Annotated in this window: 68 protein-coding genes (2 of these 68 only partly in view); 20 read left to right on the top strand and 48 right to left on the bottom strand. The window is 36.1% G+C overall.

All coding sequences use genetic code 11. The features are described from left to right. The 5 genes from secDF to gyrB all read right to left on the bottom strand — a co-directional run. A protein-coding gene (secDF, locus tag FT993_RS00685; RefSeq protein ID WP_147860615.1) for a protein translocase subunit SecDF crosses the window boundary here: on the bottom strand, positions 1–903 show its 5' end (the start). 2,106 nt of this gene lie to the left of the window's left edge; only the first 903 of its 3,009 coding nucleotides appear in the window; it begins with the start codon at positions 901–903; its stop codon lies off the left edge, out of view. Positions 904–1,086: 183 nt separating this feature from the next. Beyond that, entirely contained in the window at positions 1,087–2,013 is a 927-nt protein-coding gene (mdh, locus tag FT993_RS00690) for a malate dehydrogenase (protein WP_147860616.1), read from the bottom strand. An 81-nt stretch (positions 2,014–2,094) separates the two neighbouring features. Next, positions 2,095–3,117 carry a DUF6588 family protein gene (locus FT993_RS00695; RefSeq protein WP_147860617.1) on the bottom strand — a complete coding sequence of 341 codons (1,023 nt, stop codon included), beginning with the start codon at positions 3,115–3,117 and terminating at the stop codon, positions 2,095–2,097. Continuing rightward, a complete protein-coding gene (locus tag FT993_RS00700) occupies positions 3,114–4,127 on the bottom strand; it encodes a DUF6588 family protein (protein ID WP_370450877.1) in 1,014 nt (337 codons plus the stop codon). The genes FT993_RS00695 and FT993_RS00700 overlap by 4 nt, the downstream gene beginning before the upstream one ends. An 86-nt stretch (positions 4,128–4,213) precedes the next feature. Further along, positions 4,214–6,151: a DNA topoisomerase (ATP-hydrolyzing) subunit B gene (gene gyrB / locus FT993_RS00705; protein ID WP_147860619.1), complete on the bottom strand. Its 1,938-nt coding sequence runs from the start codon at positions 6,149–6,151 to the stop codon at positions 4,214–4,216. 138 nt (positions 6,152–6,289) lie between these two features. Here gyrB and FT993_RS00710 point away from each other — a divergent pair, with 138 nt between their 5' ends. Next, the gene (locus FT993_RS00710) at positions 6,290–6,826 is read left to right on the top strand and encodes a DUF2911 domain-containing protein (protein WP_147860620.1); all 537 of its coding nucleotides are present in this window, start codon (positions 6,290–6,292) and stop codon (positions 6,824–6,826) included. Here FT993_RS00710 and FT993_RS00715 read toward each other — a convergent pair. Continuing rightward, complete coding sequence (locus FT993_RS00715; protein ID WP_147860621.1) at positions 6,823–7,455, bottom strand: 7-carboxy-7-deazaguanine synthase QueE; 633 nt, start codon at positions 7,453–7,455, stop codon at positions 6,823–6,825. The two genes, FT993_RS00710 and FT993_RS00715, sit on opposite strands and share 4 nt — an antisense overlap. A 115-nt stretch (positions 7,456–7,570) precedes the next feature. Here FT993_RS00715 and FT993_RS00720 point away from each other — a divergent pair, with 115 nt between their 5' ends. The 8 genes from FT993_RS00720 to FT993_RS00755 all read left to right on the top strand — a co-directional run bounded on the left by FT993_RS00720 (position 7,571) and on the right by FT993_RS00755 (position 12,571). After that, complete coding sequence (locus FT993_RS00720; protein WP_147860622.1) at positions 7,571–8,122, top strand: hypothetical protein; 552 nt, start codon at positions 7,571–7,573, stop codon at positions 8,120–8,122. A 44-nt stretch (positions 8,123–8,166) separates the two neighbouring features. Next, a complete protein-coding gene (locus tag FT993_RS00725) occupies positions 8,167–8,727 on the top strand; it encodes an inorganic diphosphatase (protein WP_187240725.1) in 561 nt (186 codons plus the stop codon). Positions 8,728–8,750: 23 nt separating this feature from the next. Further along, the gene (locus FT993_RS00730) at positions 8,751–9,590 is read left to right on the top strand and encodes an alpha/beta hydrolase (protein ID WP_147860624.1); all 840 of its coding nucleotides are present in this window, start codon (positions 8,751–8,753) and stop codon (positions 9,588–9,590) included. A 2-nt stretch (positions 9,591–9,592) separates the two neighbouring features. Continuing rightward, positions 9,593–10,333, top strand: coding sequence for a pseudouridine synthase (locus FT993_RS00735; protein ID WP_147860625.1), 741 nt, complete (start codon positions 9,593–9,595; stop codon positions 10,331–10,333). 80 nt (positions 10,334–10,413) lie between these two features. Next, positions 10,414–10,653 carry a Rho termination factor N-terminal domain-containing protein gene (locus FT993_RS00740; protein ID WP_147860626.1) on the top strand — a complete coding sequence of 80 codons (240 nt, stop codon included), beginning with the start codon at positions 10,414–10,416 and terminating at the stop codon, positions 10,651–10,653. A gap of 2 nt (positions 10,654–10,655) precedes the next feature. Continuing rightward, complete coding sequence (locus FT993_RS00745) at positions 10,656–11,081, top strand: VOC family protein (RefSeq protein WP_147860627.1); 426 nt, start codon at positions 10,656–10,658, stop codon at positions 11,079–11,081. Continuing rightward, complete coding sequence (locus tag FT993_RS00750) at positions 11,078–12,172, top strand: AI-2E family transporter (RefSeq protein WP_147860628.1); 1,095 nt, start codon at positions 11,078–11,080, stop codon at positions 12,170–12,172. The genes FT993_RS00745 and FT993_RS00750 overlap by 4 nt, the downstream gene beginning before the upstream one ends. Before the next feature lie 3 nt (positions 12,173–12,175). Next, complete coding sequence (locus tag FT993_RS00755) at positions 12,176–12,571, top strand: YkvA family protein (protein WP_147860629.1); 396 nt, start codon at positions 12,176–12,178, stop codon at positions 12,569–12,571. A gap of 33 nt (positions 12,572–12,604) precedes the next feature. Here FT993_RS00755 and FT993_RS00760 read toward each other — a convergent pair whose 3' ends face one another. Further along, positions 12,605–13,498: a bifunctional 5,10-methylenetetrahydrofolate dehydrogenase/5,10-methenyltetrahydrofolate cyclohydrolase gene (locus tag FT993_RS00760; RefSeq protein WP_147860630.1), complete on the bottom strand. Its 894-nt coding sequence runs from the start codon at positions 13,496–13,498 to the stop codon at positions 12,605–12,607. 57 nt (positions 13,499–13,555) lie between these two features. After that, the gene (gene ffh, locus FT993_RS00765) at positions 13,556–14,884 is read right to left on the bottom strand and encodes a signal recognition particle protein (RefSeq protein ID WP_147860631.1); all 1,329 of its coding nucleotides are present in this window, start codon (positions 14,882–14,884) and stop codon (positions 13,556–13,558) included. 192 nt (positions 14,885–15,076) lie between these two features. On the opposite strand from ffh, the gene FT993_RS00770 reads away from it, so the two are divergent. From FT993_RS00770 to FT993_RS00780, 3 genes are read left to right on the top strand one after another with little or no spacing between them, the layout of a single operon-like run. Further along, positions 15,077–15,592: an RNA polymerase sigma factor gene (locus tag FT993_RS00770; protein WP_147860632.1), complete on the top strand. Its 516-nt coding sequence runs from the start codon at positions 15,077–15,079 to the stop codon at positions 15,590–15,592. 47 nt (positions 15,593–15,639) lie between these two features. Further along, positions 15,640–16,542, top strand: coding sequence for a FecR family protein (locus FT993_RS00775; protein ID WP_147860633.1), 903 nt, complete (start codon positions 15,640–15,642; stop codon positions 16,540–16,542). Next, positions 16,526–18,823: a TonB-dependent siderophore receptor gene (locus FT993_RS00780; protein WP_147860634.1), complete on the top strand. Its 2,298-nt coding sequence runs from the start codon at positions 16,526–16,528 to the stop codon at positions 18,821–18,823. The genes FT993_RS00775 and FT993_RS00780 overlap by 17 nt, the downstream gene beginning before the upstream one ends. Before the next feature lie 11 nt (positions 18,824–18,834). Here the strand turns inward: FT993_RS00780 and argS are convergent, their stop codons facing one another. After that, positions 18,835–20,610, bottom strand: a complete 1,776-nt coding sequence (gene argS, locus FT993_RS00785) for an arginine--tRNA ligase (RefSeq protein WP_147860635.1) — start codon at positions 20,608–20,610, stop codon at positions 18,835–18,837. A gap of 62 nt (positions 20,611–20,672) precedes the next feature. On the opposite strand from argS, the gene FT993_RS00790 reads away from it, so the two are divergent. Then, a complete protein-coding gene (locus FT993_RS00790) occupies positions 20,673–21,080 on the top strand; it encodes a hypothetical protein (protein WP_147860636.1) in 408 nt (135 codons plus the stop codon). A gap of 2 nt (positions 21,081–21,082) precedes the next feature. Here the strand turns inward: FT993_RS00790 and FT993_RS00795 are convergent, their stop codons facing one another. Further along, positions 21,083–21,283: a hypothetical protein gene (locus tag FT993_RS00795; protein WP_147860637.1), complete on the bottom strand. Its 201-nt coding sequence runs from the start codon at positions 21,281–21,283 to the stop codon at positions 21,083–21,085. A 68-nt stretch (positions 21,284–21,351) separates the two neighbouring features. Here FT993_RS00795 and FT993_RS00800 point away from each other — a divergent pair, with 68 nt between their 5' ends. Then, complete coding sequence (locus FT993_RS00800; protein ID WP_147860638.1) at positions 21,352–22,779, top strand: SDR family oxidoreductase; 1,428 nt, start codon at positions 21,352–21,354, stop codon at positions 22,777–22,779. Here the strand turns inward: FT993_RS00800 and ctlX are convergent. From ctlX to rpsL, 37 genes are all read right to left on the bottom strand, one after another. Further along, a complete protein-coding gene (gene ctlX, locus FT993_RS00805) occupies positions 22,776–23,714 on the bottom strand; it encodes a citrulline utilization hydrolase CtlX (protein ID WP_147860639.1) in 939 nt (312 codons plus the stop codon). The two genes, FT993_RS00800 and ctlX, sit on opposite strands and share 4 nt — an antisense overlap. Before the next feature lie 33 nt (positions 23,715–23,747). Continuing rightward, positions 23,748–24,662 carry a dimethylarginine dimethylaminohydrolase family protein gene (locus FT993_RS00810; protein ID WP_147860640.1) on the bottom strand — a complete coding sequence of 305 codons (915 nt, stop codon included), beginning with the start codon at positions 24,660–24,662 and terminating at the stop codon, positions 23,748–23,750. 71 nt (positions 24,663–24,733) lie between these two features. After that, on the bottom strand, positions 24,734–26,020 hold the full coding sequence (locus FT993_RS00815) for a citrate synthase (protein ID WP_147860641.1): 1,287 nt from the start codon (positions 26,018–26,020) through the stop codon (positions 24,734–24,736). A 190-nt stretch (positions 26,021–26,210) separates the two neighbouring features. Further along, on the bottom strand, positions 26,211–27,503 hold the full coding sequence (eno, locus tag FT993_RS00820) for a phosphopyruvate hydratase (protein WP_147860642.1): 1,293 nt from the start codon (positions 27,501–27,503) through the stop codon (positions 26,211–26,213). 42 nt (positions 27,504–27,545) lie between these two features. Beyond that, positions 27,546–28,658, bottom strand: coding sequence for a glutamine-hydrolyzing carbamoyl-phosphate synthase small subunit (gene carA / locus FT993_RS00825; protein WP_147860643.1), 1,113 nt, complete (start codon positions 28,656–28,658; stop codon positions 27,546–27,548). 93 nt (positions 28,659–28,751) lie between these two features. Then, positions 28,752–29,237 carry a 50S ribosomal protein L17 gene (gene rplQ, locus FT993_RS00830; RefSeq protein WP_147860644.1) on the bottom strand — a complete coding sequence of 162 codons (486 nt, stop codon included), beginning with the start codon at positions 29,235–29,237 and terminating at the stop codon, positions 28,752–28,754. Between the two features lie 43 nt (positions 29,238–29,280). Beyond that, positions 29,281–30,273, bottom strand: coding sequence for a DNA-directed RNA polymerase subunit alpha (locus FT993_RS00835; protein WP_147860645.1), 993 nt, complete (start codon positions 30,271–30,273; stop codon positions 29,281–29,283). Positions 30,274–30,294: 21 nt separating this feature from the next. Then, complete coding sequence (gene rpsD, locus FT993_RS00840; RefSeq protein ID WP_147860646.1) at positions 30,295–30,900, bottom strand: 30S ribosomal protein S4; 606 nt, start codon at positions 30,898–30,900, stop codon at positions 30,295–30,297. A gap of 91 nt (positions 30,901–30,991) precedes the next feature. Next, positions 30,992–31,387 (bottom strand): 30S ribosomal protein S11, encoded by a 396-nt coding sequence (rpsK, locus tag FT993_RS00845; RefSeq protein ID WP_147860647.1) that lies wholly within the window; start codon positions 31,385–31,387, stop codon positions 30,992–30,994. 9 nt (positions 31,388–31,396) lie between these two features. Next, positions 31,397–31,771 carry a 30S ribosomal protein S13 gene (gene rpsM / locus FT993_RS00850; RefSeq protein ID WP_147860648.1) on the bottom strand — a complete coding sequence of 125 codons (375 nt, stop codon included), beginning with the start codon at positions 31,769–31,771 and terminating at the stop codon, positions 31,397–31,399. Positions 31,772–31,773: 2 nt separating this feature from the next. Further along, entirely contained in the window at positions 31,774–31,890 is a 117-nt protein-coding gene (gene ykgO / locus FT993_RS00855; RefSeq protein ID WP_013305171.1) for a type B 50S ribosomal protein L36, read from the bottom strand. An 89-nt stretch (positions 31,891–31,979) separates the two neighbouring features. Beyond that, positions 31,980–32,195: a translation initiation factor IF-1 gene (gene infA, locus FT993_RS00860; protein WP_034259287.1), complete on the bottom strand. Its 216-nt coding sequence runs from the start codon at positions 32,193–32,195 to the stop codon at positions 31,980–31,982. A 2-nt stretch (positions 32,196–32,197) separates the two neighbouring features. Next, complete coding sequence (secY, locus tag FT993_RS00865; protein ID WP_147860649.1) at positions 32,198–33,535, bottom strand: preprotein translocase subunit SecY; 1,338 nt, start codon at positions 33,533–33,535, stop codon at positions 32,198–32,200. A gap of 10 nt (positions 33,536–33,545) precedes the next feature. Continuing rightward, positions 33,546–33,998, bottom strand: coding sequence for a 50S ribosomal protein L15 (rplO, locus tag FT993_RS00870; protein WP_147860650.1), 453 nt, complete (start codon positions 33,996–33,998; stop codon positions 33,546–33,548). Positions 33,999–34,007: 9 nt separating this feature from the next. Beyond that, entirely contained in the window at positions 34,008–34,190 is a 183-nt protein-coding gene (gene rpmD / locus FT993_RS00875) for a 50S ribosomal protein L30 (RefSeq protein ID WP_147860651.1), read from the bottom strand. 11 nt (positions 34,191–34,201) lie between these two features. Next, positions 34,202–34,726 (bottom strand): 30S ribosomal protein S5, encoded by a 525-nt coding sequence (gene rpsE / locus FT993_RS00880; protein ID WP_147860652.1) that lies wholly within the window; start codon positions 34,724–34,726, stop codon positions 34,202–34,204. Between the two features lie 6 nt (positions 34,727–34,732). Then, on the bottom strand, positions 34,733–35,086 hold the full coding sequence (gene rplR / locus FT993_RS00885; RefSeq protein WP_147860653.1) for a 50S ribosomal protein L18: 354 nt from the start codon (positions 35,084–35,086) through the stop codon (positions 34,733–34,735). Positions 35,087–35,098: 12 nt separating this feature from the next. Continuing rightward, a complete protein-coding gene (gene rplF / locus FT993_RS00890; RefSeq protein ID WP_147860654.1) occupies positions 35,099–35,641 on the bottom strand; it encodes a 50S ribosomal protein L6 in 543 nt (180 codons plus the stop codon). Positions 35,642–35,660: 19 nt separating this feature from the next. After that, positions 35,661–36,059, bottom strand: a complete 399-nt coding sequence (gene rpsH, locus FT993_RS00895; protein WP_147860655.1) for a 30S ribosomal protein S8 — start codon at positions 36,057–36,059, stop codon at positions 35,661–35,663. Positions 36,060–36,122: 63 nt separating this feature from the next. Then, positions 36,123–36,392, bottom strand: a complete 270-nt coding sequence (gene rpsN, locus FT993_RS00900; RefSeq protein ID WP_147860656.1) for a 30S ribosomal protein S14 — start codon at positions 36,390–36,392, stop codon at positions 36,123–36,125. Position 36,393: 1 nt separating this feature from the next. Then, positions 36,394–36,945, bottom strand: coding sequence for a 50S ribosomal protein L5 (rplE, locus tag FT993_RS00905; RefSeq protein WP_147860657.1), 552 nt, complete (start codon positions 36,943–36,945; stop codon positions 36,394–36,396). 2 nt (positions 36,946–36,947) lie between these two features. Then, complete coding sequence (gene rplX, locus FT993_RS00910) at positions 36,948–37,259, bottom strand: 50S ribosomal protein L24 (RefSeq protein WP_147860658.1); 312 nt, start codon at positions 37,257–37,259, stop codon at positions 36,948–36,950. Between the two features lie 10 nt (positions 37,260–37,269). Further along, complete coding sequence (gene rplN, locus FT993_RS00915) at positions 37,270–37,638, bottom strand: 50S ribosomal protein L14 (protein ID WP_147860659.1); 369 nt, start codon at positions 37,636–37,638, stop codon at positions 37,270–37,272. Between the two features lie 2 nt (positions 37,639–37,640). Next, positions 37,641–37,898: a 30S ribosomal protein S17 gene (gene rpsQ, locus FT993_RS00920; protein ID WP_147860660.1), complete on the bottom strand. Its 258-nt coding sequence runs from the start codon at positions 37,896–37,898 to the stop codon at positions 37,641–37,643. Between the two features lie 12 nt (positions 37,899–37,910). After that, a complete protein-coding gene (gene rpmC, locus FT993_RS00925; protein ID WP_147860661.1) occupies positions 37,911–38,102 on the bottom strand; it encodes a 50S ribosomal protein L29 in 192 nt (63 codons plus the stop codon). 10 nt (positions 38,103–38,112) lie between these two features. Continuing rightward, positions 38,113–38,532: a 50S ribosomal protein L16 gene (gene rplP / locus FT993_RS00930; protein WP_147860662.1), complete on the bottom strand. Its 420-nt coding sequence runs from the start codon at positions 38,530–38,532 to the stop codon at positions 38,113–38,115. Positions 38,533–38,550: 18 nt separating this feature from the next. Then, entirely contained in the window at positions 38,551–39,270 is a 720-nt protein-coding gene (gene rpsC, locus FT993_RS00935) for a 30S ribosomal protein S3 (protein ID WP_147860663.1), read from the bottom strand. A gap of 8 nt (positions 39,271–39,278) precedes the next feature. Next, positions 39,279–39,686 (bottom strand): 50S ribosomal protein L22, encoded by a 408-nt coding sequence (gene rplV / locus FT993_RS00940; protein ID WP_147860664.1) that lies wholly within the window; start codon positions 39,684–39,686, stop codon positions 39,279–39,281. 8 nt (positions 39,687–39,694) lie between these two features. Then, positions 39,695–39,973 carry a 30S ribosomal protein S19 gene (gene rpsS, locus FT993_RS00945; protein ID WP_147860665.1) on the bottom strand — a complete coding sequence of 93 codons (279 nt, stop codon included), beginning with the start codon at positions 39,971–39,973 and terminating at the stop codon, positions 39,695–39,697. A 6-nt stretch (positions 39,974–39,979) separates the two neighbouring features. Next, positions 39,980–40,804 (bottom strand): 50S ribosomal protein L2, encoded by an 825-nt coding sequence (gene rplB / locus FT993_RS00950; RefSeq protein ID WP_147860666.1) that lies wholly within the window; start codon positions 40,802–40,804, stop codon positions 39,980–39,982. Positions 40,805–40,814: 10 nt separating this feature from the next. Next, a complete protein-coding gene (gene rplW / locus FT993_RS00955; protein ID WP_147860667.1) occupies positions 40,815–41,105 on the bottom strand; it encodes a 50S ribosomal protein L23 in 291 nt (96 codons plus the stop codon). Positions 41,106–41,110: 5 nt separating this feature from the next. Beyond that, positions 41,111–41,740, bottom strand: a complete 630-nt coding sequence (gene rplD, locus FT993_RS00960) for a 50S ribosomal protein L4 (RefSeq protein ID WP_147860668.1) — start codon at positions 41,738–41,740, stop codon at positions 41,111–41,113. After that, positions 41,740–42,357: a 50S ribosomal protein L3 gene (gene rplC, locus FT993_RS00965; RefSeq protein WP_147860669.1), complete on the bottom strand. Its 618-nt coding sequence runs from the start codon at positions 42,355–42,357 to the stop codon at positions 41,740–41,742. The genes rplD and rplC overlap by 1 nt, the downstream gene beginning before the upstream one ends. A 152-nt stretch (positions 42,358–42,509) precedes the next feature. Further along, the gene (gene rpsJ, locus FT993_RS00970; protein WP_147860670.1) at positions 42,510–42,815 is read right to left on the bottom strand and encodes a 30S ribosomal protein S10; all 306 of its coding nucleotides are present in this window, start codon (positions 42,813–42,815) and stop codon (positions 42,510–42,512) included. A gap of 12 nt (positions 42,816–42,827) precedes the next feature. Further along, positions 42,828–44,936: an elongation factor G gene (gene fusA / locus FT993_RS00975; protein ID WP_147860671.1), complete on the bottom strand. Its 2,109-nt coding sequence runs from the start codon at positions 44,934–44,936 to the stop codon at positions 42,828–42,830. A 6-nt stretch (positions 44,937–44,942) separates the two neighbouring features. Next, positions 44,943–45,419 carry a 30S ribosomal protein S7 gene (gene rpsG, locus FT993_RS00980; RefSeq protein WP_147860672.1) on the bottom strand — a complete coding sequence of 159 codons (477 nt, stop codon included), beginning with the start codon at positions 45,417–45,419 and terminating at the stop codon, positions 44,943–44,945. A gap of 85 nt (positions 45,420–45,504) precedes the next feature. After that, a complete protein-coding gene (rpsL, locus tag FT993_RS00985; RefSeq protein ID WP_117157697.1) occupies positions 45,505–45,879 on the bottom strand; it encodes a 30S ribosomal protein S12 in 375 nt (124 codons plus the stop codon). 226 nt (positions 45,880–46,105) lie between these two features. Here rpsL and FT993_RS00990 point away from each other — a divergent pair, with 226 nt between their 5' ends. The 6 genes from FT993_RS00990 to rlmB all read left to right on the top strand — a co-directional run bounded on the left by FT993_RS00990 (position 46,106) and on the right by rlmB (position 55,876). Continuing rightward, positions 46,106–47,731 (top strand): hypothetical protein, encoded by a 1,626-nt coding sequence (locus FT993_RS00990; RefSeq protein WP_147860673.1) that lies wholly within the window; start codon positions 46,106–46,108, stop codon positions 47,729–47,731. A 116-nt stretch (positions 47,732–47,847) separates the two neighbouring features. Continuing rightward, positions 47,848–50,802 (top strand): SusC/RagA family TonB-linked outer membrane protein, encoded by a 2,955-nt coding sequence (locus tag FT993_RS00995; protein WP_147860674.1) that lies wholly within the window; start codon positions 47,848–47,850, stop codon positions 50,800–50,802. A gap of 6 nt (positions 50,803–50,808) precedes the next feature. Continuing rightward, the gene (locus tag FT993_RS01000) at positions 50,809–52,212 is read left to right on the top strand and encodes a RagB/SusD family nutrient uptake outer membrane protein (protein ID WP_147860675.1); all 1,404 of its coding nucleotides are present in this window, start codon (positions 50,809–50,811) and stop codon (positions 52,210–52,212) included. Positions 52,213–52,224: 12 nt separating this feature from the next. Then, positions 52,225–53,019, top strand: coding sequence for a hypothetical protein (locus FT993_RS01005; protein ID WP_147860676.1), 795 nt, complete (start codon positions 52,225–52,227; stop codon positions 53,017–53,019). A gap of 108 nt (positions 53,020–53,127) precedes the next feature. Beyond that, positions 53,128–55,068 (top strand): S8 family serine peptidase, encoded by a 1,941-nt coding sequence (locus FT993_RS01010; RefSeq protein ID WP_147860677.1) that lies wholly within the window; start codon positions 53,128–53,130, stop codon positions 55,066–55,068. A 76-nt stretch (positions 55,069–55,144) separates the two neighbouring features. Further along, positions 55,145–55,876: a 23S rRNA (guanosine(2251)-2'-O)-methyltransferase RlmB gene (gene rlmB / locus FT993_RS01015; protein WP_147860678.1), complete on the top strand. Its 732-nt coding sequence runs from the start codon at positions 55,145–55,147 to the stop codon at positions 55,874–55,876. Here the strand turns inward: rlmB and FT993_RS01020 are convergent. Then, a protein-coding gene (locus FT993_RS01020; RefSeq protein ID WP_147860679.1) for a rhomboid family intramembrane serine protease crosses the window boundary here: on the bottom strand, positions 55,873–56,028 show its end. The gene runs 624 nt beyond the window's last position; only the last 156 of its 780 coding nucleotides appear in the window; its start codon lies beyond the right edge, outside the window; it ends in the stop codon at positions 55,873–55,875. The genes rlmB and FT993_RS01020 overlap by 4 nt on opposite strands.

A 56,028-nucleotide genomic window follows, 5' to 3' on the forward strand; every position in this document is an offset into this window, starting at 1 on the left:
AGCATCATCAGTTTCTGCATCTGCGATAAGGTCATCAATATCCTGATCTGTACTGGTAGAGTCTTGTGCCTTATCATTTGTTGCTTCTTCTGTTTTTGCGGCTTGCATTTCCTTCAACTTAGCGTTTGCTTGCGCCAAGAATGGAGCCAATTCTTGCCCTTTAAATACGTGCCAAAACTCTAGCTGCGCTGTACTTTGAAGTAATTTCTTAACACGATCAATATCTTTAGCTCCTGGTAATTCTACCAAAATTCTTCCTGAATTACCCAAACGCTGAATATTTGGTTGCGTAACACCAAACTTATCAATACGCTTTCTAAGCACCTCAAATGCAGAAGTTATACTTTCGTCTATACGTTTTCTTATGATTGGCTTTACTTGAGCATTGCTCATCTCAAAATTGATATCATCGCTCAAATTTTTATTAGCGAAAACATCAGGAGAGGCCAACTTGGCATCAGGTATCTCTTCAAATGCTTCAAAAAATAAGTTCACATAATCATCTTGCGATTCTTTTTGCAACTCATCGGCTCTAGCTAAAGCTTTATTAAAGGCAGGGTCTTTAGAATTGTTAGACAATTCTCTTAAAATATCTTTTACAGAAATCTGTAAGATAACATTAATACCTCCTTTAAGGTCTAACCCCTTATTTAATTCTTTATCTTTTGCAGTAGTGTAAGTTATACCGGCAAATATCTCTTGATTCCCTACAGAATCTAAATATCTACCTTCTTCAAATTCTCTTAAACTAGAGTAATTTTGAACCTCACTGCTTATTTTTTGCTTCGCATATGCCTCTGCGTCTTCTTCGACACTGTTTGCGATAAATGTAAACGATAATTGGTAAATACTTACCAAACCGAATAGAATTGCGAATAGCTTGATTATTCCCTTATTCTGCATTATTCTTTAAGTTAATTAATAGTTTATTTTTATAAAACGGACAAATATAGGCTTTCGAAAAAGAATTGCCAATATTTTTATTAAGATAAATTTCACAAATAAGGCTGTTTAAAAAACTTAATATCATCTTGCTAGAAAACAAAATAATTATTTCTTAAACAGCCTCTCTTGATATTTTGTGGTTTATAAATCTAACAACCCGTTTGTCTTTTTCACACCCTCTGCACTTTCGTGAAGTTGTTTCTTTTCGTTTTCATCTAGTTCGATTTCAACAACTTTTTCAATTCCATTTTTACCTAATAATACAGGAGTACCAATACAAAGGTCGTTTAATCCGTACTCACCCTCTAAAAGTGTAGAGCAAGGAAACATTTTTTTCTGGTCACACGCTATTGCCTGCACTAACCCAGAAACTGCTGCTCCTGGTGCATACCAAGCACTAGTCCCTAACATTTTAGTCAAAGTTGCTCCACCTACTTTGGTATCTGCAGCTACTTGATTCAAGCGCTCATCAGAAATGAATTCTGAAACTAGCACACTATTACGGGTAGCCAAACGCGTTAAAGGCACCATACCTTTATCGCTGTGCCCTCCTATTACCATACCGTCTACATCAGAAATTGGAGCCTCTAAAGCCTCTGCTAATCTATACTTAAACCTTGCACTATCTAAGGCTCCTCCCATACCGATTATTCTATTCTTAGGTAAGTTAGTGGTTTTATGCACCAAGTAAGTCATAGTATCCATAGGGTTACTTACCACAATAATTATTACATCGGGAGAATGCTTAATGATGTTACTGGAAACCTCTTTTACAATTCCCGCATTAATACCTATAAGTTCTTCTCTAGTCATTCCTGGTTTACGTGGAATTCCACTTGTAATCACAGCAATATCACTGCCTGCAGTCTTAGCATAATCGTTTGTGCTTCCAGTTATTTTGGTGTCAAATCCGTTTAAAGAGGCGGTTTGCATCAAATCCATCGCCTTCCCTTCTGCGTAATCTTTTTTAATGTCTAACAACACCACTTCTGAAGCAAAATTTTTAATAGCGATATACTCTGCACAACTAGCACCAACTGCTCCTGCACCTACAACAGTAACTTTCATAGTTTTATATATTTTAATTAATTGAATGATTTTGAGATGCTAAAATACAAAAAGCATTTATTTTATAGCTAAATGCACACTTTAAATACCAAAATTTAACCCTACATTTAAGGTATTTATCTCTTGAAAATTATAGGCTGCGCTCAAGTCAAAAAAACCAAGCCGCAGGTTTAACCCTAAGGTTCCCGACAGCACCGCATCTTCTTGGTCAATGGTAAAGGGATTAGTAATGGTTTGTCCTGCCAGTTCACCTTCATTTATAGTATAGCTTCCCAACAAACCAGTCTCTCTATTTTGCAGATTATAGTTTAAACCTCCGAAAAAATTCAAAGTTTTAAAATTGGTAGAACCTAGTAAGGCAAATTGCCAAGCCGAAACGTTAGATTCTAGGTTTGCCTTATCGGATGAAACCTGTGCAGACTCTAAAGCATAACTAGCTTCAAGTCTGGTATAGCCAGCTAACAATGACACTACAAGGCTAGTTTTTTCCTTATTACTAAACATTCTTGAGATTTCATATTGCAATCCTACGCCATAAAGTCCGGTTTCAACCTCATCATACTTAATTTTAGGTATCACTCTAGCTTTAAGCTCTAGACCCCATCCCAAACCAACTGAGCCTTGCAAGAATGCCAAGGGCACTGTATTTAGTTTTTCATCGAGTAATCCGCCAGGTAACATTAACGAAAAACTTTGTGTTTCTCCATTTTCATCCTCAAATTGCACCAAAACATCAGCACTTTCTTTAGCACCTAACAAAGTTGGCACTTGGGCTTGTTCTTGACCATTAGGTAAGCTCAAATGTTTATAATCTGATTCTCTAAATAAAAAACTTTGCTTTTCTTCTGGTAAAAAAGCAGCATTAGTAATTAGCGAAAGCTCAAAACGTCCCGTATTTTTTACTTTACCTCGATAATACCAACCTGTATTTACCAGGTAACCTAGGGTCGAAGTTGCTGGTTCTATATATTTTCCAAGATAGGTTTTGGCGTCACTTAAACCGGCCTGAAGGATATCTTGAACCTCTGTCTGTGCCTTAGTGATGAATCCACTTAATAAAAGTAACGTCAAAATTCCTATCTTAAAAATTGACTTGTTTATCATCTGTAATTTATTTTATAAGAAATTGCTAAATGAATGGCGTAGAATTGCTGTAAACTAGCAGCCATTCGTGTGCTTAGAGAAGTGCTCAGGTTGTATTTTAAACCTGCGGTAAAGTTAAAATTAGTTGCTTTATTTTCAACTGAAAACTTTTTTACAAGTGATTGAAATAATTCATTTTGTCTATCGATTTCATATACACCGTTAAAATGCGTAGTCGCCTGCGCGGTGAAGTAACCCACACCACCATAGAGATCAAACTTACCCAAAGCTTTTGACCCTATAAGAGCAGCGTGTAGAATATCCATCTGAGTATTAATTCCTTGCTCTTCATTTTGAATTTCACCGGATTCCTTGGTATCAAAAAAACCTTTAAATTTATTTAAAGCAATTAATGCCGACAAAGACCAACTTTCGGTTTTAAACCAATGGGTGATTTCGTGTTGCAAACCTACCCCCCACATGTTACGCTCGATTGGACCATAAGCGATATTTGGTGAGTACCTCAATTTAACTTCGCTGGCCCAGGGTAAACCAATATCGGTTTGTAAAAAAACCTGCGGAGCCAACCTAAAATTTTCATCTATACCTTGCGGCAACCTTATTTCGATAACTTCCTGCTCATCTCCCACATTGTAATCTATTAAAACATTTACATCTGGATTATTTACACCAAAGATGCTGGCTACTTTTTTAACCGAACTACCATCTTCAAATCTCAAGTTGTGATAATCATTTGTATTAAGTGTAAAGTTATTTTCACTGCGATCTACAAAAGTTATGTTAGAGGCCAAACTAAAATCTATTTCACCCCATTCTTTGGTCTTTGCCGAGCTATACCAAGCATTGCTCACATTAAACATTAGACCACTCGCAGCAGGATCAACAAAAGCTTCGCCATATTGACTTACATCTTTAACTAAATGCTCGACAAATGTATTTAAATCTTCTTGCGCCTGAATATGACAGCTAATCAAAAAAAAGATGCATAAGGAAAAAGTTCTACCTACCAAAAGAGTTAATTTTTGTTAAATGTACATTTTTTTCAATAAAAAAACCTGCTTATTTAAGCAGGTTTTTTATATAAATATAAAATATATTATACATCTATATTTGCATAAATTGCGTTTTTCTCAATAAACTCTCTTCTCGGAGGTACTTCATCTCCCATTAACATTGAAAAAATACGATCGGCCTCACTGGCGTTATCTATAGTCACCTGACGTAGAGTTCTAAATTCTGGATTCATGGTGGTGTCCCACAACTGTTCAGCATTCATCTCACCCAAACCTTTATATCGCTGTATGGTTATACCCCCTGCATATTCATTAGAAATTTCATCTCGTTCTTTCTCACTCCAAGCATATCTTTTTTTACTACCTTTTTTAATTAAGTAAAGTGGCGGTGTTGCGATAAATATATGTCCGGCTTCAATAAGTTCACGCATATATCTAAAGAAAAAAGTAAGAATTAAGGTTGCAATATGACTACCATCTACATCGGCATCACACATAATTACAATTTTATGATACCTTAATTTTTCCAAATTAAGTGCTTTACTATCTTCTTCTGTACCAATAGTTACACCAAGAGCGGTATAAATGTTCCGGATCTCTTCATTTTCAAAGACCTTATGTTGCATAGCCTTTTCAACATTCAGAATCTTCCCTCTAAGCGGTAAAATTGCTTGAAAATTTCTATCACGTCCTTGTTTAGCGGTACCACCTGCCGAGTCTCCCTCAACAAGAAACACCTCACATTGCTCTGGATCTTGCTCTGAGCAATCGGATAATTTACCCGGGAGCCCTCCTCCGCTCATAACGGTTTTCCGCTGCACCATTTCTCTTGCTTTTTTGGCAGCGTGGCGAGCCTGAGCCGCTAATATTACCTTTTGAACAATGGTTTTGGCATCGTTAGGATTTTCTTCGAGATAGTTTTCGAGCATTTCAGAAACGGCTTGCGAAACCGCAGAAGTCACTTCACGATTACCCAATTTTGTTTTGGTTTGCCCCTCAAATTGAGGTTCAGCTACTTTTACTGAAACAATTGCAGTTAATCCTTCTCTAAAATCATCACCAGAAACTTCAAATTTAAGTTTATCTAACATTCCAGAAGCATCGGCATATTTTTTTAATGTAGATGTTAAGCCTCTTCTAAATCCGCTAAGGTGTGTACCTCCTTCGTGTGTGTTAATATTATTTACGTATGAATGCAAATTCTCATTATAAGAATCGTTATAAATCATCGCAACCTCAACAGGAATCTCATTTTTTTCTCCTTCCATGGAGATTACATCTTGAATAATAGGTTCACGAGTTTCATCTAGAAAGCGGATAAATTCTTTTAATCCTTCCTCAGAGTGAAAAGCATCACTTCTAAAGTTACCATCTTCATCTTGCTCTCTTTTATCTGTCAAAGAGATTTTGATTCCTTTATTCAAGAAAGCCAATTCGCGCAAACGACTTGCCAAGGTTTCATAATTATATCGTGTACCTTCTTTAAAAATTTGGTCGTCTGGCTTAAATGTAACTATTGTTCCGTTGTAATCTGTTTCTCCTGTACTTTTAACGGGATATAGAGGCTTACCTCTTTCATATTCTTGCTCCCACACCTTACCCTGCTTATGCACTACGGCATGCAAATGTACAGACAATGCGTTTACACAACTAACTCCTACACCGTGTAAACCTCCAGAAACTTTATATGAATCTTTATCAAACTTTCCTCCCGCTCCAATTTTGGTCATAACCACCTGTAACGCAGAAACTCCTTCTTTTTTGTGGATATCTACAGGAATACCACGCCCGTTATCTTTGGTGGTAATTGAGCCATCTTCATTAATTATTACATCTATGGAGTCGCAATAACCCGCCATTGCCTCATCTATAGAATTGTCTACCACCTCATAAACCAAGTGATGCAATCCTCTGTTTCCTACATCTCCAATATACATAGATGGACGCATTCTTACATGCTCCATTCCTTCTAGGGCCTGAATACTATCGGCCGAATAATTCTTTTTATTTTCTTCGCTCATAGGTCTAACTTATTGTCAACAAATATAGCAAAAGCACGTGGGTAAAAAAAGCCTAAGGCTCCATTCAATTTTAAGTTATTAACATTTTTTTACTGATTGTATGGATTTCAATTTTATTATCTTAGCAAAAAAATTAGCATGCGTTACCTTATCATCTTTTTCTTATTCATATGCACTTACCAATTGGGTTTGGCACAAGACTTCAAAGATCTAGATGAAAGCCCTATGGACGTAAGCGTAATTCGAAATACAGACAACTCGCCGTTGGCTCGAATTATTTATAGTCGTCCTCGTAAAAAGGATAGAGAGATTTTTGGTGCACTAGTTCCGTTTAATCAAGTTTGGCGTACAGGAGCCAATGAGGCTACTGAGATTACTTTTTATGAAGAACTGTATATAAACGGAATTTGTCTAGACCCAGGTACGTATAGCCTATATACTATTCCAGGCCCTAAAATTTGGACGGTAATTTTTAATGAAGCTCAAAATGCTTGGGGCGCCTTTAATTATAACGAAAAGCTTGATGCCCTTAGAATAAAAGTTCCTGCTCAAAGAGCAGCCAGCATAATCGAAATTTTTTCTATAGCCTTTCAGCCTGCCCAAAACGGTGCCAATTTATTTATAGGCTGGGACGATACTTTTATTAAGGTTCCCTTTAAAAAAAGTTTAGATTAAGGTATATTAAGATATTTATGCGTTTGCAATGAAATTTTCCATTTAGGATTCTGCATTACATAATCAACCATTAGCGGTATCATCTTATCTCGAACGCTCCATTCTGGCTGCAAATACAAGATACAGTTTTCTCCCACTTGAGAAGCTTGTTCTTCGGCAAATTTAAAATCATGTTTATTGTAAACAATTACCTTAAGTTCATTTGCGCGTTTGTAGGCTTCTAAAGTTGGTAATTTATTTTTCTTTGGCGATAAGCAAAACCAATCCCAATCTCCTGTTACCTCATAGGCTCCAGAAGTTTCGATATGTGTTTTTCCGCCCCCCTGTTTTATGGCTTTGGTTATAGGGCTCATATTCCACATTAAAGGCTCTCCCCCTGTTACGACAACAGTTTTGCTATTATCTAAGGCCTTCTTTACAATGGTTGAGGTCATACTTGGCGGATGCTTTTCTGCGTCCCAGCTCTCTTTAACATCACACCAATGACAGCCTACATCACACCCCCCAATTCGTATAAAATAAGCGGCTGTCCCCTTATAAAAACCCTCACCCTGTATGGTGTAAAATTCTTCCATCAAGGGTAGCATTTCGCCTGTACTTACCAGTTTTTCCTGTTCTTTCTTTGTCATAGGCTGCAAAGATAAACAATACCCTTTTTAAAAAATAGACTTACCAAATATTATATGCTTAAATTTCTTGAACCAAGTTAGTATTACTAATTTTGCAGCTTAATTTTTAACTTTTATGAGACTTTTAAGCGCTTTATCAATTATCCTTGTATTAAATGCCTGCCAACCTTCAAAACCCGCCGAATCCTTATTGATTCAGCCCAATCAAATTGGCTTATTACAAAAAGACACGCCTATATACACCTTAGACTCTATATTTAAAAATGATTCGGTTGTAAAGCGGCGCATTAATAGTAGGTTTAGTAGTCAAGATGAATTTATCGTATACTCAAAAGAAGGTCAGGAACGTCTGGTTTTAATTCCCAAAAATGATTTTGATTCTACAAGCACAGTAGCCAACATTCAAATAAAGGACTCTTTATTTCACACTGAGAAAGGAATCTCTATACAATCTACTTTCAAGAAAATTCAGGAACACTATAAAATTTCGCGTATTGAAAACACCGTACGCACAGCGGTAATTTTTTTAAACGATCAAAATTTATATTTGAGTATCGATAAAGAATTTGTAAGCGGAGATGCCAGATACAACACAAATCTACCAATTGAATCTAGCCAAATTAAAGATGATGCAACTATAAAACACTTTTACTTAGGATGGGATTAAGGGAGAAACTCCAGATTTACTTGATGTTTTTTACCTTTATAAGTTTGTCAAGCTGCAAGCAAGAAGATACAGCCACAGCCAATTTATATGAGCAAAATTCATTTAAAAATGGTGAGTTGCAAGCGGTCATAAGCACTACCGCGGGCTCACTTATTAAAAACATCTATCAGATTAAAGACAAGCGTTTTGTACCAGACACTAGTTTTTTAAAACAAGGAAAAATCAATTACCTTGCACTACCCTTTAGTATCGGATTCATACCCTCTACCCAAATTGAGTTAGGTAAATCAAACAAGCCAGTAGAGGTGCTTTTGGTAAACAATAATGCAAAACAAGCACAAACCGTAGGGGTAAAATTATTAGCGCTACTTAAAGTTGCTACTCAAGATACCATTACCTATAAACTGGTGGGTATGGATTCTGGCAAGTCGCGGGCCTGGTCTCCTTTTAATAATTTTGAAGAACTGGCCGCCAACTACCCAGACATAATCAAAACGATAAACAGGTATTTTGAAGATTATCGATTGGGCCCTTACCAGAAAGTGCTTTCTTGGCAAGATGAACAAGCGGCTTTAAAATTTGTTAAAGCGCATCAGGTTAATTAATATGTTTTTTACTTTACGGAAATATGAAAAAGGCCATTAAAAAATTTATCCCTAAAATAATTGGAGCGCAATTAAATTCGCTTCACTTAGTGCATTCGGCGAAAGCCACCAAAAAAGCCTATAAGCTCTTTTGCACGCCAAGATTGGGAAAAGCCAAACCTCATCATAAGGCGTTTTTAAATCCAGCGAAGACCCAAGAAATAGTGGTTGAAGGCACTTCAATTCAATGTTACAGATGGCCCGGAGAAGGCAAAAGGGTCTTACTAATTCATGGTTGGGAAAGCAACACACACCGCTGGAAAAAACTCATAGAAAGACTTCAAGAACAGTCGTTTGATGTTTACGCATTAGATGCTCCCGCGCATGGTAATTCAAAGGGAAAAGTCATACATGTGCCTTTATATGCTCAAGTAATTCATCAAGCGCTAAAAAAAATAAATCCCGCCTATGTTATTGGGCACAGTATGGGCGCTATGGCTAGCGTTTACGAGCAATATAAGTATAAATCACCCATTGAAAAATTGGTTTTACTTGGCCCTCCATCAGAATTGCAAAAAATAATTAGCGATTATCAAGCTATTTTAAAACTTAGACCTTCTTTAATTCAAGATTTAGAAAATTATTTTTTTAAAAACCTCGGGTATAAATACAATGATTTTTCTATTGCTAAATTTGCTAAAAGTCTTCAAATACCTGGCTTAATTATTCATGATAAGTATGATAAAATTGCACCTGTTTATGCATCGAGAAGTATACATAATGCTTGGCAAAATTCATTTTTGATTGAAACGGAAGGGCTAGGTCATTCATTATACAGCCCAGGAGTAAATACGGAAATAATAAAATTTTTAAATGGAAATTAGTCATGAGTGACACCCCCCAAGGCAAAAGAATAAATAAATTTTTAAGTGAAGCTGGCTTTTGCTCAAGACGCAAAGCTGACGAACTCATTGCTGCTGGAGTAGTAACTATAAACGGCAGGGTACCCGAAATGGGAACAAAAGTGCTACCCGAAGATCAGGTAGCCGTTAACGGTAAAATCGTTGTCGCCAAAGAAAAACCTGTTTATCTTGCCTTTCATAAGCCGGTAGGGATTGTTTGCACAACCGATACTCGCGTTGAAAAAAATAATGTAATAGACTACATAAATTACCCTACGAGGATTTTCCCTATAGGTAGGTTAGACAAGCCTAGTGAAGGTTTATTATTACTAACCAACGACGGAGATATCGTGAATAAAATATTACGCTCAAACAACAACCACGGTAAAGAATACCAAGTAAAAGTGAATCGGCCGGTAACCCAACAATTTATTAAGCGCATGGCAAACGGAATTCCGATTTTAGGAACGGTTACAAAAAAATGCCACGTAAAGAAAACAGGAAGTCACGATTTTGAAATTGTGCTTACTCAAGGGTTAAACCGGCAAATAAGGCGCATGTGCGAGTATTTAGGATATCAAGTGGTTCAACTTAAACGAACGCGAATAATAAACATTCCTCTAGATGTTCCTGTAGGCAAGTATAGGGAACTTACACATCAAGAATTAAATGATCTACAGACAATTCTTAAAAACTCAAAAAAAACACATTCACGAAATAAATAATATAGTTAATCATAAAATCTAACATTCTTTTAAGGAGGATATTTAAAAATACTTGGTAAATTTAAAGCAAAAGATAAGATATGAGCAGACCAAGTATAAAAAATGAAGAACAATACGAAGCCTTAAGAGATCAAGGATACAGCCAAGAAAAAGCTGCCCGCATTGCCAACACCAAAAATGCTAGCCAAAAAGGAGGTAAGGCATCACCGTACGAAGATTGGACCAAGCAAGAGTTATATGAACGTGCCCAAGAAATTGGAATTGACGGTCGGTCTACCATGAATAAGAATGAACTTATTAAAGCCTTACGCAATAATTAATTATGAAAGAAGTACCCTTATTTCACTTGGCGATACCCGTTAAAAATCTTGCAGAATCAAGGTCCTTTTATAGTCAACGTCTCAAACTAAAAGAAGGTCGAAGCAGCAAACATTGGATCGACTATAATTTTGGTGGTCACCAATTGGTTATACACGAGGTACCTCAATATGAACCTCTTATTTTTAGCAATGAAGTAGATGATCAAAAGGTTCCCGTTCCTCATTTTGGACTGATTTTAGACTGGTTCTTTTTCGATGAATTTTCAGCTCAATTAAATCTCGAAAACATCGACTATATTATTTCTCCTTGTATTCGGTTTCAAAATCAACCTGGAGAGCAAAAAGTTTTATTTTTTAAAGACCCTTCTGGTAACGCCCTAGAGTTTAAAGCCTATAAAAACACTAACGAAATATTTACTGCTCGATGAAACAACTTCACCCTAAATTGGTAAGACAATTATTCATCCTTCTTATAATAGGCGTTTCGGGATTTTTAATCTTTGCTAAAATGTTACCCTACTTTTCGGGTGTTTTGGGAGCTATCACCTTTTATGTACTGCTCAAAAAGTGGATGGTAAAATTAGAAAAAAGAAACTGGAATAAAGATCTTGCTGCAACGGTGTTGATGTTATTTTCTTTTATTGGAATCTTAATACCAATAAGCGGAATGGTCCTTTTGCTTACTTCAAAAATAAGTAAAGCCGTAAATAACTCAGAAAAGGTTTTACAAGCCATCAACACACAACTGCAAAATTTAAATACATTAATCAATCAGTATTCCTCAAATTTCGATATCACCAAGCAAATAAATACCAATGAAGTAACCAGTTTAATTTCAAGTAACCTTCAGAATTTAGCAGGAGGAACATTTGATGCATTTATAGCAATAGGTATAATGTATTTTCTGTTGTATTATATGCTCACCAAAAGAGACCATATGCAAAGAATGCTGGGTGATTATATTCCTATCAATAGAGAAAATTTAACTTTAATTGGGCAAGAAAGCACATCAATGGTTAAGGCAAATGCTATAGGAATTCCTTTAGTAGCAATTTGCCAAGGTATTATAGCCCTTATAGGCTTTTTAATACTAGGAGTTCCAGATCCTTTCTTTTGGTTTGTGATTACCACCATTGGCTCTATGATTCCTTTTGTGGGTACGGCTATTGGGATTCTCCCGGTAACCATTTTGCTTTTTTCACAAGGCCAAAACTGGGAAGCTATTGCTATGCTTATTTACGGCGTGGTAGTTATCGGGTCTACCGATAACATTATTCGGCTTTATGTATTAAAACGCTTATCTGATGTTCATCCGCTTCTAACCCTTATCGGAGTTGTGGTGGGGGTACCTTTATTTGGTTTTATTGGTCTAATTTTTGGGCCTCTACTTATCTCATTATTTTTATTAATGGTGAAAATTTATAAGAAAGAATACGGAAAAAAAGAAGTTAACTCAACCGAAACAGCTCACACAGAAAATCAGGAATTAGAAAACTTACACCAAAACAAAAAATTGTAACATATGGCTACAAGTAGTAAAAAGATAGACAAAAATTATTTTGAGCGTAAAGTTTCTGGCATTACCAAGAGTGATGTAGATAATACATTGGCGCAAGAAAATGAAATTGAACAGAAAATTAAAAACGCTGGGGTATTTGAAAAATACGCAGAGATGGCTAAGCAGATGCTATTGATGCTCAAGGATTATAGGCGAGGCTTATATACCGAGGTACCTTGGTTTACCATAGGATCTATTGTATTTTCACTCATTTATGTTTTAAATCCACTTGATGTAGTCCCAGATTTTATTCCTGGACTAGGCTATATAGATGATTTAAGTGTATTCACCTTTGCCTTACGATTTATAGAGAGCGATTTACATAACTACCTGGACTGGAAAATAAACAAGGAAGAATAAAAAAGGCCCTATTACAAAAGGGCCATTTCTTAATTAATTTAATGGATTTCTCATTCTATGTCGTTCTCGTGCTAATAAAGTATTTTTAAGCAGCATAGCAATGGTCATTGGCCCTACCCCTCCTGGAACAGGAGTAATATAAGAAACTTTCTTCTTTACATTCTCAAAATCAACATCACCGGTTATCACATACCCTTTTGAAGCATTATCATCTGGTACTCGGGTAATACCTACATCTATTATCACTGCATCATCTTTAACCATTTCGGCTTTAAGGAAATTCGGGGTTCCTACAGCGATAATAATAATATCTGCTTGAGAGGTTATTTGTGTTATATTTTTGGTGTATCTGTGCGTGAGTGTGACGGTTGAGTTACCAGGAAAGCCCACTCTACCCATCAAAATACTCATAGGTCTTCCTACAATATGGCTTCTCCCTATTACCACGGTATGTTTTCCTTTAGTAGGAATATCATAGCGCTCCAACAACTCTAAAATACCATAAGGTGTGGCAGGTATGAATGAAGTCATATCTAATGACATTTTACCAAAATTAGTCGGGTGAAAACCGTCTACATCTTTATCGGGATCAACAGCCATCAAAACGCGCTGAGTGTTTATTTGTGGGGGCAGAGGCAATTGAATGATAAAACCATCTATGGCTTCATTTTGATTTAACTCCTCTATCTTATCTAGCAGTTCAATTTCTGAAGAATTACTAGACATACGTACCATAGTAGATTCAAAACCAACTCGCTCGCAAGCTTTCACTTTAGAATTCACATAGGTCATACTAGCTCCATCATTACCCACAATTATGGCTGCTAAATGCGGTACTTTTTCGCCCCGCTCTTTCATTTTTTTTACCTCAATAGCAATTTCATCTTTTATATCGCTACTTACTTTTTTACCGTCTAAAATTGTCATGTTGTGTGTTATATAATGCAAAAAAGCCAAGTTGTTTCCAACTCAGCTTTTCCTGTTTTATCTTAATCCTTTCATCATTTGCATCATCTTTTTACCGCCTCCACCTTGCATCATCTTCATCATCTTACTCATCTGATTAAATTGCTTTAGCAGCTGATTTACTTGCGTTACAGAAGTACCAGAACCTTTTCCTATTCGTTTTTTCCGACTAGCATTAATAATACTCGGTTTCGCTCTTTCTTCTGGAGTCATAGAATGTATAATGGCTTCAATATGTTTAAAAGCATCATCATCAATATCAATATCCTTCATCATTTTACCAGCGCCAGGTATCATGCCGATAAGGTCTTTCATATTACCCATCTTCTTAACCTGCTGGATTTGATTTAAGAAATCATCAAAACCAAATTGATTTTTCGCAATTTTCTTTTGAAGTTTTCTGGCTTCTTCCTCATCATATTGCTCTTGGGCTCTCTCAACCAATGACACCACATCACCCATTCCCAAAATTCTATCGGCCATACGTTCGGGATAGAAAACATCAATAGCTTCCATTTTCTCTCCCGTACCTATAAACTTTATAGGTTTATCTACAACAGATTTAATCGAAATCGCGGCACCACCACGGGTATCACCGTCTAGCTTAGTTAAAATTACACCATCAAAATTTAATATGTCATTAAATGCTTTGGCAGTATTTACCGCATCTTGACCAGTCATAGAGTCGACCACAAACAAGGTTTCTTGCGGTTGAATAGCCTTATGAATATTCGAAATTTCGGTCATCATTGCATCATCAACTGCTAATCGGCCGGCAGTATCTATAATCACCACATTAAACCCATTCGCTTTTGCATGTGCAATAGCATCTTGTGCAATTTTTACAGGATCTTTGGTTTCTCTATTTGAGTATACTTCAACTCCTATCTGCTCACCTACCACATGCAACTGATCGATTGCCGCTGGCCTGTATACGTCACAAGCTACCAATAAAGGTTTTTTGGTTTTTTTGCTTTTTAGAAAATTGGCCAATTTACCTGAAAAGGTTGTTTTACCACTACCTTGTAACCCCGACATTAATATTACGCTTGGATTTTCTGATAAATTGATACCCTTCGCGTCGCCCCCCATAAGCGCAGTAAGCTCGTCTTTCACCAACTTCACCATCAGTTCCCCAGGTTTTAAACTGCTGAGTACATTTTGGCCTATCGCTTTATCTTTTACAGTCTTTGTAAAATCTTTAGCTATTTTATAATTCACATCGGCGTCTACCAATGCCCGGCGCACTTCTTTCAAGGTTTCGGCAACATTCACTTCGGTAATTTGACCGTGCCCCTTAAGAATATGAAAGGCTTTGTCTAACTTATCACTTAAATTATCAAACATAATTTTCGGTTGTTTTTAAGAGTTGCAAAGTTATGAATTAGATTGTTAAGATTAAAAACTTCTCATAAATATACTTTAATTTTGTTTAGAACCGATTTTTAATCCGTAAAGCTAGTAATCACGCATCTCTAGAAAAACAAGACTCCTTTTAAATACCAGATTTTTTACTATTTTTAGCTAGATTTAAAGCTTATGCCTAAAAAAATATTTGAAAATATTTGTGTAGATTCTGTTTTTGAAAGAATATACAATGATTACGCAAAAGATCTTCATGATTTTTTATACTACAAATTTGGCAATGGCTACAACCACGAAGATAAAATGCACGAAGCCTTTGTAAAGCTATGGCATAAATGTGAAGATGTTACCTACAGCAAAGCTAAGTCGTTTCTTTTTACTGTTGCCAACAACTTAATGCTTAACGAAGTAAAGCATAAAAAAGTTAAACTTAAATACAACAAGAGCATTAAAGAAAATACTAATAAACAAAGCCCAGAATTTTTATTAGAAGAAAAGCAATACCTAGAAAAGTATGAGCGTGCGCTAAGCTCACTTACCGAAAAACAACGTTTGGTATTTAGTCTTTGTAAAATTGAAGCCAAGCCCCATAAAGAAGTAGCATCATTGCTTGATATTTCAACAAAAACTGTTGAAAAACACCTTTACAGTGCATTAAAGAAATTAAAATTAGAATTAAAAGAACTTTAAGGTAGGAAAATAGCTTATTAAATTGTTATAGTGGTAAGTACAAGGAGATGAAAAAAGAAGATATTTTATATAAATGGTTAATGGGCAAAGCACTCACCCAAACACAGCTTCAAGAATTGGAGTCTAAACCCGAATATGAAGAGTATAAAAAAATGCTCGATTATGCTGGTTATTTTAAAGCTCCTGCTTTGTCAAAAAGCAATAGTGCCAGCCTTATAGAAAGAGCAAAAAAACAAAAAAGAAGAAAACGAATACTTAATTGGGTTAGCAGCGCCGCTGCCATTTTGGTAATTGCCTTAGTAGCTTTTTGGTTTACCCAGCAAAATATAGTTTTAATTGATACCGCTAATGCTCAACAAAAAAACTTAGAATTACCCGATGGTTCCTTGGCGAAACTCAATGCTGGAAGTCAAATTAAATACCATTCTAATAAATGGAAAAAAGAACGCCAACTGCAATTAAAAGGAGAAGCTTATTTTGAGGTGAAAAAAGGAGAAAAATTTAGTGTGCAAACACCAATAGGAAAGGTAGAAGTTTTAGGAACCGCTTTTAACGTAAAACAACGTCAAAACTTTTTTAATGTTACGTGTTTCGAAGGGCTTGTTCGGGTTATTAAAGAGCAAGACACCTTAGCGTTACCGGGAGGACAATCGGTAAGTTTCTATAAGAATGAATATACAACCACTCAAATAACCGATGCAGCACCCAGTTGGCTTACAGGACAAAGCAAATTTAAAAGAGTACCATTAACACTAGTAATACAAGAAATTGAACGCCAGTATGACGTTAAAGTACTAATCGAAAACATAGATTTAGAAAAAAATAGTTATTTTACCGGTAGTTTCACCCACAGCAATCTTGATATGGCCTTGAAATCTGTTTGCATACCTTTTGGGCTTACATATCATATTGATGGAAAAACCGTAAACTTAAGTGAACAAAAAAATTAAAGTTCAGCTATTTTTTACTTTTTTGCTTTTTCCTATCCTGCTTTTAGCACAGGTAAAAACTAAGGAGAGCCTTAGTATATTAGATATCATAAAACGATTAGAGCAACAGACATCATTTAAGTTTTCTTACCTTGAAAATGAGTTGGAGCAATTACCACCCTTTACAATTAGTTCAAATTTAACACCTAGGCAAATAATTGCTGATATTGAACGCAATAGCAACCTTGAGTTTGAGTTTTTAAGTGAAGATTTTATAGCGATACGACTTCAAAATCCGCTTGAAGCGGATAAAGTTTTAGATCTCGAAGAAGTTATCATTCAAAATTACCTCAACGAAAGTATTATAAAAAAAGATCAAGGCGTATTTGAAATTAATCTAGACCAGCTACCTACTCTACCAGGCCTTATAGAGCCAGATGCCTTACAAGCTTTACAGGTGTTACCTGGGGTGGAGAGTATTAACGAAAAGGTAAGCGATTTAAATATTCGAGGGGGAACACCCGACCAGAATTTGGTACTCTGGGATGGCATTCGCATGTACCAGTACGGTCATTTTTTCGGACTAATATCGGCCATAAATCCTTATTTTGTAGATGAAGTAGCCTTGATAAAAAATGGTACAGACGCTTCTTACGGAAACAGTGTTTCTGGAGTGATATCTTTACAAACAAGCGATGAGTTGAATAAAAAATTCAATGCAGAAGCAGGAATAAATTATCTTTACGGATTTGGTTTAATTGACACCCCATTAGGCAAGCAATCAAGTTTAAGGCTGGCGGCCAGAAGTTCTATAAACAACTATTTTAGAACACCCACTTACAATCAATACTATAAACAGGCTTTTCAAAACACAATATTAGACCCGCTTGAACAAGAAAGCATTAAGCAGAATGACGAGTTCCATTTTTATGACACCACGCTTCGTTACCTATACCAACCAAATAAAAGAAACAAATTTAAGCTAAGCTTCATTTATTTATCCAACAACTTAAATTATCGTGAGGATTTCCTGCAAGGCAATGAGATTGATCCAAAAACAAGCGGTTTATCACAATACAGTTTAGGATTCGGATTGAATTATGCGCACCATTGGAACAAAAAGATTATCTCAAAGGTACACTATTACTATTCACTATATAATTTAGAAGCTAGTAATGAAGAGCGAAAGGAAGATAGGATTAGCCGTCAAAAAAACAAGGTAAGAGAACATGGTTTTAAAATTGAAAACACATTAAATCTTAATCATTTATCTGACTTACACCTGGGCTTTGAACATATTTTCGCACAGATTGAGAATTTTACCCGCCAAAGCAATCCGCTTGACGGTTTTTTTTCAACTCGATACACGTCAACCCAAGCTGTGTATGGCACCTATTCTTTTAAAAGTTTAGATGATAAAACCTATCTACATATAGGTTCGCGGCTCAATTATTTTTCACAGTTAAACCAATTTTATTTTGAGCCACGTTTTAGCTTAAATCAAAAAATGATTAAGAATCTAGCATTTGAATTTCTTGGAGAGGTAAAAAGCCAGTATCATACTCAAATTAACAGCACCCAAAAAGATTTTTTAGGTATTCAAAACAGTAAATGGCAAGGTGCAAATAACCAAGATATACCTTTAATGCAAAGTATGCAACTCTCTTTGGGATTACATTATACTCAGAATAATTGGCTAGCCAGTATTGAGGGATATGCAAAAAAAGTAAATAATATTACAGTTTCAAGTCAAGGCTTTCAAGACCAATACCAGTATGCGCCCTTCTCTGGCGATTATTATGTTAGAGGAATAGACTTTTTAATCCGTAAAGAGTTTAAAAGTTTTAATTTTTGGGCTGGCTATTCACTTACTAACAATGACTATCGTTTCAACGAGATTAGCCAAAACAGTTTCCCAAGCAATACAGCAATTGCCAATTCTTTAAGTTTCAACACCAGTTATGAACAAAATGGGCTTCAAGTTTCTTTAGGAATAAAGTGGCGTTCAGGAAAAGCTTACACTCCAATAAGCCAAGAAAATTTAACCAATAACTTGTTTTTATATTCTCCTTCAAATAGTGCACAACTACCCAGCTATTTTAGAACAGACTTATCTGCAGGTCAAGAGTTTAAGCTAAACGATGAGGTAAATGCCTATATTGGCTTATCGGTTTGGAATTTATTGAACTCTACCAATATCATCAATGCCTACTATTTACAAGAAAACAATGAGATATTTTTTATTCAACAGGAGGCTTTAAGAATTACACCTAATTTAATTTTTAGAATAAAAATTCATTAAAATGGTACAAACTACATTTGACTAGGAACTTTTATTCCTAACAACTTAAAAGCATTTTTAATCACCTCTCCAGTAAGTTGTGCTAATTGTACTCGTAAAATGCGTTGATCTTCTTGTTCTGCCGCTAGGATAGAAACATTTTGATAAAAAGAATTAAAATCACGCACTAAATCATAAGTATAATTTGCTATAATTGCGGGACTGTATTGTTTTGCTGCGAGTTGTATTGTTTCTGGCCAAGCCAACAAGTGCTTGATTACCGCTTTTTCTTTTTCTTCAAAAGTATAATCCTCTACAGTTTGCGCAAGTAATTTTTCACCTTTCCTTAAAATAGATTGAATACGGGCGTAGGTATATTGAACAAATGGACCGGTATTTCCTTGAAAGTCTACAGACTCTTCTGGATTAAATAAAATACGCTTTCGCGGATCTACTTTTAAGATATAATACTTTAAAGCTCCTAAGCCAATGGTTTGATAAAGTTCTTGTCTCTCTTCTGCAGAAAACCCTTCTAGTTTACCTAAATCGTTTGAAATCTTTTGCGCTGTTTGCGTCATTTCATCCATTAAATCGTCTGCATCAACTACGGTGCCCTCTCTACTTTTCATTTTTCCGCTAGGCAAGTCAACCATACCATAACTTAAATGATACAAGTGCTCTGCCCAAGCATACCCCAATTTTTTAAGAATTAAAAACAGAACCTTAAAATGATAGTCTTGCTCATTACCTACGGTGTAAACCATACCATTAATAGAGTAATCATTTACACGTTGTATAGCGGTACCAATGTCTTGTGTCATGTAAACGGCGGTACCATCTGAGCGAAGGACAATTTTTTCGTCAAGACCTTCATCGGTAAGGTCTATCCACACGCTACCATCAGCTTTCTTATAAAAAACACCTTTTTCAAGACCCTCTTTAACCACTTCTTTCCCTAATAAATAAGTATCGCTTTCATAGTAGTTTTTATCAAAGTTAACTCCTAATCGCTTATACGTTTGTTCAAAACCGTCGTATACCCATTGGTTCATTTTTTTCCATAAAGCCAACACCTCCTTATCACCGGCTTCCCAAGCTTGAAGCATTTTTTTTGCTTCTTTTAATAGAGGGGCTTGCTCTTTAGCTTCTTTTTCATCTAAGCCTTTGGCCATAAGCTCGTTTACTTGAGCTTTATACTCTTGGTCAAATTTCACATAGTAGGCTCCTACTAATTTATCTCCTTTTAGATTAGAACTGCTTGGGGTTTCTCCCGCTCCAAATTTTTGCCAAGCCAACATGCTTTTGCAAATATGTATACCTCGATCATTTATAATTTGAGTCTTATAAACTTGGTTCCCTGCTGCTTTTAAAATTTCGGCCACAGAAAAACCTAAAAGATTATTTCTAACGTGCCCTAAATGCAAAGGTTTATTGGTATTAGGTGAAGAATACTCTACCATAATTCTGGGAGAAGATTCACCTGGTGCAACTAGGCCATATTCTTTTTTTGAGTAAATAGTCTTAAACTGATTTAAAAAATAAGAATCAGAAAATTCAAGGTTTAAAAATCCTTTTACTACATTGAAATCATCAACCTCATCTACATTCCTTTTTAAGAATGCACCTATGTCCTCTCCTAATTTTACTGGGTTGGTCTTAATGTGACGCAACAAAGGAAATACCACTAAGGTTAGATCTCCAGGAAATTCCTTACGTGTTGCTTGAAATTCAAAATCATGTAAATCTACTTGGTACAGTTCTTTTAGTGCTGCACTTATTTTACTCAATAAAAAGTCAGTTTTGAACATAGGTTAAATTTTGTGCAAAGATAAAATTAAAAGGTTTGTTTTAGTTATCTTTAAAATAAAAAATGTTGGTTAATGTCTCTTATAATAAACCAGAGTTAAAACGTAAAATTAATATGCTGGTAGGTGAACCGTTTACTTTAAGAGAACGTTTTAAATTAAAAGGCATCGGATCTGGTAAAATTATTATAAATTCTGCTTGTTTAGCGATTCATAACTTATTGATTCTAGACAATAACCAAAACTGCTGTAATATCGAGTTAAGGCCAAAAGGTATTTTGGTTGGATTTAGGTCTTTGTTAGAGTCTTATGCATTGGTAATACCATATTATAAACTGGTATTGTACAAAGGGAAATCACAAGAATACAGCATACATATGGATCATTATTTTTTAAAGATAAAGGCTGATCGAGATAAAACTCATAAATATATAAAAAAAGTAATGCAACAAAAGGCTTTAGCGTGTTCCTAAAATCATTTACGTTTTCTAAATGAGAAACCAGCCAATAGTAATAATAAACCGGTAAACAGCATTGCCATATTTTGAGGTAAGGGCTGCTCTGTAAAAGGTTGATTGTTATAGACTGGTTGAAACTCAAATATAAGTTTGTAGCTAGCAAGAATAATAATGGTTACTCCAAGAAATAGTAGTACATATTTTAAAGTGTTTTGCATAATGGGTAGCAGTTACTTTTTTACGGATAAATTTACAGAAATAATTGCATAACTTAAGATAAACTAAAATGAAAATATTCTTAACCGGCGCAAATGGATACATAGGAATGCGCCTACTACCCATTTTACTCGCAAAAGGACATGAGGTTATTTGCGCTGTACGGAGTTCCGACAGATTCTCTGTAAGCCCCAGTGTTAAAAGACAAGTGCAAATTGTTGAAATAGATTTTTTAGAAGAACCAGATAAAAATATTTTACCTAATGATATTGATGCAGCCTATTATTTGATACACTCTATGAGTGGCTCTACAAAAGATTTTGATGAGTTAGAAGCCAAAGCTGCGAGAAATTTTAATACACTTTTAGCCCCTTTAAATATTAAGCAAGTAATATATTTAACGGGAATGACCAATGAAAATAAAACTTCTAAACACCTTAGTTCAAGGCAACAAGTAGCTGACATTTTAAAAAAGGGCAATTTTGCCCTTACTTGTCTTCAAGCGGGTATTATAGTAGGATCTGGTAGTGCCTCTTTTGAGATAATTAGAGATTTATGCGAAAAATTGCCGATTATGATTACCCCTAAGTGGGTTAAAACAAAAACACAACCAATAGCCATTCGCAATGTGCTACAATTTCTAGAAAAGTCTTTGGGCCGCAAAGAGACTTATGATGATGCCTTTGATATTGCTGGACCAGATGTCTTAACCTATAAAGATATGATGCTCACCTATTGTCGCATTCGTGGTCTAAAACTTCATATTCTAGACGTTCCATTTATGTCGCCTAGATTATCTTCATACTGGCTGTATTTTGTTACATCCACTTCTTACAATTTGGCGGTAAACCTAGTTGATAGTATGAAAGTAGAAGTGATCTCAAAAGACAATCGGTTAACAAAACTACTAGATATAAAACCGCTTAGTTATGAAGAGGCCATTCGGGCTGCTTTTGATAAAATTGAGCAAAATCAAGTTATCTCAAGCTGGAAAGACTCAAAAGTTAGTAGCCGTTTTACAAAAGTTGATCTCAATCAATTTATACAAGTACCTAAGCATGGATGTTTGGTGGATAAACAAAGCTTAAAAACCGATTCGCCCGAAAAGTCATTGAATAAGATTTGGGAAATTGGCGGAAAAAATGGATGGTATTACGCTAACAATTTATGGAAAATTAGGGGTTTTATTGATAAACTAGTAGGCGGTGTAGGTCTTCGCAGAGGACGAACCAATTACCATGATATTTACACGGGCGATTCATTAGACTTTTGGCGGGTTTTATTTGCCGATTATGAAGAAAAGCGTCTTTTACTTTTTGCCGAAATGAAAATACCAGGCGAGGCTTGGTTAGAGTTTAAAATAGATAAAGACAACATAGTTCACCAGACTGCTACCTTTAGACCCAGGGGTTTATTCGGTAGGTTATACTGGTATAGTATGTTGCCTTTTCATTTTTTTATTTTTGCGGGCATGCTAAAAAAAATTGCGCATGCTTAAATGTCTTTTTTCGGTAAAAAAACTTCAGCCATCATACAACGTGCACTGCCACCACCTAAGGTTTCTATGGTAGAAATATCACTATGTAATATTTCGCAATGAGCAGTTATTTTTTTTATTTGTTCTTCGGTTAGAGCATTATAGGCAGTTGTACTCATAACCAAATATTTTTTACCAAAAGCGCCTTCAACCTGCAACATATTTCCTGCAAAGGCGTGCATTTGCGATTCATTAATGGCTATAATTTCTTTATTATCTTCTTTAAGACTTGAAATTACAAGTTTCCTTTCCTTTTTATCGTCTATCGTATCTAGACAAATAACCGCAAAATCATCGGCCAAGCACATCATGACATTGGTATGGTAAATTAGTTTTCTTTCTTCTTCTACACTTTGGTAGGCATGAAAGATTACAGGGAACAGCTCAAAATCTTCACAAAATTCAATCAACAATTCTTCATTTGCTCGTGGCGATAATGCACAATAAGCTTTGGCGTTTACTCGGTCTATTATTAAGTTTCCTGTGCCTTCTAGAAAGACTCCTTCCTCTTCTGCCTTAGTATAATCAAAAATAGTATTGATTAAAAAACCTTCTTGTTCAAGAATTTCTAAAATATCTTCGCGTCTTTCTCTTCTTCTGTTTTCTGCAAACATTGGGTATAATGCTACATCACCATTTTGATGAAAGGAAATCCAGTTATTAGGGAAAATAGAATCTGGCGTATCGTTTTCTAAAATATCATCAACCACAATAACTTTAACACCTACTTTTCTTAACTTACTTACAAAAGTATCAAATTCAAATTGAGCTTTTTGGGTAATTTCATCATTCGCCGCTGCGGTTCCTTTTTGAAAATAATTATTAACTGCCGTCTCTTCATTCATCCGAAAAGCAACTGGCCTAATCATTAAAATACTATCTGTTATTTGTCTCATAGTTACATTTCTTACATTCCTAAATTCTAGGCATTAGTCTCTAATAAGCGGTAAAGTCGAGCAGCGTAAAAGCCCTTCTTGTTTTGAGATTTCTGCATAAGGCACCTCCTCAACAATAATATTATTTGCACGCAACCACTTATTTAGGCGAGTAAAGTTTTTCTCTGAAATCACCACGTTTTCTGCTATTGAAAAGATATTACTGTTCATTGAATACATTTCATCACTATCTATAAAGAATAAGTTTTCTTTACCATAAAAATCAACTAACCAATCAAATTCATCTTTATTTAAAAAGCCGTTTTCATGGATTATAGCTTTATCTTTACCTACAGGCTGAAAACAGCAATCTAAATGTAATGCATTAAGACGCGGATCTGTACTCGACTTTCTCAAATTAAATGATTTAACTTTTCGGTTAGGAAAAATTTCTTGCATTTTTTCCACAGCCTTCATATTGGTTCTAGCGGTTATGTAATTAGGGTAATCTGCTTCTCTGTAGGTGCCTATAAAAATATAATTTTTTACAGGCATAACATCTCCGCCTTCTATATGACAATCTTCTGGTAAACGGATGACCTTACTAGGATCAATTTGATCTATAACGTGTTGGATAGCTTCTAATTCACGCTCACGATCTGGCAATATATTGGCTTTAACAAAGGTATCATCAATCACAAAACCAATATCACGAGAGAAGATTTGATTGTAATCTGGGATCAATTTTGGTCTAAAAACCTGAACATCATACTTCTTTAAAACTGCATCGACCGCTGCCATTTCTTTGCGCATGTCTTCTTCTAGAGGGTAAGTTCCTGCTTTGATATACTCCGCAGACTTTGGATCATATGCCTCTTCTATAGTTGGTGTTGGACCATTGCTTTCGGCCGTTCCTAGAATAACCGATCGCAAACGCGAAGTTTCATTTTTTATATTCAAATTCAACATTATATTTATCTTTAAATTAAAAAAAAGCTCCATTAAATTATGAAGCTTTTTTATTGATTTTTATTTTAAATCTATCGATTACTCATAGGTTTAAAACTTCTTAAATTTTCACCAGTGTACACCTGTCTAGGTCTACCAATAGGCTCTTTCTTTAAGCGCATTTCTCTCCATTGTGCAATCCAACCTGGTAGTCTACCCAAAGCAAACATCACCGTAAACATTTCTGTAGGAATTCCTAATGCACGATAGATAATTCCTGAATAAAAGTCGACATTTGGATATAGTTTTCTATCTACAAAATAGCTATCTTCTAAAGCTTCTTTTTCTAAACCTTTTGCAATATCCAATACGGGATCTTGCACCCCTAATTTACCTAAAACTTCATCTGCAGATTTTTTAATGATTTTTGCTCGAGGATCAAAGTTTTTGTAAACACGGTGACCAAAGCCCATTAATCTGAAAGGATCATTTTTATCCTTAGCTTTTTTCATGTATTTTTTAGTATCTCCACCATCTTGCTTTATTCCTTCAAGCATCTCAATTACCGCTTGATTTGCCCCTCCGTGAAGTGGGCCCCACAAAGCAGAGATTCCTGCAGAGATAGATGCAAATAATCCTGCATGTGAAGAACCTACGATTCGTACTGTTGACGTTGAGCAATTCTGTTCGTGGTCTGCATGTAAAATCAAAAGCTTATTTAAAGCAGAGGCGACAACTGGATCAATCTCATAATTTTCGCTAGGTTTTTTGAACATCATTTTTAAAATATTCTCTACATAACCTAAGCTACTATCGCCATAATCAAGCGGCTGCCCTTGTCTTTTGCGTAAAGTCCAAGCTACTAAAACAGGGAATTTAGCCAAAAGTTTGATGATGGCGTTGTACATATCTTCTTCGGAGTCGACGTTAACGGCACTTGGATTAAATGCTATCAACGCACTGGTTAATGAAGAAAGAACTCCCATAGGATGCGCTGATTTTGGAAAACCATCTAAGATTTTCTTCATTTCTTCATCTACATTAGACTCGCGTTTAATGTCTGCGTATAATTTATCTAATTGTTCTTGAGTTGGAAGCTCTCCAAAAATTAACAAGTACGCTACTTCAAGGAAACTAGCATTATCGGCTAATTCTTCGATGGCATACCCTCTATAACGCAAAATCCCTTCTTCTCCATTCAGAAAAGTAATTGCACTTTCACATGATCCTGTATTTTTATATCCCGGATCTAAAGTTATTAACCCACCAGTATCTCCTCTTAAGGATTTGATTTGAATAGCAACCTCATTCTCGGTTCCTACTACTATTGGAAATTCATATTTTTTTCCATCAAATTCTATCGTAGCTTTTTTTGACATATTGTAACTATATTATTTTTAATTTTTCTGCTGCTAATTTACAAAAAATACTAGAAATTTTTTGTGTATAGCCTTCAAAAATTAGAGCTTTTTCGTAAAGGTTTGGTTAATATATTCTTAAAAAAAAGCAACCTAACAAAAATTTAAGTTAGGTTGCTTTCATAAATTCAAAATTTATTAATCCAGTATCTTATATTTTTATTTTAAAGGCTTTTTCTTGTAAATAAACAGCTGTCTCGCCTAGTTGCTCTTCTATGCGTAACAATTGATTGTATTTGGCCATTCTGTCGCTTCTAGATGCCGAACCTGTTTTAATTTGCCCCGTATTTAGAGCCACGGCCAAATCTGCAATAGTAGCGTCTTCGGTTTCACCAGATCTATGCGACATTACTGCTGTATACCCTGCTCGATGAGCCATATTAACGGCAGCAATGGTCTCACTTAAGGTACCAATTTGATTCACTTTGATTAGAATAGAGTTGGCTATTCCTTCAGATATACCTTTATTTAATCGTCTAACGTTGGTTACAAATAAATCGTCTCCCACCAATTGTACTTTGTCACCTACCAATTGAGTTAGTTCTTTCCAACCTTCCCAATCGTTCTCATCCATTCCATCTTCTATTGAGATGATTGGATATTGCTCACATAATTTTGCTAGGTACGCTGCTTGCTCCTTTGAATTTCTAACTTGCCCTTGATCTCCTTCAAATTTTTTATAGTTGTATACACCGTCTTCATAAAATTCCGCGGCAGCGCAATCTAAAGCAAGCATAATGTCTTTTCCGAAGCTATAACCAGCATTTTCAATAGCTTTTTTTACACTTTCCAGCGCATCTTCTGTTCCTTTTAAACTAGGAGCAAAACCTCCTTCATCTCCCACTGCAGTACTTAAATCTCTGTCGTGCAGTACTTTTTTTAAATGATGAAATATTTCTGAACCCATTTGAAGTGCTTCGGTAAAATTTTGGGCTTTCACCGGCATAATCATAAATTCTTGAAAGGCAATTGGAGCATCTGAGTGTGAACCTCCATTAATAATATTCATCATAGGAATAGGCAAAGTTTTTGCACTCACACCTCCTACATAACGATATAAAGGCATACCCATTTCATTGGCTGCGGCGTGGGCTACTGCCAATGAAACACCCAGTATGGCGTTAGCTCCTAGTTTGGCTTTATTTGGGGTCCCGTCTAAGTCGATTAAAAATTGATCTATTGCTTCCTGCTCAAATACAGAAAACCCCATTAAAGCTTCTGCAATAATAGTATTTACATTATTTACGGCGGTTAATACGCCTTTACCCATATAGGCTCTTTCATTATCACGCAATTCTACGGCCTCGTGTTCTCCCGTAGAAGCTCCTGAAGGTACGGCTGCACGGCCCATAAAACCATTTTCTGTAAAAACATCTACTTCTACAGTAGGGTTTCCTCTTGAATCAAAAATTTGGCGCGCTTTTATATCAATTATGATACTCATTTTTCTAGTTTTTAATAATAGTGATGTAAAGATAACAAAAGCTTAGCTTTTAACTTTTTTTATATTTTCTAAAAATTGATCAAATAAATACAGAGAATCATTTGGTCCGGGACTTGCTTCTGGATGATATTGAACACTAAAACAGTTTTTATCTTTCACTTTTAGTCCTGCAACCGTATTGTCGTTTAAATGTACATGGGTGATTTCTAAACTTTGGTTTTTTTCAAGAGCCTCGCGACTAACCGCAAAACCGTGATTTTGAGAAGTAATTTCACCACAATTTGTACTTAAATTAAGTACCGGGTGGTTGATGCCGCGATGACCATTATGCATCTTAAAGGTATTCACTCCATGAGCTAATGCGATAATTTGATGACCTAAGCAAATTCCAAATGTAGGCTTGTTACTAGATATAATTTTTTTTGCCGTTTCAATTACCGACACCAAAGGTTCTGGATCACCGGGACCATTAGATAAAAAGAATCCGTCTGGTTCAAACTCATTTAATTCTTCAAAACTTGTATTGTAAGGAAAGACCTTTATAAAACAGTTTCTTGCACTTAAATTTCTTAAAATATTCTTCTTGACCCCTAAATCTAAAGCTGCTACTCTAATCATTGCATCAGAATTACCGATGGTATAGGCTTTTTGAGTTGAAACTTTTGACGCCAATTCCAAGCCTTTCATACTAGGTTGGGCGGCCAACTTTTCTTTAACCTCCTCAAGATTATCGATTTCTGTAGTGATAACGGCATTCATTGCCCCATTATCGCGAATATAACTTACCAGAGCGCGTGTATCAACATCGGATATTCCCAGAAGTTCGTGTTGTTGCATAAACTCTTCGAGAGGAAAATCTGCCTTGGGTCTAGAATAATTATAACTAAAATTTTTACATACCAAGCCTGCTATTTTAATACTATCTGACTCAACTTCCTCGGTAGAAGCCCCGTAATTACCAATGTGAGCATTGGTAGTTACCATGATTTGCCCAAAATAACTAGGGTCGGTAAAAATCTCTTGATAACCGGTCATACCAGTATTAAAACAGACCTCACCGAAAGAGGTGCCACTTAAATTTCCAATAGCCTTACCCCAAAACTTTGTGCCATCTTCTAAGAGAAGAAGTGCTTTTTTTCTTTTCTGATATATCATTGTGTTGTGTTTAAGTAAAAAAAGGTTAAAAAAAAAGGATAAACTTAAGACAGTTTATCCTTTTAATATTATAGCTTATAATACATCATGTTCTTATTCCTCTTCATTGGTTGAAGATTCTTCTTGTTTACTAGCTGTTTCAGAGCCTGATGTATTTTTACCTCCACGTCTACTTCGACGAGTTGATTTCTTCTTAGTTGACCCGTTAGCGTTGTAAAGCTCATTAAAATCTACAAGCTCTATCATGGCCATATCTGCATTATCACCAAGACGGTTACCTAGTTTGATAATTCTTGTGTATCCTCCTGGTCTATCGCCAACTTTTGGTGCTACCTCCCTAAATAATTCAGAAACTGCATATTTATCACGCAATTTAGAAAAAACAATTCTTCTGTTGTGAGTTGTATCTTCTTTAGATTTGGTAACCAAAGGCTCGATAAACTGTTTAAGGGCTTTGGCCTTTGCTGTTGTGGTATTTATTCTTTTATGCTCGATTAAAGAGCTAGCCATATTGGCAAGCATTGCTTTACGGTGAGCAGTCTTTCTTCCTAAATGATTAATTTTCTTTCCGTGTCTCATAGTTCTATGAAATTAGAAATATAGCTGAACTATACTTTCTATTTTAGTCTTTATCTAATTTATATTTTGAAAGATCCATCCCAAAAGTAAGTCCTTTCACACTTACCAATTCTTCTAACTCTGTTAAAGACTTTTTACCAAAGTTACGGAACTTCATTAGATCGTTTTTATTATAGGTTACCAAATCTCCTAAGGTATCTACCTCTGCCGCTTTTAAACAGTTTAGGGCACGCACTGATAAATCTAAATCAACCAATTTGGTTTTAAGCAATTGGCGCATATGCAATGATTCTTCATCATAAGTTTCGGTTTGTGCAATCTCATCGGCCTCGAGCGTAATTCTCTCATCAGAGAACAACATAAAGTGATGAATTAAGATTTTAGCCGCTTCAGTTAACGCATCCTTAGGGTGTATTGAACCGTCGGTTACAATTTCAAAAACCAGTTTTTCATAATCTGTCTTTTGTTCAACACGATAGTTTTCAATACTATATTTTACGTTTTTTATAGGTGTGTAAATAGAATCCGTAAAGATATTACCTAAAGCTGCATTACTTTTTTTATTTTCTTCGGCGGGCACATAACCTCTTCCTTTATCAATGGTAAGCTCAATATTAAGGCTTACATTCTTCTCCATATTACAAATTACTAAATCTGGGTTTAGTACTTGAAAACCTGAGATGAATTTTTGAAAGTCACCTGCCTTAAGTTGATCTTTTCCACTTAGAGAAATAGTGACTGTTTCGTTATCGATATCTTCGATTTGTTTTTTAAACCTAACTTGCTTTAGGTTTAAAATAATCTCTGTTACATCTTCAACGACTCCTGCAATGGTAGAGAATTCGTGATCTACTCCCTCAATACGCACAGAAGTAATTGCAAAACCTTCTAGAGAAGATAACAGCACTCTTCTTAAAGCGTTACCCACGGTAAGACCATAACCTGGTTCGAGCGGTCGAAATTCGAATTTCCCCTCAAACTCAGTAGAGTCTATCATGATAACTTTATCGGGCTTTTGAAAATTTAGTATTGCCATATTATGAGTTCTGTCTATTAATTATTTAGAATATAACTCGACGATTAATTGCTCGTTGATGTTTTCTGGTATTTGAATTCTAGATGGAACAGATACAAAAGTTCCTTGCTTTTGCTCTGCATTCCAAGAAATCCACTCATACACAGCATTTGCATTATCTAGAGATTGTACAATAGCCGTTAATGATTTTGATTTTTCTCTTACCCCTACTACATCTCCAGCTTTTAATTGGTAAGAAGGAATGTTTACGATATTACCATTTACGGTAATATGTCTGTGTGAAACTAATTGTCTAGCACCGCTTCTAGAAGGAGAGATTCCCATTCTGTAAACAACGTTATCTAATCTAGACTCGCAGTATTGCAACAAAACCTCACCAGTAATTCCCGGTGCACTTGTTGCTTTCTTAAACATATTTCTGAATTGACGCTCTAGGATACCATAAGTATACTTCGCTTTTTGCTTTTCCATTAACTGAATTGCATACTCAGATTTTTTTCCACGGCGTCTATTATTACCGTGTTGACCTGGAGGATAGTTTCTTTTTTCAAAAGATTTATCATCTCCAAAAATAGCCTCTCCAAATTTACGTGCTATTTTCGTTTTAGGACCAGTATATCTTGCCATTAAATTTGATTTATAAAAAACAGGTTATGAATTAAGGTCTAAAGTTTAATCCTTCGATAACCTTACTGTTTTTTTTTAATTAATACTTTTATTAAACTCTTCTTCTTTTAGGAGGACGACAACCGTTGTGCGGTATAGGCGTAACATCGATTATTTCGGTTACTTCAACCCCTGAATTATGAATAGAACGTATTGCAGATTCTCTTCCGTTTCCAGGACCTTTAACATACACCTTCACCTTACGCAAACCTGCTTCGTGTGCCACTTTACTAGCATCTTCGGCAGCCATTTGTGCAGCATAAGGAGTATTTTTCTTACTTCCTCTAAAGCCCATTTTTCCGGCAGACGACCAAGAAATAACATCACCATTCTTGTTACACAAAGAAACAATGATATTGTTAAATGAAGCCGTAACATGTGCCTCTCCAAAAGACTCAACTACAACTTTACGTTTTTTTGAGGTTGACTTAGATTTTGCTTTTGCCATGTTTACTTATTATTTAGTTACCTTTTTCTTATTAGCAACTGTTTTTCTCTTTCCTTTTCTGGTTCTAGAATTATTCTTAGTACGCTGTCCTCTTAATGGCAAGCCCACTCTATGTCTAATTCCGCGGTAGCAACCGATGTCCATTAATCGCTTAATGTTCAATTGAACCTCAGAACGAAGTTCACCTTCGATAGTATATTTACCTACTTCTTGACGAATTCTACCTATCTCATCATCAGACCAGTCGGTAACTTTAGTACTCTCATCTACTTGGGCATCTTTAAGGATCATTTGAGCCCTACTTTTGCCTATTCCGAAGATATAGGTCAACGCTATAACTCCTCGCTTTTGTTTTGGTATATCAACACCTGCTATTCTTGCCATAATTAGCCTTGTCTTTGTTTAAATCTAGGATTCTTTTTGTTAATTACATAAAGTCTACCTTTTCTGCGTACAATTTTGCAGTCGGCGCTTCTTTTCTTTACGGATGCTCTTACTTTCATCTTACTTAGTTTTTGTCCTTTTATATGGCTTCTAATTTTTCAGCACGCAAAAGTACTAATTTTTTTTCAAAAACCATAATTTTAGATTTTTAGTATCTATATGTTATTCGAGCCTTAGTTAGATCGTAAGGACTCATTTCTAATTTTACCTTATCTCCAGGCAATAATTTTATATAATGCATGCGCATTTTGCCTGAGATGTGTGCAGTAACAATGTGTCCATTTTCTAGCTCTACACGAAACATTGCATTAGACAATGCTTCTACAATTGTTCCGTCTTGTTCTATTGCTGGTTGTTTTGCCATAATTAAGCTATTGCTTTTCTGTTTTTACCTGATTTCATTAAGCCATCATAATGTCTATTCAATAAATATGAGTTTACTTGCTGTATAGTATCAATAGCCACCCCTACCATAATCAATAAAGAAGTACCACCAAAAAATAAGGCCCAACCCTGCTGTACACCAAAGCTAACTACAATGGCCGGAAAAATGGCAATTAAAGCCAAAAATACAGAACCAGGAAGGGTGATTTGCGACATTATACGATCTAAATACTCGGCAGTTTCAGTTCCAGGACGAATCCCAGGGATGAACCCTCCGCTTCTCTTAAGATCATCAGCCATTTTATTGGTAGGCACTGTAATTGCGGTATAAAAGTATGTAAATACAATAATCAATAAAGCAAAAACTAAGTTATACCAGAAGCCAAAGATATTTTGAAAAGCCGAGGTTATACCTTGAGCTGTTTCTGAATCTGAAAGTCCAGCAACAGCTGCAGGTATAAACATAATGGCTTGTGCAAAAATGATAGGCATTACTCCAGAAGCATTTAACTTTAGGGGTATAAACTGTCTAGCACCTCCAAATATATTTTTCTCGTAGCCACCTGTGGCATTTCTACGTGCGTACTGCACAGGAATTTGACGAACGGCCATCACCAACATAACCGATGCAAAAATAATCGCAAACCAAATAGCTAATTCGATTAAAATCATAATCAAACCACCATTACTTTCGGCAACACGCGATTGTATTTCTTGCAAAAATGATTGTGGAAGTGTAGCAATGATTCCCACCATAATTAATAAGGATATTCCGTTACCAATACCTTTATCGGTAATTCGTTCACCTAACCACATTGCAAAAATACATCCTGTTGTTAAAATAATAACCGATGAAACTATAAAGGTAAAAGAGTCTCCTAACAAAAATGCACTATCTGGTAGTGTTGCATAAAGATTATAAATGTACCCCGGCCCCTGTACTAAAGTAATAGCAATGGTAAGCCAACGGGTAATTTGATTAATCTTCTTACGTCCACTTTCGCCTTCCTTTTGCAGTTTCTGCAAGTAAGGAACGGCAATCCCCATCAATTGCACTACAATCGATGCAGATATATAAGGCATAATTCCTAATGCAAAAATAGATGCATTTGAAAATGCCCCACCTGTAAATGCATTAAGTAAACCCAGCAAACCTCCATCGGTTTGGTTTGCAAGATCTGTTAGTTGGGAGGCGTCTATTCCTGGAAGAACAACTTGTGCTCCAAAACGATAAACAAGTAAAAGCCCAAGAGTAACCAAAATTCGGTTTTTGAGCTCTTCAATTTTCCAGATGTTTTTTATAGTTTCAAAAAATTTCATTGTTTCTCTATTATAAGGTTGTTGCTTCTCCTCCAGCAGCTTCGATAGCTTCTTTTGCAGTCGCTGTGAATTTATGTGCAGTTATTTTTAAACTTGCTTTCAACTCACCTCTTCCTAATATTTTGATTAAATCTCTTTTATTGGCCAATCGGTTTTCAACTAGAGTTTCAACCGTTACCTCATCTTTAATCTTTCCTTCATCAACCAATCGCTGCAACGTATCTAAGTTTATACCTTGATAAGCCACACGATTACGATTAGTAAATCCAAATTTTGGCACTCTTCTTTGAAGTGGCATTTGACCACCTTCAAATCCGATTTTCTTAGAATAACCAGAACGAGATTTAGCACCTTTGTGCCCACGAGTTGCAGTTCCTCCTTTACCAGAACCTTCACCTCGTCCTACTCGTTTGTTATTCTTACGAACTGAACCTTTTGCAGGTTTTAAATTATTTAATTCCATCGTGTTCAATTATTTTGCTTCCTCAACAGAAACTAAATGTTTTACTTTATTTATCATTCCAAGAATGTTAGGAGTGTCGTTATGCTCTACGCTTTGTCCGATCTTTTTCAACCCTAAAGCCTCCAATGTTAATTTTTGGTTCTTGGTTCGGTTAATAGCACTACGTACTTTGGTAACTTTAATTTTTGCCATGACTTCCTGTATTATCCGTTAAAAACTTTATCTAATGAGATTCCTCTTTGTTTGGCAATTGTTTCTGCACTTCTTAACTGCAATAAAGCATCAAAAGTAGCTTTAACAACATTGTGTGGGTTTGAAGAACCTTGCGATTTAGACAATACATCATGTACGCCAACTGCTTCAAGTACTGCTCTTACAGCACCACCTGCAATCACCCCTGTACCAGGAGCTGCCGGTAAAATAAATACTCGCGCACCGCTATATTTACCCTTTTGTTCGTGAGGAAGGGTTCCTTTATGTAAAGGAATTCTAACTAAATTCTTCTTTGCATCTTCTACAGCTTTTGCAATAGCTTCTGCAACTTCTTTAGATTTACCTAAACCGTGACCTACTACACCATTTTCATCTCCAACAACTACGATTGCAGAGAATCCAAAAGCTCTACCACCTTTAGTAACTTTTGTAACACGTTGTACACCTACTAAGCGATCTTTTAAATCTAAACCACTTGGCTTTACAAGTTCTACGTTTTTATAATCTTGATACATATTATTTTAGAATTTTAGTCCTCCTTCTCGAGCACCGTCTGCTAATGATTTAACTCTACCGTGATATAAATAGCCCCCTCGATCAAAGGTTACTAATTCTACACCAGCATTCTTTGCACGTTCTGCAATTAATTTTCCTACCTCTTGAGCAACTTCAATTTTGGTTCCCTTTGAGGTTATTTCTTTATCTCGAGAAGATGCCGCTGCTAGGGTTACTCCGTCTACATCATTGACCAACTGTGCGTAAATTTCTTTATTACTTCTGTACACAGATAATCTAGGACGAGAAGCATTACCAGCTAAATTTTTGCGTATTCTTCTTCTGATTTTTTCTCTTCTTTTTTCTTTTGAAAATGCCATAATTACAATCTTTTAAGCTGATTTACCTGCTTTTCTTCTTAATTGTTCTCCTACAAATTTAATTCCTTTTCCTTTGTAAGGCTCTGGCTTACGGAATGATCGAATTTTTGCAGCCACTTGACCTACAAGTTGCTTATCATGAGAAGTTAGTTTAACGATTGGATTTTTTCCTTTTTCAGAAATTGCCTCAACTTTAACCTCTGGCGCCAATTCTAAAACAATATTATGCGAGAATCCCAAGGCTAAGTCTAAAACCTGCCCTTGATTAGAGGCACGGTAACCTACCCCCACTAATTCTAATTCTTTAGTAAAACCGTTTGATACACCTTCAACCATATTTTGGATTAAAGCTCTATACAAACCATGTTTACCCTTAAAGTTCTTTTTATCTGAAGAACGCTCTAAAATAACTTGGTTATCTTCTATTTTTATTTCGATATCCGAGAATTCTTGAGTTAACTCTCCTAACTTACCTTTTACAGTAATCAACCCCTCATCTAGGGTTACAGTTACTCCTTCTGGTATCGAAACTGGACTGTTTCCTATTCTTGACATAACTTTTGTCTTTTAAAAATTAGTAAACGTAGCAAAGTAATTCACCACCTACTTTCTCTCTTTGGGCTTGCTTACCTGTCATAACTCCTTTTGAAGTAGAAACAATAGCTATTCCTAATCCGTTAAGGATTCTTGGAATCTCGTTCGCCCCTGCATATTTACGCAGACCAGGCTTACTAATTCGTTGTAACTTTTTAATTACACTCTCTTTAGTATCCTTGTCATACTTAAGTGCGATTTTGATACTTCCTTGAGCGGTAGTATCTTCAAACTTATAACTTAAGATATATCCTTGATCGAATAAAATCTTTGTTATTTGTTTTTTTAGATTAGAAGCAGGAATTTCAACTACGCGGTGATTTGCCGCCATAGCGTTTCTAATTCTTGTCAAATAATCTGCAATAGGATCTGTATTCATTTTACAAATATTTTGATTGTGGTTTTCTTCTTTTTTATAGAACCTTCAATCAGTTAAACAATATTACCAACTGGCTTTCTTTACACCAGGTATCAAACCTTTGTTGGCCATTTCTCTAAACATTACACGAGAAATTCCAAATTGTCTCATGTAACCTTTAGGTCTTCCGGTTAATTTACATCTATTATGTAAGCGAACTGGAGAGGCGTTTTTAGGTAATTTTTGCAATGCTTCATAGTCACCAGCTTCTTTCAAAGCTTTTCTCTTTTCAGCATATTTATCTACCAATTTTTGTCTCTTCACCTCGCGGGCTTTCATTGATTCTTTAGCCATGTTATTTCTTTTTAAATGGTAAACCTAGTTCTGTCAATAAAGACTTCGCTTCTTTATCGGTTTTTGCCGTGGTTACAAATGTAATATCCATACCTGATATTTTGTTCACTGTATCGATATTTATTTCAGGAAAAATAATTTGCTCAGTAATTCCTAAGTTATAATTACCCCTCCCGTCAAAACCAGTGGCTTTAATTCCGTTAAAATCACGCACCCTTGGTAAAGAAGCGGTGATTAATCGATCTAAAAATTCATACATACGCTCACCTCTTAAAGTAACTTTGGCACCAATAGGCATACCTTTACGTAATTTAAAAGAGGCAACATCTTTCTTTGAAATGGTTGCAACAGCTTTTTGACCTGTAATTGTAGTTAATTCATCAACGGCATGATCAATTAATTTTTTATCAGCCACAGCTGCACCTACACCTCTACTTACTACAATTTTAGTAAGTTTAGGCACTTCCATTTTATTTTCGTAACTAAATTCTTCTGTAAGAGCAGAAATGACCTTGTCTTTATACTCTTGTTTAAGTCTTGGTACGTAGCTCATAACTAAATTAGTTCATTAGATTTTTTAGAAAATCTCACTTTCTTTTCTCCATCCATTTTAAATCCTACACGTGTAGTTTCTCCGTTTTTATCAATAAGAGATAGATTTGAAATATGAATAGGAGCTTCCTTCTTTTGAATTCCGCCTTGTGGATTAGAAGCGCTAGGCTTCTGGTGTTTAGAAACCAAATTGATTCCTTCCACAATGGCCTTCTTTTTGTCAACCAATACCTTTTGCACCTTACCTTCTTGACCTTTATGATCTCCAGCAATTACACGTACGGTATCTCCTGATTTTATTTTAAGCTTTGTCATTTTTTCTGTATTAAAGCACCTCTGGTGCTAATGATACAATTTTCATAAATTGCTTATCGCGAAGTTCTCTAGCCACTGGACCAAAAACACGAGTTCCGCGCATTTCGCCAGTTGGGTTTAACAACACACAAGCATTATCATCAAAGCGGATGTACGAACCATCTGCTCTACGAACTTCTTTTTTGGTACGCACCACTACTGCGGTAGAAACAGCTCCTTTTTTAACGCTTCCGTTAGGAGTAGATTCTTTCACACTTACCACAATTTTGTCTCCAACAGAAGCATAACGCTTCTTGGTACCTCCCAATACACGGATAGTCAAAACCTCTTTGGCTCCAGTATTGTCTGCTACTTTTAATCTAGATTCTTGTTGTACCATAATTACTTAGCTCTTTCTATGATTTCTACTAATCTCCAACATTTAGACTTACTCATAGGCTTAGTTTCCATAATCCTAACCGTATCTCCTTCGTTGCAGTCATTTTTTTCATCGTGCGCTACGTATTTCTTCGTTTTTAAAACGAATTTTCCATACATAGGGTGTTTCATTTTTTTCACTTCAGAAACCACAATAGATTTCTGCATTTTGTTACTAGTAACAACACCTATACGTTCTTTTCTTAAATTTCTTTTTTCCATTACTCAGCAGAATTATTGTAATTCTCTTTTTGTGATTTCTGTTGCTATACGTGCAATACTTCTTCTCACGTTTCTTATTTGCGCCGGGTTATCTAAAGGCGTGATCGCATGAGCCATTTTCAAGTCTCTGTACGATTGTTCTTGTATAGCCAATTGCTCTTGCAACTCGGCTACCGATAATTCTTTTACTTCTGATTGTTTCATAACTCAAAAATTATTCTTGATAATCCCTTGCAACAATAAACTTAGTTCTTACAGGCAGTTTTTGAGCCGCTAAACGCAAGGCTTCTTTGGCTGACTCCTGAGGAACCCCTCCTATTTCAAATAAGATTCTTCCAGGTTTCACAACAGCTGCCCAATACTCTACATTACCCTTACCTTTACCCATACGTACTTCTAATGGCTTTTTAGTAATTGGCTTGTCTGGGAAAATTTTAATCCAAATAGACCCTTCTCTTTTCAAGTATCTTGTTGCTGCAATACGCGCAGCTTCTATTTGACGTGCTGTCACGAAGCTAGAATCTAATGATTTGATTCCAAAAGTACCGTTTGAAAGTCTATGCCCTCTTCCGGCATTTCCTTTCATACGACCTTTTTGTTGCTTTCTATATTTCGTTCTTTTAGGCTGTAACATTTCTCTTAATTTAAAAAATTACTTTCTACGACGTGATTTGTTACCACCTCGTCCAGATCCAGATTTACCTCCTTGCTTTTTAGACATTCCTACAAGCGGAGATAATTCTCTTTTTCCGTATACTTCGCCTTTCATGATCCATACTTTTACACCTAATCTACCATAAGTGGTGTGGGCTTCAACTAAAGCATAATCAATATCGGCTCTAAAGGTTGATAAAGGTATTCTACCTTCTTTGTAGGCTTCACTACGCGCCATTTCAGCACCGTTTAAACGACCTGAAATCTGCACCTTAATACCTTCAGCATTCATACGCATTGCAGCAGCAATAGCCATTTTTATTGCGCGACGGTAAGAAATTCTATTTTCTATTTGTCTTGCAATACTCGCCGCTACTAAATGAGCATCTAGTTCTGGTCTTTTAATTTCAAAAATATTAACCTGAACTTCTTTTCCAGTAATTTTCTTAAGCTCTTCTTTCAACTTGTCCACCTCTTGACCCCCTTTACCAATAATGATACCTGGTCTGGCCGTTGTGATAGTAACGGTTACAAGTTTAAGCGTACGCTCAATAATCACTCTAGATACACTAGCTTTAGAAAGACGAGCATGGATATATTTTCTAATCTTATCGTCTTCAGCTAATTTATCGCCGTAGTTGTCTCCTCCGTACCAGTTAGATTCCCATCCTCTGATGATACCAAGTCTATTCCCGATTGGATTTGTTTTTTGTCCCATACTACTTCTTAGCTTTGTGTATTATTTTTAGATCCTAAAATCATAGTTACATGATTTGATCTCTTTCTTATTCTATGTGCTCTTCCTTGAGGTGCCGGTCTTAATCTTTTCAACATACTACCACCGTCAACTCTAATTTCTTTAATATAAAGTTCTGCATCTTCTAGACTCGCCTCTTCATTTTTGGCTTGCCAGTTTGCTATCGCAGACAACAAAAGTTTTTCTAAACGAATAGATGCTTCTTTTGTGTTAAACTTTAATATTTGAAGCGCCTTTTCTACACCTTCACCACGTACCAAATCTGCTACTAAACGCATTTTTCTTGGCGAAGTAGGGCAGTTATTTAGCTTTGCGAAAGCTACTTGTTTCTTAGCTTCTTTAATTTGCTCTGCTCTTTCTTTTTTACGAACTCCCATAGCTTCAATTATTTTTTACCTTTATTTTTAGAACCTCCGTGCCCTCTATAAGAACGAGTTGGTGAAAATTCTCCTAATTTATGACCCACCATATTCTCTGTTACATAAACTGGTACAAACTGTCTACCGTTATGCACCCCTATAGTCTGGCCTACAAAATCTGGAGTTATCATCGAAGCTCTTGACCACGTTTTGATAACAGTCTTTTTTCCTGACTCTACATTTTGCGCTACCTTTTTCTCTAACTTATAGTGAACGTAAGGTCCTTTTTTTAATGAACGTGCCATATCTTATTATTTCTTTCTACGTTCTACAATAAACTTATTACTCGCTTTGGTTTTAGAACGAGTTCTATAACCCTTGGCTGGTATACCTTTTCTAGATCTTGGATGACCTCCTGAAGCTCTACCTTCACCACCACCCATTGGGTGATCAACTGGGTTCATAACAACTGGTCTAGTTCTAGGTCTTCTTCCTAACCAACGCTTTCTACCTGCCTTACCAGAAACCAATAATTGATGATCACTGTTTGATACAGCACCAATAGTTGCCATACACTCACTTAAGATCATTCTAATTTCTCCTGAAGGCAACTTTACCGTCGCATACTTTCCTTCTCTCGCGATCAATTGAGCAAACGCTCCAGCACTACGAGCCATCACAGCTCCTTGACCAGGTCTTAACTCAATACAAGAAATTACAGTACCTAAAGGAATTTCCTTTAAAGGCATTGCGTTTCCTATTTCTGTGGCTACATCGCTTCCAGAAACTAAATTCTGACCTACCTGTAAACCATTTTGAGCAATTACATAACGTTTCTCTCCATCTTGATAGTTCAATAATGCAATAAACGCAGTTCTGTTGGGATCATACTCGATTGAAGCAACAGTTGCAGGAATACCCGCTTTGTTACGTTTAAAATCGATAATACGATAACGTTTCTTATGACCACCACCTCTATAGCGCATGGTCATTTTTCCTTGACTGTTTCTACCTCCCGTTCTTTTTCTCGGAGCAAGTAAACTTTTCTCCGGCTTATCAGTAGTTATGGCGTCATACCCATTAACTACTCTAAAACGCTGACCAGGAGTGATTGGTTTTAATTTTCTAACCGACATCCTTTAATTCTTAAAGATTAGTATATAAATCTATTGTCTCTCCGTCTGCCACCTGTACAATTGCCTTTTTATAAGCATTTGTTTTACCAGTCACGACACCCGTTTTAGTATAACGAGTTTTTCGATCTGGACGGACAATCATTGTGCGAACTTTTTCAACTGAAACGCCATAAGCAGACTCTACTGCGTCTTTTATTTCAATCTTGTTCGCCTTTTTATTCACCACAAAAGCAAAGCGATTATTCAATTCGCTATCATTAGTTGCTTTTTCTGTAATAATAGGTTTTATTAAGATACTCATAACGCTTATTTACTCAAATTCTTTTCAATTTCTTCTAATGACTCCTCAGTCAACACAACTTTATTTGCATGCATCAATTTGTAAGTGCTTATTTCTGAGGCAGTTACAACTTCTGAGGTTTTCAAATTACGTGATGACAAATATACATTTTTATTTGTTTCACCCAATACTATCAATGATTTTTTATCATTTAAGCCTAAATTAGCTAAAAAGCTTAAAAAATCCTTAGTTTTTGGTTTATCAAAATTAAAATCCTCAACAACCATTAAATTGCTAGATTTTGCCTTTTGAGAAAGAACCGATCTTCTAGCCAAACGCTTAAGGTTTTTATTCAATTTAAAACCATAGTTTCTTGGTCTAGGTCCAAATATACGGCCACCTCCTCTAAAAATTGGCGACTTAATACTACCGGCACGGGCCGTACCTGTTCCTTTTTGCTTCTTAATTTTACGAGTACTTCCTACAATTTCGGCTCTTTCTTTAGCCTTATGTGTACCTTGTCTTTGATTTGCCAAGTACTGCTTAACATCTAAGTAAACAGCGTGCTCGTTAGGCTCAATTCCAAAAACAGCATCAGAAAGGTTTGCCTCTCTACCTGTTTCTTTACCTTGTTTATCTAAAACTGCTACTTTCATTATTTCTGAATAGTTACGTAAGCGTTTTTGTGGCCAGGAACACATCCTTTAACTACTAGCAGATTTTTTTCTGCTACCACTTTTAACACTTTAAGATTTTCTACTTTCACTCTTTCGCCTCCCATTTGACCTGCCATGCGCATTCCTTTAAAAACACGCGCAGGGTAAGAAGCCGCACCAATCGATCCTGGAGCTCTTAAACGGTTATGTTGACCGTGCGTTTGTTGTCCAACACCACCAAAACCGTGACGCTTTACAACCCCTTGAAAACCTTTACCTTTAGAAGTTCCTGCTACATCAACAAATTCTCCTTCTGTAAAGTGCTCTACAGTAATTTGATCACCTAATTTGTAATCTTCTTCAAATCCTTGGAACTCGACAACTTTACGTTTTGCACCAGTACCTGCTTTCTTAAAGTGACCTGCAGCCGCTTTTGTAGTAGCTTTGTCTGATTTGTCATCGAAACCAAGTTGAAGAGCTTCATACCCGTCAACCTCGATGGTTCTGACTTGGGTAACTACACATGGTCCAGCTTGGATAACGGTACACGGAATATTTTTTCCGTTTTCGTCAAAAATGCTGGTCATGCCTATTTTCTTTCCTATTAACCCAGACATAATTATTATTTATTATTAAACATTTATATTAAAAAAATTTAGGGGCTAGAAAAATATATCTAACCCCTAGACTATATTCTTCCGCTTTTCCCTCGCTCGCAGCTCAGGACATGTTACTATCACTTGTAATTAAGTAATAGCTTGGTAAATCATTAAACTTTAATCTCTACCTCTACTCCACTTGGAAGCTCTAATTTCATAAGAGCATCAATTGTTTTAGAAGATGAGCTATATATATCTAATAACCTTTTATAAGAACTCAACTCGAACTGCTCACGCGCTTTTTTATTTACGTGTGGCGAACGCAACACTGTAAATATTTTTTTATGCGTAGGTAAAGGTATCGGACCCGTTACCACAGCTCCTGTAGTTTTAACTGTTTTTACAATTTTCTCAGCAGATTTATCTACCAAGTTATAATCGTAAGATTTTAATTTTATTCTAATTTTCTGACTCATGTTTACTTGATATTAGTCGTTAGCTCCTTTTGCTGCTTTGATTACTTCTTCAGAAATATTTGAAGGAGTTTCAGCATAGTGAGAAAATTCCATTGTAGAGGTAGCTCTACCTGAAGATAAGGTTCTTAATGTAGTTACATAACCAAACATCTCTGCTAATGGCACTTCTGCTTTAATCACCTTAGCACCAGATCTATCAGACATATTGTTAACTTGACCTCTTCTTCTGTTTAAGTCACCTACGATATCTCCCATATTTTCTTCTGGAGTAACCACTTCGTTTTTCATAATTGGCTCAAGAATAATAGCACCAGCTTTTTTAGCTGCTGCTTTATATCCTAATTTTGCTGCCAATTCAAAAGATAATTGATCAGAATCTACAGGGTGAAATGACCCGTCTTTTAAAGTAACCTTTAAAGTATCCATTTGGAAACCTGCTAAAGGACCATTTTTCATCGCTTCTTCGAAACCTTTTTGAACCGAAGGAATAAATTCTTTTGGAATTCTACCCCCTTTAATTTCGTCTACGAACTGAAGACCAGTACCTTCGAAATCTTCATCAACAGGCCCCATTTCAAATACGATATCTGCAAACTTACCACGACCACCAGACTGTTTCTTATAAACTTCTCTATGTTCAGCAGTTTGTGTAACAGCCTCTTTATACTCTACTTGCGGCTCACCTTCGTTAACCTCTACTTTAAATTCTCTTTTTAGACGATCTACTAATATTTCGATATGCAATTCTCCCATACCCGAAATAATAGTTTGCCCTGAAGCTTCGTCAGTTTTTACCTGGAAAGTTGGATCTTCTTCAGCTAATTTAGCTAAAGCCATACCCATTTTATCAACATCAGCTTTTGTCTTTGGCTCTACTGCAATACCAATAACTGGCGCAGGGAAAGTCATTGATTCAAGCACAATTGGGTTATCCATATCGGTAAGGGTATCTCCAGTTTTAATATCTTTAAAACCTACTGCAGCCCCAATATCACCAGCTTCGATACGATCGATAGGCTCTTGCTTATTGGCGTGCATCTGATACATTCTTGAAATACGCTCTTTTTTACCAGAACGATTATTTAATACGTAAGAACCTGCATCCAATGACCCTGAATAAGTTCTAAAGAATGCTAAACGACCTACGAAAGGATCGGTTGCAATTTTAAATGCTAAAGCAGAAAAAGGAGAATCTACATTAGGCTTACGCACTTCTGCCTCTCCAGTTTCAGGATTAGTTCCTTCGATAGCATCGATATCTACCGGTGACGGCAAATAACGCATTACCGCATCAAGCATAGCCTGAACTCCTTTATTTTTAAAAGCTGAACCACACATCATTGGTATAATAGACATGTCAATTGTAGCTGCTCTTAACGCTGCAATAATCTCATCTTCAGTAATAGAGTTTTCGTCTTCAAAGAACTTCTCCATTAACTCCTCGTCATATTCAGCAACAGCCTCAACAAGTTGAGCTCTATACTTATCTACATCTTCAACTAATTCAGCAGGAATCTCGATTTCCTTATAAGTCATACCGAAGTTATCCTCATCCCAAATAATTGCTTTTTTAGAAATAAGATCAACCACTCCTTTAAAATCAATTTCATCACCGATTGGCACTTGCAAAGGAACAGGATTACCTCCTAACATTTCTCGCACCTGATTACAAACATTAAAAAAGTCTGCACCTTGTCTATCCATTTTATTTACAAAACCTAGACGTGGTACACGATATTTATCAGCTTGCCTCCATACGGTTTCAGACTGCGGCTCAACACCATCAACTGCACTAAATAAAGCCACAACACCATCTAAAACACGCAATGAGCGCTCTACTTCAACAGTAAAGTCAACGTGACCTGGTGTATCGATAATATTTACTACATATTCTTGATCTCTATAGTTCCAGGTACAGTGCGTTGCAGCAGAAGTAATGGTAATACCACGCTCTTGCTCTTGCTCCATCCAGTCCATAGTTGCAGCACCTTCGTGTGTTTCACCTATTTTATGGTTTACACCAGTATAAAACAAAATACGCTCTGTGGTAGTTGTTTTACCCGCATCAATATGCGCTGCAATTCCTATATTTCTTGTAAATTTTAAATCTCTTTGTGCCATTGTTTTTTAGAATCTAAAGTGTGAGAATGCTTTGTTTGCTTCGGCCATTCTGTGCGTATCTACTCTCTTTTTAACTGCAGCACCTTCTTCTTTAGCAGCAGCTAAAATTTCTGCAGCCAACTTTGCCGCCATCCCTTTTTCATTACGCTTACGCGCAAACATAATCAACCACTTCATAGCGGTTGAAACTTTTCTATCTGGACGAATTTGCATAGGTATTTGGAAGGTAGCTCCACCAACTCTTCTACTGCGCACTTCTACGTGCGGCATTACGTTAGATAAAGCGTCTTTCCATAGCTCTAAAGCCGATTTTTCTTCGTCTTGCTTTTTCTCTTCTACAATATCAATTGCATCATAAAAAATCTTAAAAGCGATTGACTTTTTACCGTCCCACATCATCATGTTAACAAACCTAGTTACTAACTGGTCATTAAACTTAGGATCTGGTAAAAGAGGTCTCTTTTTTGCCTGTCTTTTTCTCATGTCTTCTCTTAAATAAGTTAATTGTTAACGGTTATTGTTAATAGATAAATGTATTTCTCAACTTTTAGCGATCAACAAATAACTTTTACTTTTTAGGGCGTTTTGCTCCGTACTTTGACCTACGTTGCGTTCTACCTTCTACTCCGGCCGTATCTAATGCTCCACGAACAATATGATATCTAACCCCTGGTAAATCTTTTACCCTTCCACCTCTAACTAATACTATCGAGTGCTCTTGCAAATTGTGTCCTTCTCCTGGGATGTAGGCATTTACTTCCTTACCATTGGTTAACCTTACCCTAGCTACTTTACGCATAGCCGAGTTCGGTTTTTTTGGCGTAGTGGTGTAAACACGCGTACAAACCCCACGTCTTTGAGGACAAGAATCCAAAGCAGCCGATTTAGACTTCTTAGTTATTTTGGTTCTTCCTTTTCTTACTAATTGTGAAATTGTTGGCATAATTTCTTTTACACTAATTATTAAAATATTAATTCCCGTTTTTTCGGGTTTGCAAATGTAAAAATTAATTTCAAAAAAGCAAATTATAATTGATTAATTTTCAATACAATTATACTTTGCATACACAAGTTTATTCGATTAATTTCGTTATCCTAAAAAGTACCATTAAAAATAAGTGAACCGCACCTTCATACAAATAATACTTCTACTGTTAATAAGCTGTCCTTTGGGTTTTTCTCAAACAACCGTAAAAGCTTATATTTTAAACGCAGCAATCTCTATAGAAAAATCGGATACACTAGAAGTACTACAAACAAAATCCGTAAAGGAATTAAAACAAGTTTTAAACCAAAAAATAACCAATCTCCAAAAGCAAGGCTATTTAGATGCAGAATTCACTTCATTAAAAGCACAAAAAAACAATACCTATATATATAGATTAAAAAAAGGTAAACAATTTGAATACTTACATTTAAAAATAACAGACAGTCTAGCGCAGGATTTAGCCGAATGTGATTTAAAAATTTTCAACAAAACAATTAAACTACCAATTTTTGATATAGAAGAGCAACTCACAAAAGTAAATAACTGTTTAGCCAATAAAGGCCAGCCTTTTTTACAACTCCAAGTAGTAAAGATTCGGAAACAAGACCACCAACTCTACGCTACTCTTGTGGTCAAATCATCTAAAAAGCGCCAACTCGATGAAATTATTATAAAAGGCTACTCCAATTTTCCTAAATCTTTTTTAAAACATCGCTTACAACTTATTACTGGAAAGAATTTCAACAAAGCAGAGATTTTGGAGAAATACAAACAAATCCAGCAATTAAATTTTGTCACAAGCATAAAACCACCCGAAATTTTATTCCAAAAAGACAGCACCAAGCTATATCTATTTTTAAACAAACAACAGCAAAATGAATTTGATGGCTACTTAGGATTTTCAAATGAGGAACAGGGGAAATTTAATTTAAACGGCTATTTAAATTTATCTCTACTAAACAATTTCAACCAAGGCGAACAAATAAATCTCTCTTATTTAAATAATGCCGAATCTCAATTAGAATTTAAAATAGCAGCAGAGCTTCCTTATCTATTTAATTCTCCAATTGGTATCAATCTAAATTTTAATTTATTACGCAAGGACAGTACTTTTACAAGAAATACTTTTGGGGCTCAGATACATTATAGTATTAAAAACTGGAAACCCTATATAGGCTACACCTCTATTAAGTCAAATCAAACCCAGTCAATCCCATCTTTTTCACAAAAAATAAATTTTAGCAACTACAACGCTAAATTCCTTCAAATAGGTGTTCGTCTCGACGTAAACCAAAAAAAAGATTTTTTCACCGCGCCCAGTTACCTAAACCTAAGCACTTCTTTTGGCTCACGAAAAGCAACTATCAATAGCTCTCAGCAAATTTACACGCTAAAGCACGCCCACTTCTTGCCAATTGCAAAACGAAGCGGAATTCTTACATACCTAACGGCCCACTATTTAGAGAGCAAAGAATATTTTATTAACGAATTAAGCTTTTTTGGCGGAATTAACAGCTTTCGCGGAATTGAAGAAAACAGTTTAACGACAAATTTTTACGGTTTACTACAAACTGAATACCGTTTTAAGTTTGCCTCCAACTTTTATTTGCACAGCATTTTAGATTATGGTTTATACACACCTGCCCCTAACTCTTCACTGGAAAGTTTAACTAGCCTAGGTTTTGGTTTGGCTTTAAACACCAAAGCTGGTAAACTAGAGGTCATGTTTGCTAATGCCAAATACCCTGGCACAGGCTTCAAATTTAGAAATACACTAGTACATCTCCGTCTTCAAAGCAGGTTTTAAAACCCTCCTATTTCTTGCTTATTCAAAGTGTTAAAAATTAATTTTAGTAAAAATAAGTTGCATTATTAAGTATTTATTAAGATTTTTGACGTTGGCTAATTCAAATAAATTACAAAATGAAAACAAAGTTTAGTGGAATTTTGACGCTATTTCTAGCGTTTATGGTGCAACTATCGTTTGCCCAACAAAAATCAGTTTCCGGAACGGTTACCGACGATACCGGTATGCCGTTGCCAGGAGTTAACATTATTATTAAAGGAACGTCTTCTGGTACGCAATCAGATTTTGATGGTAATTACAGCTTAAATGCTACCCAAGGAGATGTTTTAGAATTTACTTACATTGGTTTCCAAACTCAACAAGTTACTGTTGGTGCGGCAAATACTTACAATGTATCTATGAAAGCAGGTAACGAGTTAGACGAGATCGTTGTGACTGGTTACTCAAGCATAGACAAAACAAAGTATGCGGGTTCTATTTCAACCGTTAAGGCTGAGGCATTAGAGTCTGTGCCAATTCCTTCTTTTGACCAAGTATTACAAGGTCAAGCAGCAGGTCTTCAGGTTTCTGCAGGTTCTGGTCAACCAGGTTCATCTGCACGTGTTAGAATTCGTGGTAACGGATCTATTAATGGAAACAACAACCCATTATACATCGTAGACGGTATTCAAATTTCGGCTGGTGATTTTTCTGCCTTAAACTCAAACGATTTTGACCGAGTAGATGTATTAAAAGATGCAAGTGCAACCGCTCTTTACGGATCTCGTGGAGCAAACGGTGTAATTGTAGTAACTACTAAGAAAGGTTCTTTCTCTCAAGCTACTACTTTCAACTACAAATCGTCAATTGGTTTTACTGAAATTAGCGAACCTCGCTTTGAAATGATGAACTCTAGCCAGTTATTAAATTTCCAAAGGACAATCAATCGTGGAGTTGGGGCTGGTTTAACCGATGCTGAAATTGCAGAGTTAGCTCAGGTAAATACTAATTGGAGCGATGTGTTCTTTAGAACTGGTACCGTAAATACTCAAGAATTAAGTATGAATGGTGGTAATGAAAACACCCGTTTTTTTAGCAGTGTACAGTATTTAGATCAAGAGGGTTTAATTAAACGTTCTGGATTACAGCGTTTTACTTTACGTAACAACTTAGAGCACAGACCAAATGAAAAAACTCAAATTGGTTTAAACACCCAGTTAGCGTTTACGAAACAATCTAGAATTGATTCGGAAAATTCTGTTACCTTACAAAACCCTTTTGCTGCCGCTTATTTAGGATCACCTTACCACCCAGTATATGACGAAAACGGAGATTTCGCAACCGGTGGAGGACGTGTAGGTCCCAATGCATTAGAGCACTTATTAAGAAGTGATAACGATCGTTTAAGAACTAAGATTGTAGCTTCTGGTTTTGCCAAAAGAGAGATTTTTGATAATGTAACCGCTGGAATCAACTTAGGGGTAGATTATGAGCAGACTAACGTTGTTCGATTTACAGACCCTAACACAGAATACGGTCGTACTACTACTCCTGGAAATGCAGGACGTTATAACGAAGCTAACTCTTACGAAGCCAATTTCACTTCTACTACGAACATTGGTTATGCTAACACTTTTAATGAAAAGCACGACTTCAGTATCGACGGTTATATAGAGTACTACAAGAATCATTATAGATCTAGTAGCTTTACCGGTTACGGAATCAACGAATTATTAATTGGTTACCCAGCTGGTATTACTGCTGGAACTCCAGATAACGAGCTTATTCCTACTGTAGGTGGTACGGATTTTGAAGAAGGCTTATTTTCTTATTTCGCAATCGCTGATTACGGTTACGACGATAGATTTGGTATCGGTGGATCGATCAGACGTGATGCTTCAAGTTTCTTTGCCGAATCTAACAAATGGGCAACTTTCTGGTCTGTAGCAGGTCGTTGGAACATTAGTGAAGAGGCCTTTATGCAAGATGTAAGCTTTGTTAACAACTTAAAATTCAAAGCTAGTTATGGTACTGCGGGAAATAAAGATGCAATTGGTGCATTTCGTTATGCTACTGGATACGGACAAGTATCTTATGCAGGTAATCCTGGATTTGCCCCTACTAACATCGGAAACCCAGATTTAAAATGGGAAATATCTAACCAATTGAATACTGGTTTTGATTTCGATTTATTCGATTACAGATTATCAGGAAGCGTTGAGTACTACAACAACAAAACTACCGAATTATTTATTCGAGAAAATTTAAGTGCTACATCTGGAACTACTTTCATTGATAGCAACTCTGGAGAAATGAGAAATTCAGGGATTGATTTATCATTAAACTACAACCTTTTAAGAGGTGAAGGGCGTGATGAAGTAAACATTAATTTAAATTTCAACGGAAACTATAACAAAAATGAAATTTTAGATTTAGGACAAGTTAGCGAATTCGAATTAGGTACATCTATTATCCGGGAAGGTTTGCCATTAGGGACTCACTATTTTGTAGGTTGGGCTGGAGTAAACCCAGCAAACGGACAACCGTTGTATACCGACAAAGACGGTAATGTAACCAACGTATACTCTGAGGATAACTCTAGAGCAGATTTTGGAAGCTTTAACCCTGAGTATACAGGTGGTTTTGGTGGAGATATTTCTTACAAAGGTTTCACCTTATCTACATTGTTCACTTTCCAGGCAGAATACTACCGTTTCAACAACCAAACTTTCTTCCAAGAAAATCCTAACTTTGCACAGTATAACTTGAGCACTAAAATGTTAGATATGTGGAAACAACCTGGTGATGTAACTGAAGTACAGAGCTACCTTTACAACAGAGAGTCTACCTCTAAAGATATCGAAGATGCATCTTTCTTAAGATGGAGAAACGTAACTTTATCTTACAACTTCTCTGATGACGTAGTAGATGCTTTAAAATATTTCAAAGGAATCCGCGTTTATGGTATGGCACAAAACTTAGCCACTTGGACCAAGTTTACAGGCTTTGATCCTGAAGATGATGACAATATCGCACAGTACGAATACCCTACTCCAACAACCATCACTTTTGGTGTAGACTTAAAATTTTAATCTCCTATGAAAAATATATTTAAATTTAAATTAATTTTATTGGCCATTCTTACCGTGGTATCTTGTAAAGATGCTTATGAGGTTGAGCCAAAAGATGAAGTGTTTGAAGAGAACGCTTTTAATACTGTTGATCAGTTAGAGACCGGTTTATACGGAGTGTATAGCGGTATATCTGGATCTGCTTTAATCGATTTTACCTCAAAGTTTGTTGATGACTTAACAATCGCGGCTTCTAACCGTGGACAAGGAATTCAAGTATTCACATGGTCAATCAACTCAGGTACAAATGAGCCAGAATCAATCTGGAACAATTATTACCTTGTGATCAACCGTGCTAACCGTATTTTGCGTGCAGCAGAGGGAATTGAGGCTACTACAGAAGCAGAGCAAGAGAAAAAAGACCGAATTGTTGCTGAATTATATGCTATTCGCGGATTTGCGCACTTTGATTTAATGCGTCTTTATTCTGCAAGCTACGAGCCAAATGCTGAGTCTGTGCCAATCGTAGACCGTGTTTGGGTATACGAGCAGCCAGCTAGAAACACTGTTGAAGACGTAGCAAAATTTATTAGCGATGATTTCAAAGCAGCACAAGATATTTTTGCAAATTTACCTGCCTCTACAGACATCAACAGAATGTCTAGTTTAGCAGTTACCGCTTACCAAGCTCGTTTGGCTTTGTATACAGGAGATATACCTGGAGCTATTAATTTTTCTACAGAAGTAATTAATAACTCTACTTTAGCTAATTCTCAAACTGAATACTTAGGTATTTGGGCAGATGAATTCACTAGTGAAACTTTATGGCAATTAGCCAGAACACCTGGTCAAGGAGCAATTGGTACTATATTTACCGATACCAACGGAGATGTTTTCTTTAATGTTTCTGAAGAAATGTTAAACACTTTAAACAACAACGATTGGACAGATGACCATAGAACATTTGCTGTATTAGATACACAAAACTTTGATCCTGCCAACCTACAAGTTGGAAAATACTTAGGTTCTGAGGCTAACCCATTTTTGAATAACATCAAAATGATTAGAACTTCAGAAATGTATTTAATTCGTGCAGAAGCATACGCTAGAGATAACAAATTAGGTTTAGCCTCTACCGATATGGAAACTTTAAAAAATGCAAGAAAAGATATTACTGTAACTGTAGGTTATGCTTCGCAAGCTAATGCTTTAGCTGATATTTTAGAAGAAAGAAGAATTGAATTAGCTTACGAGGGTCACAGAATGTTTGACTTGAGAAGATATGACTTAGGTGTAGACCGTTTACCTAACGATTGTGATAACGCTGCTGGAGCTTGCTCATTAGATAGCGGTGATTATAGATTTGCTTTACCAATTCCACAATCTGAGCGTTTTGCAAATGATAACATTTCACAAAACCCAGGTTACTAAAAAATTAAAACTATGAAAAAATTATTTTTATTATTATTTGTAGCTTCATTCGCATTTGTTTCTTGTGATGAGAATGAAGATCCACAAACTTATCAGGGTGATAGTTTAACCTATTTTGCTGATGGAACAACAAGCACATTTTTTGTTGAAGAGAATGCTACTGAAGGATATAAAATTCCTGTTGGTGTAACCGACAAAGCTGCTACCGACAGAACGTTTACCGTTAGTGTTGATGCAGATTTGACTACTGCTACACCAGACCAGTATAGCGTTGGTACTTCTTTTGTGATTCCTGCAAACGAGCACATTGGATATATCGAAGTACAAGGAAACTATGACAATATTGCTTTAGAAGGTTCTATTCTTGCTCTAAAATTAGAAAGCATAGAGGGGTCTAATATTGCAGATTTCGATAATGTATACCAATTAAAATTAAGTCAGTTTTGCCCATTTGATATCGCATTAGAATATAACGGAACTGCCTCTATTGTAGGTCAAGGTCCTGTAAATTCTTACGATGTTGAATTGGTTCCTACTGGTAATTTAAATGAGTACAACGTAGCCACCATTTGGGGAGACTTCGTAGCTGCGGCTACTGGGGACCCATCGTATGCTGGAGACTATCAATATGCTGGTGTATTAAGCATTGATTGTTTAGGCGTAGTGACCTACTCAAGTGACGAAGCCAGCCTTCCTGGAGGTACTGGTACTTACAATGAAGGTACAGGTAACATCACTATAATCTTAGATCAAGAGTTGTTCACCAATCCTTTCCAAGTAGAAGTTGTTTTAACACCAAAAAACTAAGAGTAACTCTCTAACGTTTTTAAAAGGGCTAATCAAAGTGATTAGCCCTTTTTTATATTTACATTTTCGTTTTTCTAAAAAAAATCTTAAATTGTGCAAAAAAATTTTATGAAATTAAATAGACTACTATCACTAGGTTTTGTTTTAACCTCTGGTTTAGCTTTATCTCAAACAGCAAGCGAGGTGAAACAAATTCAAAAACAGAACCAACCTATTAAAATAGAATTAGCTCAAGAACTTGCAAACAATCTTGAAGCTAAAAGAAATGAAGCCAGAAAAAAAGCTGAGAGTTTTGGTATTTCTATTGATAGAATAGAAAACAACAAACGCTATAATTTAGTAGGCTTTGAAAACGGTAAACCTATTTACCGAACTACACATAATCTCGATGCAGCCAAGTCAACTCGTGCTAATTTTCTATGGCAAGGAGGCTCTTTAGGATTAAATCTAGAGGGGCAAAACATGACGATAGGAATATGGGACGGGGGTCGCGTACGAAAAGATCACCAAGAATTTGCTACTGCTTCAGGCTCTAGAGTTGTATTAGGAGATGCCACACCATTTAATCAAGATGAGTTTGATTCTCACGGTACCCACGTAGGAGGAACCATGGCTGCGGCAGGAACAAACCCTAACGCTAAAGGTATGGCTCCCCAGGCTACTTTGGTATCTTACAACTGGACCTCAGATTTAAGCGAAGTAGACACAGAAGCACAAAACGGCCTCTTAATTTCAAACCATTCTTATGGTATTCCTGTAAACGATGGTGGAAGTCAAAATGCTCCTACCTGGATGATGGGTTGCTATGACACACAAGCTCGTCTATGGGATTTAAAAGCAAATGCCTACCCGTACTACTTAATGGTAGTATCGGCTGGTAACGACGGACAATCGAGTTACCAAGGCGGTTTAAGGGCTGGATATGATAAATTAACCGGAGAGAAGAACGCCAAAAATAACCTAGTAGTAGGAAATGCACAAGACGCAAGTGTTGATCCAAGCAGCGGTGAGCTTTTATTTCCTGTTTTTATTAATTCAGGAAGTAGTCAAGGACCATCTGATGATGGCCGTATAAAACCAGATGTTGTAGGAAACGGCACGCAAGTATTTTCGCCAGTTGACGCGTCTACAGCTTCTTACGCCACCTTTTCTGGAACTTCAATGGCTGCTCCAAATGTTGCGGGAACATTAACTTTAGTTCAACAATATTACAATCAAGAAAAAACTAATTTCATGTTGTCTTCTAGTTTAAGAGCCCTTGCCATTCATACTGCAGACGATTTAGGTAACACCGGACCGGACGCTAGATACGGATGGGGATTAGTAAATGCAAAAAAAGCGATTGAAGTAATTCAAGATTCTCAAACAGATAACGCTAGAATTGAAGAAGTTGATCTTGACAATGGAGACACTTTTACTTTTACCGTAACTAAAGATCCTAGTCAAGATTTACGCGTAACAATTGCTTGGAACGATCCTGCAGGAAATGCTAAAGACGGACAGTTGAATAGCCCTACCCCTGCCCTTGTGAACGATTTAGATTTACGTGTCACCAACCAAGCTACTAATACTACTTTATTACCTTATCGCTTAAACTTAAGTAATGTTGCGGCACCAGCCACTTTAGGTGACAACACTGTTGATAACGTTGAAAGTATTCTTGTTGAAAGTACAGATGCGAATACTTACGAAATAAAGGTAAGCCATAAAGGTTCTTTGAGCGGAAGCAGCCAAATGGTAAGTATCGTAGTATCTGGAGTACAATCTACTAGCTTAAGCGCAGAACAGGTTACTCTTTCAGAAGATATTTCAGTTTGGCCAAACCCTGTACGTGGTGCTAGTGATATAAATATTGCTTTGGGAGATAATATCAATGCTAATGCTCAAGTAAAATTATATGACTTACAGGGAAGATTAGTAGCCAATAAAAATTATGACAATACTAACGGTAATCTAAAATTATCTACAGCGTCTTTGCAACGTGGTGTTTATATTTTACAAGTTGGTGTTAACGGAGAAAACTATCAACATAAGATTTTGATAGAGTAAAACCTATTTAATTTAATTTATATAAATAGGGTTTGATTAAATCAAACCCTATTTTTGTTTTTTAATAAATATTAAAATGAGTACAATTATATTTGGCATACATGCCGTACACGAGGCAATTAAAAGCAATCAAACCCTAGACAAAATTTTTGTAGATGCTGCTGTACAATCATCAGGAATTAAAGAAATCTTAAAGTTGGCCGAAAATGCCAGTGTACAAATTGCATACGTACCTCATCAAAAAATAGATAAATTAGCTAAAAATGGTAATCATCAAGGGATCGTAGCAAAAATTTCACCAATACAGTTTCATAGTCTTGAAGCTATATTAGAAGAAAATCAGAAAACAGAAAAATCTAAATTGTACTTAATTCTAGATGGCGTTTCAGACGTACGCAACTTTGGAGCTATTATTCGTACGGCAGAAAGCGTTGGGGTTGACGCTATTATTTTCCCCAAACAAGGTAGTGCATCTATAAATGAACAAATGGTAAAGACCTCTACAGGTGCCATATTTAATATCCCACTATGCAAAGTAGACCACACCAAGGATGCTTTATTTTATTTAAAATCATACGGCATAAAAACCATAGCAGCCACCGAAAAGGCCTCTAAAATGGTATATGATGTAAATTTTAGAGATTCCATAGCCATCATTATGGGAAGTGAAGGCAAGGGTGTTTCTAAGGCAGCTTTGAAAATGAGTGACGATAAGGTAAAACTGCCAATTTTTGGCGAAACAAGTTCGCTAAACGTATCGGTTGCTTGTGGTGCAATTTTATATGAAGTTGTTCGGCAAAGGCTCTAATCATTTGTCGTAGTAGTAACCCAGAAGTTGTGGTTAACTGAATCGTCCTTATTATTATCTTTATCTAATTTTACATCTACCTCTTTATCACTTGATAGGGGCGTTTGACTTGGTACAAAGTTGCCATCGGCATCAAAATGTTGCATAAAGAC

Source organism: Mesonia sp. HuA40, assembly GCF_008017835.1.
Taxonomy (GTDB): domain Bacteria; phylum Bacteroidota; class Bacteroidia; order Flavobacteriales; family Flavobacteriaceae; genus Mesonia.

What these genes read in the sequence shown, in the direction of transcription:
- mdh (WP_147860616.1), bottom strand. Translation starts at nt 2,013, where the DNA reads ATGAAAGTTACTGTTGTAGGTGCAGGAGCAGTTGGTGCTAGTTGTGCA.
- FT993_RS00695 (WP_147860617.1), bottom strand. Translation starts at nt 3,117, where the DNA reads ATGATAAACAAGTCAATTTTTAAGATAGGAATTTTGACGTTACTTTTA.
- gyrB (WP_147860619.1), bottom strand. Translation starts at nt 6,151, where the DNA reads ATGAGCGAAGAAAATAAAAAGAATTATTCGGCCGATAGTATTCAGGCC.
- FT993_RS00710 (WP_147860620.1), top strand. Translation starts at nt 6,290, where the DNA reads ATGCGTTACCTTATCATCTTTTTCTTATTCATATGCACTTACCAATTG.
- FT993_RS00715 (WP_147860621.1), bottom strand. Translation starts at nt 7,455, where the DNA reads ATGACAAAGAAAGAACAGGAAAAACTGGTAAGTACAGGCGAAATGCTA.
- FT993_RS00720 (WP_147860622.1), top strand. Translation starts at nt 7,571, where the DNA reads ATGAGACTTTTAAGCGCTTTATCAATTATCCTTGTATTAAATGCCTGC.
- FT993_RS00730 (WP_147860624.1), top strand. Translation starts at nt 8,751, where the DNA reads ATGAAAAAGGCCATTAAAAAATTTATCCCTAAAATAATTGGAGCGCAA.
- FT993_RS00735 (WP_147860625.1), top strand. Translation starts at nt 9,593, where the DNA reads ATGAGTGACACCCCCCAAGGCAAAAGAATAAATAAATTTTTAAGTGAA.
- FT993_RS00740 (WP_147860626.1), top strand. Translation starts at nt 10,414, where the DNA reads ATGAGCAGACCAAGTATAAAAAATGAAGAACAATACGAAGCCTTAAGA.
- FT993_RS00745 (WP_147860627.1), top strand. Translation starts at nt 10,656, where the DNA reads ATGAAAGAAGTACCCTTATTTCACTTGGCGATACCCGTTAAAAATCTT.
- FT993_RS00750 (WP_147860628.1), top strand. Translation starts at nt 11,078, where the DNA reads ATGAAACAACTTCACCCTAAATTGGTAAGACAATTATTCATCCTTCTT.
- FT993_RS00755 (WP_147860629.1), top strand. Translation starts at nt 12,176, where the DNA reads ATGGCTACAAGTAGTAAAAAGATAGACAAAAATTATTTTGAGCGTAAA.
- FT993_RS00760 (WP_147860630.1), bottom strand. Translation starts at nt 13,498, where the DNA reads ATGACAATTTTAGACGGTAAAAAAGTAAGTAGCGATATAAAAGATGAA.
- ffh (WP_147860631.1), bottom strand. Translation starts at nt 14,884, where the DNA reads ATGTTTGATAATTTAAGTGATAAGTTAGACAAAGCCTTTCATATTCTT.
- FT993_RS00770 (WP_147860632.1), top strand. Translation starts at nt 15,077, where the DNA reads ATGCCTAAAAAAATATTTGAAAATATTTGTGTAGATTCTGTTTTTGAA.
- FT993_RS00775 (WP_147860633.1), top strand. Translation starts at nt 15,640, where the DNA reads ATGAAAAAAGAAGATATTTTATATAAATGGTTAATGGGCAAAGCACTC.
- argS (WP_147860635.1), bottom strand. Translation starts at nt 20,610, where the DNA reads ATGTTCAAAACTGACTTTTTATTGAGTAAAATAAGTGCAGCACTAAAA.
- FT993_RS00790 (WP_147860636.1), top strand. Translation starts at nt 20,673, where the DNA reads ATGTTGGTTAATGTCTCTTATAATAAACCAGAGTTAAAACGTAAAATT.
- FT993_RS00795 (WP_147860637.1), bottom strand. Translation starts at nt 21,283, where the DNA reads ATGCAAAACACTTTAAAATATGTACTACTATTTCTTGGAGTAACCATT.
- FT993_RS00800 (WP_147860638.1), top strand. Translation starts at nt 21,352, where the DNA reads ATGAAAATATTCTTAACCGGCGCAAATGGATACATAGGAATGCGCCTA.
- ctlX (WP_147860639.1), bottom strand. Translation starts at nt 23,714, where the DNA reads ATGAGACAAATAACAGATAGTATTTTAATGATTAGGCCAGTTGCTTTT.
- FT993_RS00810 (WP_147860640.1), bottom strand. Translation starts at nt 24,662, where the DNA reads ATGTTGAATTTGAATATAAAAAATGAAACTTCGCGTTTGCGATCGGTT.
- FT993_RS00815 (WP_147860641.1), bottom strand. Translation starts at nt 26,020, where the DNA reads ATGTCAAAAAAAGCTACGATAGAATTTGATGGAAAAAAATATGAATTT.
- eno (WP_147860642.1), bottom strand. Translation starts at nt 27,503, where the DNA reads ATGAGTATCATAATTGATATAAAAGCGCGCCAAATTTTTGATTCAAGA.
- carA (WP_147860643.1), bottom strand. Translation starts at nt 28,658, where the DNA reads ATGATATATCAGAAAAGAAAAAAAGCACTTCTTCTCTTAGAAGATGGC.
- rplQ (WP_147860644.1), bottom strand. Translation starts at nt 29,237, where the DNA reads ATGAGACACGGAAAGAAAATTAATCATTTAGGAAGAAAGACTGCTCAC.
- FT993_RS00835 (WP_147860645.1), bottom strand. Translation starts at nt 30,273, where the DNA reads ATGGCAATACTAAATTTTCAAAAGCCCGATAAAGTTATCATGATAGAC.
- rpsD (WP_147860646.1), bottom strand. Translation starts at nt 30,900, where the DNA reads ATGGCAAGATATACTGGTCCTAAAACGAAAATAGCACGTAAATTTGGA.
- rpsK (WP_147860647.1), bottom strand. Translation starts at nt 31,387, where the DNA reads ATGGCAAAAGCAAAATCTAAGTCAACCTCAAAAAAACGTAAAGTTGTA.
- rpsM (WP_147860648.1), bottom strand. Translation starts at nt 31,771, where the DNA reads ATGGCAAGAATAGCAGGTGTTGATATACCAAAACAAAAGCGAGGAGTT.
- ykgO (WP_013305171.1), bottom strand. Translation starts at nt 31,890, where the DNA reads ATGAAAGTAAGAGCATCCGTAAAGAAAAGAAGCGCCGACTGCAAAATT.
- infA (WP_034259287.1), bottom strand. Translation starts at nt 32,195, where the DNA reads ATGGCAAAACAACCAGCAATAGAACAAGACGGAACAATTGTAGAAGCA.
- secY (WP_147860649.1), bottom strand. Translation starts at nt 33,535, where the DNA reads ATGAAATTTTTTGAAACTATAAAAAACATCTGGAAAATTGAAGAGCTC.
- rplO (WP_147860650.1), bottom strand. Translation starts at nt 33,998, where the DNA reads ATGGAATTAAATAATTTAAAACCTGCAAAAGGTTCAGTTCGTAAGAAT.
- rpmD (WP_147860651.1), bottom strand. Translation starts at nt 34,190, where the DNA reads ATGGCAAAAATTAAAGTTACCAAAGTACGTAGTGCTATTAACCGAACC.
- rpsE (WP_147860652.1), bottom strand. Translation starts at nt 34,726, where the DNA reads ATGTATCAAGATTATAAAAACGTAGAACTTGTAAAGCCAAGTGGTTTA.
- rplR (WP_147860653.1), bottom strand. Translation starts at nt 35,086, where the DNA reads ATGGCATTTTCAAAAGAAAAAAGAAGAGAAAAAATCAGAAGAAGAATA.
- rplF (WP_147860654.1), bottom strand. Translation starts at nt 35,641, where the DNA reads ATGTCAAGAATAGGAAACAGTCCAGTTTCGATACCAGAAGGAGTAACT.
- rpsH (WP_147860655.1), bottom strand. Translation starts at nt 36,059, where the DNA reads ATGAATACAGATCCTATTGCAGATTATTTGACAAGAATTAGAAACGCT.
- rpsN (WP_147860656.1), bottom strand. Translation starts at nt 36,392, where the DNA reads ATGGCTAAAGAATCAATGAAAGCCCGCGAGGTGAAGAGACAAAAATTG.
- rplE (WP_147860657.1), bottom strand. Translation starts at nt 36,945, where the DNA reads ATGAGCTACGTACCAAGACTTAAACAAGAGTATAAAGACAAGGTCATT.
- rplX (WP_147860658.1), bottom strand. Translation starts at nt 37,259, where the DNA reads ATGACAAAGCTTAAAATAAAATCAGGAGATACCGTACGTGTAATTGCT.
- rplN (WP_147860659.1), bottom strand. Translation starts at nt 37,638, where the DNA reads ATGGTACAACAAGAATCTAGATTAAAAGTAGCAGACAATACTGGAGCC.
- rpsQ (WP_147860660.1), bottom strand. Translation starts at nt 37,898, where the DNA reads ATGGAAAAAAGAAATTTAAGAAAAGAACGTATAGGTGTTGTTACTAGT.
- rpmC (WP_147860661.1), bottom strand. Translation starts at nt 38,102, where the DNA reads ATGAAACAATCAGAAGTAAAAGAATTATCGGTAGCCGAGTTGCAAGAG.
- rplP (WP_147860662.1), bottom strand. Translation starts at nt 38,532, where the DNA reads ATGTTACAGCCTAAAAGAACGAAATATAGAAAGCAACAAAAAGGTCGT.
- rpsC (WP_147860663.1), bottom strand. Translation starts at nt 39,270, where the DNA reads ATGGGACAAAAAACAAATCCAATCGGGAATAGACTTGGTATCATCAGA.
- rplV (WP_147860664.1), bottom strand. Translation starts at nt 39,686, where the DNA reads ATGGGAGTTCGTAAAAAAGAAAGAGCAGAGCAAATTAAAGAAGCTAAG.
- rpsS (WP_147860665.1), bottom strand. Translation starts at nt 39,973, where the DNA reads ATGGCACGTTCATTAAAAAAAGGACCTTACGTTCACTATAAGTTAGAG.
- rplB (WP_147860666.1), bottom strand. Translation starts at nt 40,804, where the DNA reads ATGTCGGTTAGAAAATTAAAACCAATCACTCCTGGTCAGCGTTTTAGA.
- rplW (WP_147860667.1), bottom strand. Translation starts at nt 41,105, where the DNA reads ATGAGTATCTTAATAAAACCTATTATTACAGAAAAAGCAACTAATGAT.
- rplD (WP_147860668.1), bottom strand. Translation starts at nt 41,740, where the DNA reads ATGAAAGTAGCAGTTTTAGATAAACAAGGTAAAGAAACAGGTAGAGAG.
- rplC (WP_147860669.1), bottom strand. Translation starts at nt 42,357, where the DNA reads ATGTCTGGGTTAATAGGAAAGAAAATAGGCATGACCAGCATTTTTGAC.
- rpsJ (WP_147860670.1), bottom strand. Translation starts at nt 42,815, where the DNA reads ATGAGTCAGAAAATTAGAATAAAATTAAAATCTTACGATTATAACTTG.
- fusA (WP_147860671.1), bottom strand. Translation starts at nt 44,936, where the DNA reads ATGGCACAAAGAGATTTAAAATTTACAAGAAATATAGGAATTGCAGCG.
- rpsG (WP_147860672.1), bottom strand. Translation starts at nt 45,419, where the DNA reads ATGAGAAAAAGACAGGCAAAAAAGAGACCTCTTTTACCAGATCCTAAG.
- rpsL (WP_117157697.1), bottom strand. Translation starts at nt 45,879, where the DNA reads ATGCCAACAATTTCACAATTAGTAAGAAAAGGAAGAACCAAAATAACT.
- FT993_RS00995 (WP_147860674.1), top strand. Translation starts at nt 47,848, where the DNA reads ATGAAAACAAAGTTTAGTGGAATTTTGACGCTATTTCTAGCGTTTATG.
- FT993_RS01000 (WP_147860675.1), top strand. Translation starts at nt 50,809, where the DNA reads ATGAAAAATATATTTAAATTTAAATTAATTTTATTGGCCATTCTTACC.
- FT993_RS01005 (WP_147860676.1), top strand. Translation starts at nt 52,225, where the DNA reads ATGAAAAAATTATTTTTATTATTATTTGTAGCTTCATTCGCATTTGTT.
- FT993_RS01010 (WP_147860677.1), top strand. Translation starts at nt 53,128, where the DNA reads ATGAAATTAAATAGACTACTATCACTAGGTTTTGTTTTAACCTCTGGT.
- rlmB (WP_147860678.1), top strand. Translation starts at nt 55,145, where the DNA reads ATGAGTACAATTATATTTGGCATACATGCCGTACACGAGGCAATTAAA.